Source organism: Aquimarina ulvae, assembly GCF_053613295.3.
This window is the reverse complement of sequence record NZ_JBSIBP030000004.1, coordinates 288,358-346,028: the sequence shown is the minus strand read 5'-3', so window position 1 is coordinate 346,028 and position 57,671 is coordinate 288,358. Positions and strand designations below refer to the sequence as shown.

Sequence of the window (57,671 nt, the reverse complement as noted above, 5' to 3'; positions counted from 1 at the left end):
TGTTTTGTGGGCCTTTTGATATATGCGGGTATATCTGTTTGGGTAAAACACTGATACGTTATGTAATAATAAACTAAATAGTTCCTGTAGATTGTTTTTGTACTGATGGTTATAGCAAATTTTAATAGTTGATCAAAACACTGTCTTTTTAGATGGTGTTTTTTGTTTTTTGTAAACCAAATAAAACGTTCGTAACTAATAGCCAATATATACAAACATGATAAAATATACTCTTTTTGTAGTAGATAAAAAGAGTTTGTAAGAATATTAAAAGAATTGTCTTTTTAACCACAAATAGAGCATAGCCCTTACCTAAATCTTGATCTGTGTTCGTAGTGTTATTGATTCGAATACCCAACTTCAAAATTAAAAACGATACTCGCCTAGCATGTCTTTTTTCAATAGAAGGGAAATTTTTATCGGGACTGGTAAACGTTTATAGGCATTACCCATCTTTTTGGTTCCTATTTCTTTCTTTATCGTACAATCATAAAAGAATGGGCAAGAGGTTACTGATAATAATCGTGTAGTTTATTCTTATTGGTGATGTTATTGAGTTAGCCATCGATATACTCTTGCCTTACTTTTTTTGTGACTAACTATAGGAGTATAAATCTTGAAAAATTTTATTTATGAAAGTAAATCACTACAAACTGTTGATGCTTGTTTTTTTTATATCAAGTATAGCACTGGCTCAACAAAGATCGATATCAGGGACGGTTACAGATAGTAACGGAATACCATTGCCAGGGGTTAATATTATTATCAAAGATACAAATAGGGGAACGCAAAGTGACTTTGATGGTGCTTATTCTATTGGAGTATCAGCTGGAGAAATTATTATGTATTCTTTTCTTGGTTACGTCACACAAGAAAAACTTGTGACAGATCAAAACAAAATAGATGTAGTTCTGGATGAAGATGTAAGAGCTTTAGAAGAAGTTGTGGTAGTAGGATTTGGAACACAATCCAGAAGGAAAATCACCGCTAATATTGCCTCTATCTCTTCCGATGAAATTAATGAAATTCCGACACCAAGTTTGCAAAGTACCCTTTCAGGAAAAGCTGCAGGTGTGCAGGTAACCCAATTAAACGGTAAGGTCGAAGGAGGAGTAAAAGTTAGGGTACGTGGAATCTCGACCATATCATCTTCTCAGGAACCACTGTATGTAGTAGACGGAATTCCTATTACCAATGCAGACGAATCCATCAATAATTCACCAATCAACCCACTTATTGCATTAAACCCTAACGATGTAGAATCAATCGATATTCTCAAAGATGCATCTTCTGCAGCAATTTATGGAGCAAGAGGGACGAATGGTGTTATTATTATTACAACAAAACAAGGTAAACAAGGAAGAACAAAGGTTTCTCTAAACTCGTCATATGGAGTTAGTAGTGCTACCAATACAAGAGATTGGCTTAACGCTAACCAATATGTAGAATTGATGACAGAATCTGCCTTAAATGCAGGTTTTAGTCAGGCTGGTATTGAAGGACAATTCGATTTTTATGCAAACGGATTGGATTGGAGAAATGGAGCGGTAGATACAGACTGGCAGGAACTAGCCTTGGTAGACGGATCTGTTCAGGATTTTGGAGTATCAGTTTCTGGTGGAAGCGAAAAGACAAGGTTCTTTATGTCTACTGCGTATAACAATACTGATGGTATTGTACGCGGAAATCATCTAGAACGGTATTCTTTTAGGACAAATATCGATCATAATCTTTCAGAGAAATTCAGAATAGGAACGAACGCAAGTGTTTCAAAATCGATTATCGATAGAATTTCTAATGATAACGCATTTGCTACACCACTTCAGGCAATCGCTCAGACACCCCTGTCACCAGCATATCTGGCGGATGGCATCACTCCAAATAACAATACAACAGAATATTATAATTTTTTAACCGAAGAGTTTAATGGAAGTTTTAAAACAAATATTTGGAGAGTATTAGCAAATGTATATGCAGAATACCAAGTTATTCCTGATGTAAACTTTAGAACCGAAATTGGATACGACTTATTATCACAAGTAGCAGAACGATTTTCAGGAAGTCTTACAGAATCTGCTTCTGTTGGTGGATTTGGTACCACTAATGCGGTTCAAACAGAAAAATATAACCTCAATAATTATTTTACGTACAATAAGGTTTTCGATAATACTTTTGATGTAGAGGCAACAGTAGGGATGAGTTATGAAGATAGCTTTAGAAGATCTCAATTTCTACAAGGACAGGGGTTCCCATCTGATGATTTGCAGACCTTAAATAGTGCTGCAGAGATTGTTGCGGGAGGATCTAGTCGCACGAGATTTAATTTCCTGTCTTATTTTGGTAGAGCTACGCTTTCAATCGCTAATAAATATTTGTTAAAAGCAAGTTTGCGATATGATGGTTCGTCAAGATTTGGTGAGGAAAATAGATTTGGGTGGTTTCCTGCTGCATCAATAGGATGGATTGTTTCAGAGGAGTCTTTTTTAAAGAGTTCAGAAGTGGTTTCCTTATTGAAATTGCGAGGAAGCTGGGGTGTAACTGGTAATGCAGGTATAGGGAACTTTGCCAGTTTAAGCTTATTTCAGGGCTCGCCATACAACCAGAGAGCTGGATTAGCTCCAACTCAATTAGGTAATCCATCCCTTAAGTGGGAAAGAACCACTCAGGTAGATATGGGAATGGATTTCGGTTTTTTAAATAATAGAATTTCTGGGGAAATTGATTACTATGTAAAAGATACTGATGATCTGTTATTAAATGAACCAGTTCCCGGAACTTCAGGATTTCCAAATATTACCAGAAATGTTGGTGAAATGAAAAACAAAGGATTCGAATTTATTATAAATACAAAGAATATTGTTTCTCAGGTTGGAAGTTGGAGTACGTCAATAAACCTCTCTACTATTGACAACGAGGTTACTAAATTGCCTGGAGGTGATATTATCGCAGGAAGAAATATTGTTAGAGAAGGAGAAACCGTTTCTTCCTTTTATGTTGTAGAATTTGCTGGTGCTGACCCAGCTAATGGTGATGCTTTGTTTATTAGAAACACAGTAAATGCAGATGGTAGCATCGATAGAAGTACAACCAATAATTTTAATGAAGCAGAGAGAATTATAGCAGGTAGTCCGTATCCTGATTTCATTGCGGGACTAACAAATAATGTTACTTATAAGGGTATTGATTTCTCCTTTACTTTTCAAGGTGAATGGGGAGCTTCTATATATAATAATGGAGGAAGGTTTCAATCAGGTAATGCTCGGTTTTTTGACAATCAAACCACTGATCAGTTACGTAGGTGGCAACAGCCAGGTGATATTACCGATGTTCCTCAGGCAAGATTGTTTAGTACAAATGGTCAACAGGCTTCTACTAGATACTTGCAAGAATCAGATTTTATACGATTACGGAATCTAACTTTAGGGTATACCATACCAAAGGATGTGACTAAAAAATTCTATATGGAACGAATAAGAGTGTATTTCACAGGATTCAATCTATTGACTTTTACAGATTATGATGGTTACGATCCAGAGTCTACAGCAGATTTTAATGGTAATAACAATATTCAGGTAGGAGAAGATTTTTATTCTGCACCACCAGCTAAAACGTATACAATGGGAATAAATATTGATTTTTAAAAAACATATGGATATGAAAATATTAAAATATATTACACACACATTGCTGATTACAGCAGTTTCAATTGTAGGATGCGAAGATAATCTGGAGTTAGAGCCAGAACAAAGTTTATTGCCGGAAGTAGCGGTATCCAGTCCAGCAAATTTGCAAAACATATTGACAGGGATTTATGATGAAGCCGGACAGATAGTTTCCTATGGAGGCCAGATCAATCTAGCAGTAGAGTTACTAGGTAATGATGCCGATCTTTCTTGGAACGGGACTTTCGAGCAACCGGCACAATTGATCGAAAAACAATTAGTACCTGATAATACATTCGTAAGAGATTATTGGCTAAATGCCTATGAAGTAAATAATCAGGCTAATATTGTATTGGCTAATATAAACGTATTTGAGGTCCAATCAGAAAAAGATAGAGTAGAAGGAGAAGCGAAGTTTCTTAGGGCTTTAGTTTATTTTGATTTGGCACGATTATTTGGTCAATCTTATGAGAGTGGAGGAGGAAATTCTCAGCCTGCTGCCCCGATTATTCTAGATGCCATTCTCGATCCCGCAGATATTACATCTCCTTCAAGAAATACTGTGGAAGAAGTATATACTCAAGTAATTATCGATCTGAGGGATGCCGTGAGCTTACTTCCTGATTCAAATGGTATATTTGCGGATAAATATGCCGCTCAGGCACTTTTGGCTAGAGTGTATTTACAACAAGGTAATTATGTTGGAGCAAGAGATGCAGCTGATGATGTTTTACAAAACAGCGGTCATTCACTCACCGCTACTTATGATGGAGCCTTTAATAATGATGTAGATTCTACTGAGGATATTTTTGCTTGGCAAATTACCAGTCAGGATGGTGTTAATCAAATGAATACTTTTTGGGCGGGGCAAGCTTTTGGTGGTAGATCTGGTAATCCAGATGTTTCTATAAATGGATCATTTTTTGATATTTTTGACGATGCTAATGATGACAGATCTCAATTTTTCTATACTACTTCAGGAGGTACAGCCACCACAAAGTGGCAGTCTCAATTTGCAAATATTCCATTTTTACGTATTGCTGAAATGCATTTAATAAGAGCTGAATCGAATTTTAGATTAGCTACGACTATTGGATTAGATCCATTAGTAGAGATTAATGCTTTACGTGGTAGATCCAATGCTGCAGCACTTGGTGTTACTACTTTACAGGATATTATTGATGAGCGAAAACGAGAGTTGGCTTTTGAAGGTTTTACATTGCATGATATAAAGCGTTTACAAGAAACTGTTGGAACATTAAATTATGATGATAACTTTTTGGTAATGCCTGTTCCTCAAAGAGAACGTGATGCAAACTCTAATCTAATGCAGAACCCGGGATATGGGAATTAATTGTTGAGTTTTTATATTTTTCTAATACTGCCTGAAAACCGGACTTGATTTCATCTGTAGCATGCAATGAAAATGATCAATCTCAAAGAACTTTTCGGGCAGTTTTAATCAATTAGAAATCAACAATAAATTACCTATTAAATATCTAAAATTACCCACTTAGAACTTTTTTTGTCGAGTGGGTAGTTATAGTTTAATTGAATATGTAATACTACTTTATTGTTTTAGAACTTTTCTTGTAGTGGATTTACCGTTGAGAGTTACTTTACAGAAATAAATCCCACTAGGTAGAGATTTGTTTCCAACATTGTATTGATGAGCTCCGCGATTTACATTTTTATTTATGATCGTTTGAGAAGCTCCATAAATATTAATAAGCTCAATTCTTAAGTCACTTTTTTCTTCTCTAATGTTTAACTGTACTATAGAGTTTTTTGTTAAAGGATTAGGGAATACCTTAATACTATGATTAACTATTTGTTCCTCTGGAACTGTGTTATTCAATCTTATAGTTCCTGGTTTTTGGTCATACCACTCTCCATTATAATACCATCCGTCTTGACATCGGTTAAGATCAGCTGTTTGTGTAGAACCATTTTCACTAAAAATAAGATTAGCACAAGAAGTGTTTGGTAGTGTGTATCGATGCCAACCCTCTGTATCGTTTTCCATTAATTCTCCTGGCCAGGTGGTTGTTAATCCTGATGGATTTACACTCCAAAAATAAATACTTGGTGATGTATAGGTCTCAGGTTTAAAATATACGGTTAAATCCTGGTTTTCTTCAGGGTTATTATCATACCAAGTTCCGTTATAGTACCATCCATCTCCACACCTCTGAAGATCTGCACTTTGGTTGGTTTCATTGTTACTAAAGATGATGTTTGCGCAGTTAATACCAGTAAGTGTTAATGAGTACCAATCATTATTCAAATATGTCATATTGATGCCTGGCCAAGATACGGCAGCGGCAGATGGGGATGTATCCCAATAGTAAATAGATGGATCAGGTAACGACCCTTTATAATAAATAGTCATAGCGGCGGTTGTATCCAAAAATGTAAACGAATTACTAACCACAGAAGATGACAATCCCTCTTTGTTATATGCAATTGCTTTAATATTAGTTTCGGATGTCAAAGAAATTGGTGTCGTATACCGAATAGAAGAGGTGCTAGGTTCATCTCCGTTCAGTGTATAATAAATTTCAATTCCCTGGGATGAATTATTAGTCACATTCAGTGCAACGGTAATGGTGTCTCCTTCTATAAACGATCCACCTTCTGGTGACATCAAAAGAACAGGAGGGATGTTTGCCGTATTTCTTGGATCCGTATCATACCAAGTTCCATTATCATACCAGCCGTCTCGATCTCTGATTAGATCATCCGTTTTGGTTCCTCCATTATCGTTGAATAATAAGTTGGTGCTTTGCACTCCTTCAAAAATATACTCATACCACTCAGAATTATCAATTTGATTCATTTGTGCTCCAGGCCAGTTACTTGGAGGCAAAACAGCAGGAGATACATTCCAATAATGAGTAGTGGCCTGAGTCCAAGTAGACGGTTTCTTAAAGTATACGTGCAATCCTTCTATTGGACCGATTTGATAGTTTTTAGTGATGATATCTGATGGATTACCTTCTTTATCAAAAACAACTGCTTTTATAGTAGTGGATGTCGTGATAGTAAACGAACTATTATATTGAGAACTGGAACTACTCGGATTCGATCCATCAACCGTATAATTAATACTATATGGAGCACCAGCTCCTCCTACAGCTTCCATAGTAACTTCTATAGGGGTTTCAGAGTTTGTAGTATTTGGGTTGATTATAACTACAGGTGGACTAGGTCGATTAACGCAATTTTCAAAGAATCCACCCCCACAACCACCAACAAGTCCTGGCCCATTTAGGATATAAATTCCTGCTGATCCAGAGGTAACAGTAAAGTTAATTATTCCGTTTTGCGCGATAACTTCGCGGCCTGTTACCGCATCTCTATACACACCATTACTTATTCCAGAAATATTAAATAAGGCATTTCCGTCTTTAGCCAGTCCAACAACAACTTCGCTATTTTGATAAACTCTACGATACGAAACTGCATTACCGGGAGCTTCTTTCCAGTCCCAGCTACCCTTTTGTAATGCAGGCACTACCTTTCTTATAGCATTTAACTTTTTTATATGTTGATATATTTTATGGTTAGAAGCTTGATCCATTACATCTCCGTAATATGCTCTTCCGGTTTCATTGATGGATTTTTCAATTCCAGATGCATCGTGAATATCGTTAAACTCCCCGGCTTTAAATCGCATTTCTGTTCCATAATAAACAGCAGGGATTCCACGCCAGGTAAACATAAAATTCATACAAGCAGCTAGGTTTTCATCAGACCCTCCATAACGTCTGTTCCAGTCATTATTAGGTCCAAAATCATGATTATCTAACCAGGTCACTAATGTTGATGGATCGCTATATAAATGATCGTATCGTGCTGCGGCTTTTACAGAAGGAAAAGATTGTCCTTCTTCAAAAGTTCCATGAAAAGTAGCTTCTCCATAGAAGTCAATTACCGCAAGATCTAAAGGTTCAGAATTGTTGACTTCTCCTCTCCAGGTATAGTAGTGTGGATTTATTTCATCAACTGGATGTAATTCATGGCGTTTTTGCGCTACCTCACCAAAAATGAATAGGTCTGGGTTAATCGCTTTAAAAGCATCGTAGAAATAAATAATATCTTCTCTGCTCATATGTTTTACGGTATCCCAACGAAAAGCATCAACTCCCATGTTAATATAAGTGGCGTAAGCATTAACCAGATAGTTCCTAACTATCTGACTTTCTGTGTTAAGATCTGGAGTATCGCCAGCAAGTGCGCGGTTTTGGAGGTTTTCTACATCGTCAAAGCCTTGGGCAAAACCATTTCCAGAATGATGATACCATTCGGGATCCGAAGTATCTACATAATTCTCTTTTCCTGGGAAATTGTGTACGGATAAATCCTGATTGTAAGGTGGAGGCATTTTTGCTAGATTAGCTCTGCTCCATATCAAACCATCTTCTGGATTAGGCGTTAATCCATCATATTCCCAATTGGGATTATCTGGTGCAAACCACGGTTTCGTAGGATCTGTATTGTATTTGATTTCAGCTACGTCTTTTATTCCAAAACGTCCTGCATGGTTTGTTACTACATCCAAAACAATTTTCATGTCACGAGTATGGATTTCATTGATCAAATCCTGAAATGTAGCACCCGGAGATTCTAATCGTGGATCTACCTTAGTAAAGTCCCAAGCATGGTAGCCATGATAATCCAGTGGACTTCGGTTATGGACTATGGGAGTGATCCAAATTGCGGTAAAACCAAGGTCTTTTATGTAATCCAGTTTTTCAATTAGGCCCTTAAAATCTCCTTTCCAAGTGACATCATTAGGGTCAGTAATGGTAGTGTTTACTGTGGGATCAGGATTGTAAGAAGACCATTCTGTTGGAGCATTGTTGCTAGGATCTCCATCAAAGAAACGAGTGGTCATTAGAAAATAGATTGTTTCTTCTCTAAAATCTGTTTGCGCAGTCGCTGTATAAGGATCGAATAGTAGGCTCCAAATGCATAAAATGCCCAGAGATTTGAGTAGTGAATTTTTCATGAGTTTTGGTGTTTGTGTTTTGTATGTGATGTTGTTGTTTTATAAATAATTTGTTATTATTTAATTTTTTAATTAAAAAATTAATGATTTAACAATTTAAGTAATAATTATCTGTCATAATGATGACATAATTTACTCAAACGTTTTCGTGTTGATAACAATTAGTATAGTATGTTCTTTAAGTAAAGGAAGGACTGATTTCCTGGCGAATACTATTTTTAAAAACCTATTTTCTGAAAATGATGAGGTTATCGGATATGATTATATCATAAAAATGATAATATTGTTTTATCCAATTTAATGTTTTCTTGGTGTAGAAGAATACGTGTGTAGGATCATTTTTGTACCACCAAGATTCAAAATCAATAGATGTATCATACAGATACGTCTTACAATATAAACTTGCTTTATTTCGTAATAGTGAATGTAATAGTTTGAACTCTTTATGGGGATTATAAAAGTGCTCCATCACCTCACAGCAGGCTATATAATCATAAGTTGTTTGTAACGCTTTTGAGTTAGGGTCAAAGAATGGATCATAGGTTTCGATCTCATACCCTTGATTTCTTAGCATTTCAGTAATAACTGGACCACTACCACTCCCAAAATCTAAACCCTTACTATTTTCGTCATAATCTTCTAAAATTGCATTAACAATCGGAGAAACAAAATTTTGATAACCAGGATCCGTGACATCATTATTATGTGTTTCATATCTTTTTCTTTCTTGATCATTAGAAAGAAAATAGGATGGAGCTAATGAAATACTATCGCAATCAGAACAATGATAGTATGCTCGCTTGTGTACAAAAGAAAATGCTGTGATTTTTGAACCACAAAGCGCACACTTCATATTGATTTGTGTTAGAGTTCTTTAATTTTCTTTAATTTACTCTTCCAGACTTCTAGGTTTTCTTTATGCTTCCCTATGTTTTTTCGCACTTCGATAACCATAGGATTATCGTCATCGGTATGTTTAAAGAATTGAAGGTTATTTTCTAACTGTCTGATGTCATTACGAAGTTCTTCAATCTTTTTTCGAATAAAGTTTTGCTCATTTCTTAGGGCTCTATCGTCAGACTGGTTGGCTAATGAACTAAGTTTGTTTTCATACTTAATCATCTCAGTTTGTTTTCGACTAAGGTTTAGTTGTTCGAAAAAGCTATCTAAAACTTTATTATAGTCAGACTCAATATTTCGTTTTTTATAAGGAACTCTACCAAGTGTTTTCCAAACTTTTATATTTTCTTTAATTGTTGCCAGATCATTTTCAGAATCACCAGATAAATTTAAAAGTTTTAGTGATTCGATATGTGCTAGTTTCTTTTCGTACGCCTCAGTTTCTTCTTTACTAATTTCATTTTTTTCTGCATGAATACGATCAAAATAGTAATTACAAGCATCTTTGAATCGTTTCCAAATTCTGTCACTATCTTTGCGAGGTACGTGTCCTATTTTTTTCCAATCCGCCTGAATTTTTTTCATTAGCGGAGTGACAATAGAAAAATCATCACTGTCTTTATTGTCTTCAGCAATTTTGATAAGTTCCATTTTCTTATTCAAGTTTTCGAACTGATCTTTCTTAAGATTTTTATAAAACGCATTTTTATTTCTATTAAAATCCCTCACAGCACTCTTAAACTGACTCCAGGTTTCTTCATTAGCACTAGACGGAACTTTTCCTGCCCTAAAGAACTCTTCTCGTAACGCCTCTATTTCCCTGATTTTTTGTTGCCATCCCGAGTGGTTTTTTGGATGATCAGAAGCAACTTCAATAATTTTAGCGATAATTTCCTGCTTTACTTCCAGGTTCTTTTCGTATACTTTGTCCTGAATTTTGAAAAATTGCTGACGGTTTTCATGGATTTGTTTAGTCAGTGCGCTAAATTTTTCCCAGATAGGTTCTCTGTATTCTTTTGCAACAGGTCCTAAATCTTCTTTCCACATTTTATGAAGAATCTGTAACTCTCTAAATGCTCTGTTTACATCTGTTTCTTGAGCTAACTCAGTAGCACGTTCTATAATCTTAAGTTTTTGCTCTAAATTATGTTTAAAGTCAAGATCTCTAAAATCCCTGTTAAGATGAAGAAAGTCATAAAAATTTTCGGTATGATGATGATATGTATTCCAGACTGTATTGTATTTGTCTCGGGGAATCGAACCGGCATTATGCCATCTTTCCTTGATTTCTTTAAAGTGATTATATGTAGTATTGATGTTTTCTTCTACATTCAATAAGCCTTTTAATTCTTCTATGATATCCAGTCTCTTTTGTAGATTAGCCTGAAGGTCTTTTTTTAGATTCTGGTAATACGCATTTCTTTTCTCTTTGTAATCGAAATAAACAGAATTAAATTCTTTTTTCAGCGGAGTAGAGTAGTAGAAGTCAATGATGTCTCCACCATCTGCTAAAAATTCATCTTTTTTCTGTTCTACTTCTTCATTAAATTTATCGTTAAATTCTATTTTGATTTCTTCTACATGTTCTTTGATAGCCTGAATCTTCTCATTTTTAATCAAATGACTTAATTCTGCAATAAGTTCTTCTTTACTCATTGCATGATAGTCTTTCTTTTCTATATCATGGCGTTCTAATTTGCTCGCATCCTCACTGTCCTTGGCAACCGCTTCATCCATTTCAGTTTGAATTTCATCATCAGGCTTTTCTACTGTTTCTTTGCTTTCTACTTCTACCTCAGTATTTGGTGTGTCTTCTTGTTCAGCAGATTCTTCATTAGGATTACCGGCTTCAGCAGGAGACGTCTCTTCTTTAAAGTTTTTATCCGGCATACTTTCCTTAGATTCAGATGCCTCAGAATCTGATTCTTGTGTTTCAGAGATTGGATTTTCTATTTTTTTCTCTATAGTTTTTGTCTTATTCTCTTCATTTCCATCTGCTTCGGGCAGGTTATCGTGTGTGGACATTATATCAAATGTTTTTGTTTGTCTGAGGTTAACGATTGACTAAGATACTAACATCTTCTATAAACTCAAAGCAAATGGATGCTTTTAGGAATTCCTTAGAGGAGTTTAGGTATATATATCCATATCTGAAAACTTTGCTATAATTGATTCCAGATTTCCCAAGACCTCTCTGCCTGTAAAATCAGCATTTTTAATCCATTAGAAGTTATTGCTCCTTTTTCCTTACCCTTTTTCATGAAGGTTGTTTCTTCTGGATTATATATAAGATCGTATAAGACGTGATGTATTCCTAAGTATTCGTATGGTAAATCCGGACAATTATCTATTTCAGGATGGGTTCCTAATGGTGTACAGTTGATGATTAACTTACAATGCCTTATGATATCTTCATCAAGATCGTTATAGCTCAATTCTCCAAAGTCTGGGTTTCTGGAAACAAAGGTGTGTTTTATATTTAATTTTGTTAAAGCAAAGGCTACCGCCTTGGAAGCCCCACCAGTTCCTAAAATTAATGCTTTTTTTATAGTATCATTTAACAATGGTTTTAGAGATTCTGTAAAACCATAATAATCACTATTATAGCCTGTAAGCCTCCTGTTATTTTCGAACTTAATGACATTGACTGCTCCAATTTCTTGTGCTATGGGATCTAATGCGTCTAAATATGGAATAATTTCTTCTTTATAAGGGATTGTAACGTTCATTCCTTTTATATCGCTGTCTTGAACTATTGTTTTTAAGTCATCAATTTTTTCTATGTCAAAATTCTTGTACTCATTATCAAGGTTTTCTTTTTTGAATTTGTCAGAAAAATAATTTCTTGAAAAAGAATAGCCTATATTCTTGCCCAGTAATCCATATGTACTCATACAGGTTTGGTTTTTAAAGTGTTTTTTCCGTACCATTCCAACCATAATACAATTGCGATGCCCACTAAAATAAAAAAGAAAGCAACGTAAGTTGGTGTAATCGTCATATCAGGAAGGTATCGATCATAATTGTCAAGAATAGGATTTCCCTGCGCATCAATAAGGATTTCTCCGAAATCATTTTTTTTATACATCTTGTATTTCCATGGCCAAACTACGCCGAGAGACCCCGTTATAAATCCTATAATAGCAGCAAAGGTGGCATTTTTATAATGTTTTAAAACATATCCTAAAAAATGTGACAACGTTACCAACCCAGTTATAGAACCTAAACTAAAAACCACAAGTACTTTAAGTAACCGTATTCGTTTAGTATTTTCAAGAAACGAAAGGTCCCACTGAATAAGATCCGTAATTGTGTCGTAAAGAGCGTTTACGGCATCTACTAACAATAACACGTAATTTCCAAAAAGTATGAGAATAAAAGAACCAGATAATCCAGGTAAAGTCATACCTGAAACACCCACAATTCCACAAAAAAACACAAAAAATAAATTATCATTTTCCTTAGCAGGTTCTAGTAAACTAATGCTTATTCCTACAAGGATTCCAATAAGTATAAATGCGATATTACGCCTGCTCCAATCATTAAAACCTTTTACTATATAGTATATAGAGCCAATAATCATCCCAAAAAAGGCTGCCCATACATATAACTCATAGTGAATGATAAGATAATCAAGGATTTTAGAAACACTGAAATAACTAATCAGCATTCCTAAGATTAAAAGCGCCAAAAAACGACCATTAATATATCTCCAAAAACTGCTGAATCTAAAATTTACGAATAGTTTAAATGCTTTAAGGTTTATTTTCTGTAGTGAATAAATAAATTCTTCATAAAAACCAGCCACAAATGCTACAACTCCACCAGAAACACCAGGTACTTTATTTGCTGCTCCCATAGCCAAACCTTTAATGACTAAAAAAAACTTATCGCTAAACGTTCTCGTGTTTTCTGACATCTTGTTACTTCTCTTTTTTTGTTGCGAGACGCTCCAATATAAGAATTATTAAAAAACCGATAGTAACAAAAAGTAATGTCCATAAGATCCGCGGATCACCATCAAAATTAGCGGGTAATATGCTTTCTTCTAAAAAAGGAACTTCCATTCCTTCTGAGTTTGTTCTCCAGGATAGAACTTTTTTCCAGGGCCATAACTTGTTCAAAGAGCCTATCATAAATCCCGTAAGCAATGCCAACGTCATGTTTTTATGGTTGTTAAACATCCAGTTTAACACCTTAGAAAACAATTTTAAACCAATAATTGCACCGACTCCTATAATAAGTATTTTATAAAAAGCTTGCCATAATATTTCAAAATCCATAGATGTCAGTCCTTCTCTAAATTGATTTAAAATACCTATAAAAGTTTCATACGCCCCTAAAATCAATAATATGAAAGCACCAGAGACTCCAGGCAAAATCATTGCGATGATTGCAATAAAGCCACAGAAAAGTAAATACCAAAGACTTTCTGGTGACGCTACAGGTTCTGCAATGGTTAGGAAATAGGATGCGACAGCAGCTATAATAATGCTAAGAAAAACTTTTGGATTCCAAGAGGTTATCTGCTTACCAATATACAAGATACTGGCTAATACCAAACCAAAGAAAAACGCCCACAATAATAACGGTTCATTATGCAAAAGCCATTTTATTATTTTTGCTAAAGAAAGAATACTTATGGCAATTCCCATAAAAAGACATACCAGAAAAGAAAGATTATATAAACGCCAGGCAATACCAAAACCATCTTTTTTCCAGGTCTTGAAAAAGTTAAAATCTAGCGTATTGATGGTGGCTATCAGTTCTTCATAAATCCCTGAGATGAAAGCTATTGTTCCCCCAGAAACACCAGGAACAACATCTGCGGCTCCCATAGCAATCCCTTTTAGTGAGATGACTAGGTAGTCCTTAAGACTTCTTTGCATTCTTTTTGGTTTCAATGGTTATACCAACAAATGTATGTATTTTTTGTTGTAAAAGTATTGTGTTATTCAGGTGAAATTCGCGAATAAACCAGTTTTTAAAAATTTAATAAGAATGGAAGATTAAACCTTATATTCCGAAATAATGTTTTGAACCAGCGAAAGATTAAATACCTGTTCAAACAACTCTTCCAGAACGATCGTGTATTCCAAATCCAATTCCAACGCTTTTCTGAGGTGAAATTCACCTTTGCTATACTCTTGATTTTCATAGTATAATCCAGCCAGCCTATATTGAACTTCTGCATTCTCGGGATAAAACTCTATCGCTTGATGCATATTCTGAATGGCTGCATCAGATTCTCCTATAAATTTTAAAATATCGGATCTGTTAAGCCATGTTTCTAATTCGTAATTGCCTAGTTCTAATGCTTTTCTATATCCACGTTCGGCTTCTTCAAAAAAAGCTAACCGATTGTTGATTTTTGCATAGCGTTTCCAGTATAAGACATTTTCTGAATCAATGCTGATGGCCTTATTTGTATAGTATAGTGCTTTTTGATAGTTACGTTTCCGCATATAGAAATCCGTAATCGCAATCCAACCTTTATCTAATAAAGGATCTTCATGAACGGTTTTAGAAAAATGTTGAATGGCAAGATCATCGCTGCCCAATTTTTCATAACATTTTCCTATTCTTAATAATGCAAAAGAAGTCGGGTCATCCAGTTCTAATGTTATGCGATAGTTTTCTATGGCCTCATTATAACGTTTTAGTCTTTCAAGTACCTTTCCCTTTTCAAGGTAAGCGCCTATAAAATATTCGTCACTAATTATTGCAAAATCGAAAGCTACTAAAGCCTTTTCATAATCTTTTAGGTCATAATATTGTTTTCCGACCTGATGCCATGCAACTTCACAATATGGGTTTTTATCTAAAAACATGTTTAGATACGTAATGGCTTCTTCATGTTGCTCTAAAAAATCAAAGCAATAGATAATATTATATAATGAAGAGTAATCCTGATCGTCTGTTTCCAGGCATCTCATAAAGTTTACTTTTGCATTTTCAAAATCATCCATAAAAAGATATTCCATCCCAATCAAAGAATATACATCCGCTTCATCGGCAGTATACTGCAATGCGGTGCTTAACAATTCGATCGCTTTACTATGATTATTTTGCTTAGAAAGGATATTTGCTTTTTGAATATATATTTCTTCATTTTCAGGTTCTAATGCGTGCAGTTGTGCCAAAAGATTATCTGCTTTGTCTAAACGGTCTTCGAAAACAAGAACTTCAACCTGTAGTAGCTTTAAGTTGATCGAAGATGGATGCTGAGAAAGTCCCAAAGAAATTGCTTTTTTAGCTTTAGCGATCTTTCCATTCTCCAAATAATGATGAATAATAGATTCAAATTCGTCAGAATCAAAAAATTTAACATCGTTAGATCTCAACATAGACTCATATCGAGTAATTGAGAAATTGTTATTTCCGAATTCTTCGTGGTTAAATTTCATACACGTTGATTAAAGATGCTCTATAAATCATAATGTATTGCAAACAGTTTTTGTTTTCCCCAACAAATTAATGTTTTGCAAAATGATCATTATCTAATTTATGTTTTAGCATTATTGATTTCCTCAGTATTAAAATTACAAATGAATTAGTATAATACTACTTCTGAAATCAATTGTTTTTAACAAACTAATTAACAAAATACGTACCATTAATACCTAACGGCAAAGTGTTCTAATATAGTATAAGTAACTAAATATTGATAAAAGTGTGAAAAGGTAAGTTATGTTTCTAAATATAAGGGTTTTAAGTGTTTTTGTTACTATGATTGTCTTAGTTTTTTATACTTGAATTGCATTTAGGGCTTTCATCAGTATTTGACAGCCTTCTTTAATTTCTTCTTCAGAAATGGTTAAAGGAGGTGTAATACGAACTGCTTTAGGTTCAAAAAGCAACCAAAAAAGGATCAATCCGTCGTCCTGGCATCGTAGCACTATTTCATTGGTTGTCTCTGCTGATGGGGTGATCAGAGCCAGCATTAATCCAATACCTCTTATTTCTTTTATGAGTGGATGCACCAATAATGACCTGAATAATTTTTCTTTTCGTAAAATTTCTGACATTAAGTCACTTTCTGTAATTTCTCGTAATGTTGCCAAAGCGGCAGCTGCAATCACTGGATTTCCTCCAAAAGTGGTAATATGTCCAAGTTTGGGGTTGTCCTGCAGTTGATCCATCATAGCGGCAGAAGCGGTAAAAGCACCCACAGGTAAGCCGCCACCCATTCCTTTACCCATTACAATAATATCCGGAATCAAATCATAATTCTGAAATCCGAATAAAGTTCCTGTACGGCCAAACCCAGGTTGTATTTCGTCCAGGATCAACAGCGCTCCGACTTCATCACAGCGTTTACGTACTTTTTTTAGATAATCATTTGTAGGTTCGATAAACCCAGCACCTCCTTGTATCGTTTCGAGAATTACTCCTGCGGTTTTCTTAGTAATAAAGCATAAATCATCTTCTTTATTAAAAGTTATAAAAGATACATCCGGAATCAACGGTCTGAAAGCCTGTTTCCGTTCTTCATAACCCATTACGCTCATAGCGCCCATAGTATTACCGTGATACGCAAGTTTTGCAGCTATGATCTGGCTTCTTCCTGTTACTCTTCTGGCTAATTTGAGAGATCCTTCAATAGCTTCTGTTCCGGAGTTGGTTAGATATGTTTTTTCCAATGGATCAGGTAGAAGGGATGCTAGAAGTTTTGTAAGTTCTACTGCTGGTTTTTGGATGTACTCTCCATAGACCATTACATGCAAATACTTATCAAGTTGCTCTTTAATTGCATTTACAACTTTTGGATGTTTATGGCCCAGACTACAGGCAGAAACTCCTGCCACAAAATCCAGGTACTTTTTATTATTGGTACAGAAAATATAACTTCCTTCTGCGTGAGAAATTTCCATAGCCAGCGGATGTGGTGTAGTTTGTGCCTGATATGCGAAGAAATCTTTTTTCACTTTCGTAAAGTTACGTCAATCTGATGAAGTTTTAGTTTCTGTAGTTGGAATTTTCTTTCCTTTAAAATTTTTTAATTATGCTATTTTTATAAAGCGCGGATAGTCTACTTTTCTTTCTTAATAGAATCTTTTTTTTGAATATTCAGTGTGGTTACTGTAATGCTATCCCTTTGTTTTGCTGTGCGCTTAAGATCTGGATCTACAAATGTGGTTTTTTTTGATGATTTCTTTTTTGAAGTAGTATCCTTTTTCTTTTTAGTTTTTAATCTCTGTTTAGTTTGTTGCTTTACCTTTGGTAAAGAATCCAATTGTTCGTTTGTTTCTTTTAATTCTGCATCTTCAAGTTTTTGTTCCAGTAAGCGAGAGCCTTCTGACTTGTTATCTTCCAAACGTTTTATGGTCTCTTCGTCAAAGAAATCATCATCTTCTACAGGCAGTGGTATTCCTGTTATTTTGGTCAGTTTGGGAGGTGCTTCCCCTCTAAAAAGATCTTTTTTACTGAGTATTTGTTCATCTCCACGCCACATAAACCCAGAGAGTTCCCGAGCATTTTCTGGTAGATCAATTTCCCTATATAAGGTTCCATCAACGTTTTGATAGTAGTAAACATCTACAATTTCTCTCTGTTCAAGCAAAAGTTTGATAGAACTAGATAATACTTTATTAATACCGATCAGTTTTAGGTCTCCTTCACTTTCTCTTTGATAAAAAATAGTCTCTGTATTTTTATCAATATCCACTTGATAAATTTCATTGTCTTTAAATAACCCATATAGCGTTTGGCCTTTTACTTGGTTGTATCCAGCTTTTAGTGTATCTTCTTGTACTAAAAATGCATTTTGGTAGACTATTAATGAATCTAATTTCTCGGTTTCTGTATTCGAAATAATTTTTATGGTATCTCCTGTCATCTGATTTCGCTGTGACCAAATAATAGGTTTTCCAACCATTTTTGTATATCCTGTAGTTTGATCCACGTTGATGGAATCGCTTTTACCACTCATATTGCTTTTAAAAATCCGAACATCATAAAAGCCATTCATGATTCTTAGCTCTGGTTTTCCTGTTACCATTAAGGTGTCGCTATGAATGTAGATAGAATCTTTCTCCTGTAGGGTAGCTGCCAATGCTCTTTTGGTAATAAATACGGAATCCTTATCCTTAAAAACCTCTGCATAATGACCTGTTATAATAGAATTGTTAGCAGTATCCAATACTTTGATATTGTTTGTTGCCGATGCAAATTGAATAGCACTATTATAAAAGATACTATCTCCAAAAACCGTACGATTATCATAATCAATACGTGCGTTTTTGATAGCATATCCGGTTTTTACTTTGGTGTCATAAAAACCTCGCTCGCAATACAATGTACTTTCCTCTCCTTTTACAGTCGACGGGCCATACAAATAGGCGTGACCGTTGTCTGTATAGTAATCTAACCGATCTGAATCTACTGTGTTTTCGGGATTAACTATTTTTACTTTTGTATTAAATGAATATTGTTTTCTGTCCATAAAATACCGTCCTATTTTGCTAGTCAGGGTATTAGAAGAGTCTTTTACAGTACCACCACTTCTATAGTAAGCTTGCTGTCGCAGTCGGTCAAAGAATAAAGTATCTGTGGTTAAGGTATTGGATGGAGTTTCTAAAAAAACATTTTCTCTGGCATAGGCAAACTGACTATTACCATTATATTCTGCATAGGCACTGGTCATAGTGAGCGTATCTCCCTGCTTCATTCTGACATTACCAAGAGCCCTAACGAACTTATCCTCTCCGTAATGTACCGCTCTATCACACCAAATCTCAATACCATCGTGCTCAATATACACCTGTTTGTTTACTTTAGCAAGAATGGTAGCCCCGGGAAAACGCTCTTCGTTTTTTATGGTACGATCTGATTGAACTTTAATTTTTTTACCTTCCTGACCTAGCATGACGGTAGAAAAAAGCAGTATAAAGACTATATAGAAAAATGTATTTTTCAAGTATTTAAATATTTGTGTGCAAAATAACGAAAATTGTATGGGTTTCTATAAGAACTCATATTGACTTTTTCTTTTCTCTAAAAAATGGCCAAAATTCATCCAAATTACTTTCCTTATTTGTAGTGTCATTATTCATTCTGAAAAGCATCGCATCTATACAAAATTCATCGTACTTTAGGCTAAAACAAAAACTCACAATGATTTTATAAAGTAAAATTCAATCTAAATACTCAATGAATGTAGTTTTGTTGCATTTTTAGACCTACTATTTTAAATCTATAATAATAGAGATGAATGTGTATTGCTTAATTTTATCTCTTCATATGCAATGATGGTGGTTTTCCTATCACTTCCCCATCTATAGTTTCCCAAATGTCCGGTTTGCTTAATTACCCGATGACACGGAATTAAATAGGCAATCGGGTTTTTACCAATGGTGGTACCAACAGCTCTTTGTGCAGTCGGTTTATTAATATATTTGGCAATATCATTGTAAGCTAATAATTGTGATGAAGGAATTGACAATAATGCTTTCCAGACCATGAGCTGAAAATCTGTTCCTTTTAGATCCAGCACAATTTTTTTATCAGGAACTTTCCAATTTGTAAAATACTGCATTACATTGATGCCGTGAATTCCTAATTGCTGAACTAACTTAGCTTCAGGGTACTCAGCTTGTAAATCCATCAAAGCATTCTTGTTTTCTTCGATAAAGACTAGTTTGCAAATTCCAATAGTAGTTTCAGCGATTAATACTTTTCCAAAAGGAGAAGGTATTGTGTCGTATTGTATTATGGTTCCTTTTCCTCTTTTTTGAAATTCTCCTGGCGTACACGCTTCAATTTTTATAAAAAGGTCATGTAATCTTCCATTACCGGATAATCCTACATAATAGGCAGTTTTTAATGTCGATCTACCTTCAGAAAGGCATTTTTTTGCGTGCTGGGTAGTAACGAACTGCAAAAATTGTTTGGGACTAACGCCCGCCCATTCTTGAAACACTCTTTGAAAATGAAATTTACTAAGATGAACAGCTTTCGCAATTTCATCAAGAGGAGGCTGGCTCTTATAATTATGAGTAATATACTGAATTGCCTTTTGTACAACTTCAAAATGATAATGGTTCTCCATAGTTCAAAAATATAGGAAACTCTTTTTTAGATCAATCCGATTATTGCTGTTTTCTATGATACCAAAACATCATTCGGTATGATAGCATTAATGTTGAATTTTTTCTATTTCTTGTAATCTTTTAGTATACATCTCAATAATAGCATTTGGATTCCATTCCTCATTTTCCGTTTTTCCATGCCCCAAAGACATACTTGTAAACACCGTATCATTTTTAATGTAAAATTCACAGTTCCATCTCATTTGTTCAAAACTATTGATAGGTGTATAGTTTTGAGTTTCTCTGGCGTACCGAAGTTCTCCTTTTCTTTCAAAATAAATTTCATGAAAATAGGTAGATGCTGCGTGTGATGTTATCTCAATGATTCTATGCTCGTTTTGTAATTTACAAATTTTTCATCGCTTCGGTTTTTCCTGATATATAATAATTTGTAATCCGTCTGGATCTCTGAGATAAAGATATTGAGATCCCCAAGGGCGATCAATTGGTCCTCTGATTTCCCATTTATCATCCAGATGTTTAGCCCAATAATGTATATCATCTGTTTCTATTTGGATATCTATCTTATCATTTATCAAGGATTTATCAAAAGATGGATGGTGGTAGTCGTGACCTTTCGGTATTTCTGATATTTCTAAAAGCGCATGATTTGTGTCACTAAATTTAAGAATACATCCTCTGTTTTTACTATTATATTCTTTAACCACCTCTAGAGTAAGTATTTTGGTGTAAAATTTTTTGGAGGCTTCATAATCTTTAGTTCTTATTACGGTTTTTAAGCTAATTAGATCCATTAATATTGATTATAGTTATGTGTAATTTCTAAACTGGCATATTACAGGTTCTTTATAAAATCTTTAATATTATCTGTATCTAGTAGGTTTTCTATTTTATTTTCTATCTGAAACACAATGGTGTTATTTTCGTTCAAAGGAACTAACATCAATCCACTTTTTTGTTACAATTTTTCCTTTTTTTGGTAGCGTGAAATTTTATGTCAATATAAAGTAAGTAGTTAACAACCTAATCGACTTTCTTTCGTATATCATTTTTATCCAAGTTGCGACAATTTAGATCAATGCCAGATATGTATAGCAATGTAGTACTATTTATTGTTTTTTAGAGGATAAATATCTTCCGTGGATTATTAGGATAGTTTTCTATCAATCATATCTTTGTAACTTTATCAATATTATGGGGACTGAAACAAAAAAAAACTGGATAGGGAATCTATGGGACAGAAAAGTTCCTCAATACCTGGGTACGTATTTCGCTTTAGGGTTTGGTTTACTTCAGTTTTTGGAGTTCGTTACCAGGCGATATGATTTAAGTGAGTTCTGGGTAGATAAGTATCTACTGGTATGGTTAGCCTTGATACCAGCAATAATTATAACTGCATATTTTAATGGGATATTACACCCAAATTCGACATCAAAACCTTTGAAGTGGCCTAAATTTTTAGTGATTGGTAATGTAAGTGTCGCTTTATTGTTAGGAGCACTATTATTTAATGGAGACGTTATTGCGCAGAGTGAGATTATTGAAGTAACCGATGAAGAAGGCAAAATAGTAAAGGCTATGGTTCCATCACTTAATAAAATAAAGACAGTAGCTTGCTTCGAATTCGAAAACCTTACTAAAGACAAAGAGCTAGATTGGTGGGGCGTAGCTTTTTCTAACTTACTTGAACTTAATTTAGATCAGCGACCAGAATTTTATGCATACTCGTCTTATGCTCTGTATAGTTTTTATGATGGTTTGGGGCTTTCACCTTTTAAACTCCCTAATATTGGAATGCAACGAGAAATTGCTGAAAAATCTCGTAATGATTATTTTACTCGAATCTCGTACATATTAAAAAATAATCAATATGTCTTTGAAGGGAGCTTGTACCGCACTAAGAATGGTAAACGTGTTTTTGATATCAATGTAGAGGACAAAGATCCTTATGTTGCAATCGATAAGATTAAAGAACAAATCTTTGAAAAGATACCAAATGCATTAGAAAATATAGACAACTTTGACAGCCAAGTACACTTACCTTGCTCTGCCTTGATTACGGAGAATACGGAAGCACTTAAAAATTTTACATTATCCAGAATTGCTTTTTACAAAAACCCTTCAGCGTTACAAAACGTGGTAAGATTAGCAAAAAAATCGGTTCAATTAGATCCGACATGTGCTCCTTGCCATTTTTATGTGGGGGATCCATTATATGGTCTTGGACAGAGAGAAGAGTCTATTATTTATATAAAAAATGCAATTAAATATGGAGCATCATTACCTAAACGCCTTCAATTTAGAGCTAAAGGAACGCTTTATGCAGTGATGAATAATATGGATGCATACATAAAGCTTCAGGAGATGCACAGAAAAATGTTTCCATATGATTTTGAGCCCTATAATCAATTACTTTCTGTATATAAATCGAAACATGGAATTGATAAAGCAAAAGAATTGATGCAAGAAGCTGTCGACAATGGTAACGTAGAAAAGGGGCTTTTAAAAATGTACGCTTTACAGTTGGAAAATGAAGAATACGATGAGGCCAAGAATACATTAGATCGATTGAGTAGTGAGTTTCCAGGGCGTGAACAGGACAAAGTGAAATATGCCACCATCTATGAACAACAAGGGAAATTAAAGGAAGCTCGAGAAATTTTACTTGCCGAAGAAACGATAGACCCTTTAAATACAGATATTCAAAGGAGACTTGCTTATTTAGATTTTAGGAGTCAAGATATTGCAAAGGCTACTAAAAGAGTAGAACAGGGAATTCTACAAGCAACTACAAGTACTGATAGTCTCAACTTTTTTTCCTATAAAATATATTTTTTGCAAATGTCAGGTCAGATAAATGAGGCAATTAATACTATTTCCTTATTTGAAAAATATGCGGTAAAAAGAACACCGGTTAATAGATTGATCCTTTCTATGTTTAACACTAAAGCAGATTTGTACCAATCTATAGGTCAACCAACAAAAGTATTACAGTTACTAGAAAGCATTGAAAAGTACTCACCAGAATATGTTCCACGTTACTCTTGTTTTTCGGCTGCAGCTGCAATAGAACGCGGTTATACATCGCACTTAGCGGACGAAGAGCTGCCTAACTGTAATGAGCAATACAAAACTTATGGAAAAGGATATGATCAATATTTTGACCTAATATGGGCATTTCAATCTAAGGATTATCAAAAGTGCGCAGAAATTTTAAATAAGGACGATGGAAGAGTCAAAAAGCTTTTTGCTAATAAATTATTTTTAGCAAAGATTTATGTTAAGATAGGTAATAAGGAGAAAGCCAAAGAGATTTTGCAAAAAATGATTGACCAAAAGACAGATGATGCTATTTATTATTATCAGATGGCTTTACTTCTGGAAAATGAAGATAAAAATGAAGCCAGAAAATATCTTGATGTAGCATTGCAGTTTTGGTCTGAGGCAGATGCAAACTATATCCCACTTCAAAGAGCCAAAGAACTCGAAAAACGATTGGCGGTATCATAGTATAGGAAGGATATGATAACTGTTTTAACTAATAAAGCAAACATAGCTTGACTAAATAAGCGTAAACCTGCTCAAAGGTTTTCTTTTGCAAATCGTTCTTTTTGGATATAGAGAAGCACTCTTTTTTGCTTGAATAAAGTATTAGTATAGATGAATTTTGAATTTGTGAACAATACTTTTTTAGTATTTATTTTTCTTTTTATTATTACGTCCGTACCACAATAAAATCCCAGTAACCGGTAAACTTGCAGTTAGCAAACTAACTAAAAAAGCGATTATTTTTCCAGCAATTCCTCCTATTGCTCCGATATGTATATCATAATTCATTCGCAATATTTTATCGGCTACTTTAACGTTCTCATACTTACCATAAATGGTTTCAGATGTTATGGGTTTCAACGTATTTTGGTCAAAAAATAAAAAGTCCGAATCGTAGTATATACCTTTACTATTGCTCACTTCGACAAAAATAGCATCAGATGTGGAGTATGGATCATGAATTTCAAAACTCTCTGCATTTCGATATTCTTTCTTAAGTCTACCTAAAAGAATATCTATTGGTAAAATATCTGATGTGTTTTCAAAATTTTCACTTTCATTTTTAGGGATTAAAAATGTTGGATTTTTGTTGCCGCCCAAGGTAAGATAGATTGTTTTTTGAAACCAATCATAAGACATTAGTAAGCCTGTAAAAGCCAAAATCAATGCTAAAGAGCAAACATAAAAACCAATAATTGAATGTAAATCAAAGTTTTTACGTTTCCAGCGAGTAGTTTTTTTCCAATCAAATTTCAAGCGTTGTTTTAAGTTTTTACGCTTTTTAGGTAGCCATAAAACAAACCCAGAAATAATGATTGCAACAAATAGTATTATTGATACTCCAACTACTTGTTCGCCAATTTTTTTCGGTAACCAAAGTCGCATATGGCCTTTTAAGATAAAAGCAAAAAAACCTGAAAGATGATTGTCAATCTGGATAAGTTCTCCTGTATAAGGATTCAAAAAAACACTTTGGTAAAATTCTGGTTCTGGATCATAAAAAATAACTTCTATCGCATCATCAGGTTTTTTAAATACTGTTCCATGAACTGCGTTGTCAGGAAATATTTTTTTAGCAATTCTTTTAGCCTTTGTTGGTGTTAAAATGGACTTGTTTATTGGTATAACTTTTTTATAATCATCATACAGGCTTTCAATCTCATCTTTAAAAGCCCAACAACAACCTGTAATCGCAACTATAAAAACTACTAAACCTGTGGTGAGACCTAATATTTTGTGAAGCTGAAATATGATTTTTTTGAAATTCATTCGTAAATATTTAAAAAGAGCAAGTATTAAAATACACTTGCTCTTTTTTACTTAATTGATTAAAATTGATATGAAATGTTTGCCAATAAAGCTCTTGGCTGTTGTGGATTTATAGTTGACCAACCTTTGTAATATTCTTTATTAAAAGCGTTGTTTAACTTTAATCCAATTCTGTATGTATTGGCTTGGTAAAATATAGATGCGTTTGCAACGATATAACTTGGTAGAGTAAAATTTCCTGTGGTCGTATAGTTTTTTACAAAACGCTCGCTTGCACCATTAAAACCAAAACCAGCACCAAAACCATGAAGTTTACCTTCCTGGAATTCGTAATTTGCCCAAAGATTATAAAGTGTTTTTGGACCAGCCTCTAAAGGTCTCTTATTTAAAATTAATGGATCATCTGTTTTTGTGGTTATACTTTTGTTATTACTATATCCAGCTCTTATGTTTAGACCTTTACTTGGATTAACGTTGATTTCTATTTCTACACCTGTGCTTTCTATTTCTCCCCCTTGAATTCTGTTGAAAGGCGAATTTGGATCAATAATAACTCTATCTTTTACCTTTATATCGTAATAGGAAATAGTTGCATTCAAACGATTATTAAAGAAATTTGTTTTTAGTCCAAACTCTAATTGATTCGCTTGTTCTGGCTTAAAGGTTTCTAATCGTTGTGGACCTTCATCCGGATTACCAACTAATTGAGGAGCTACATTAGTAAAACCATTTTGATAGTTTCCAAATAAAGAAAGTTTATCTTTTATAGGTTGATACAATAATCCAAATTTTGGTGATAAAGTTGTTTGGTCAAAGTCGTCTTCCATGTTTGCTAAATCGCCTTCATTATCAAAATGATCTAGTCTTAAACCTATCATCGCAGAAAGTTTATCTGTAAGGTTGATTACATCAGATGCGTACAAACTATAAATGTGGTATTTTGACTTTATATTGCTAACGTCTTGTGATGCCAATACGCTATCTACTCCAGCAGTTGAAAGTGGAAACAAATCTGTTTCTACAACATTTGGTGTAAAAGGGTTGTCTCCATTTGCACCACCTTCTGGAGTTATATTTCCGTAAAATGCATACCCACTATTATTACTTGTTTCGGTTGCATTGAAATAGTCTAAACCAATAACGATTCTATTTCGCAGCGATGTAATTTTAAAATCTCCTATAAAGTTTTGTTGAATATCGGTGGTTTGTGTATTTGCATTTTGTTTGCTGATAAATCGAGAAAACGTATCATCGCCTAAAATACCATATTCGAACAGATATGAATAATATCCTTTTGTAGAAGTTGAACTTTTAGAAAGTAAGGTTTGTGATTGCCAAGTGTCTGACAATTTATAATCCATTTCAATTCTATAATTCTGTGTTGGATTTAGCAATGTTAATTCGTTACTGGTAAATGATAACTTGTTGTTGTAAGCCAACTCCTCAAGGTTAGCAGATTCTGTTGGTGCACTTCTGTTCAAGAATAAAAAAGTTGGGTTGGTTTGTTCTGCTTGAGTAATTTCTCCGTAAAAAGAAAATGAAAGTTTATTGCTTACTTGATACGATAACGATGGTGCTATAAAGAAGGATTTTCTAAAGCCAGCATCTTGAAAACTTTGTGTTGTGGTATAAGCAGTGTTTAGTCTGAAATATAGTTTATCCTCTTTACTCAAGGCAGTATTAAAATCGGCAACAATTTGATTAAAACCGTAAGTCCCAGAAGTAAATGACAATTCACCACCCGTTCCTACATAAGGTTTTTTAGTAACTACATTGATAAGTCCTCCATAGGAACTTACTGCATTTCCAAACAAGGTTGCAGAAGGGCCTTTAAGTACTTCAATACGTTCAATGTTAGCAGGATTTATGGTTCCGTTTGTCAAACCTGGCAGTCCATTTACCAATTGCGGCTGAACTGAAAAACCACGAAGTGCATAATAACCAGCCCCGTCTCCTCCGCGTCCTGTTGAAGCCCATAATTGTTCTACTCCTGTAGCATTCTTTAAAGCATCATCAAAATTAGTAACAACTTGTGATTGTAAAAGTTCGTTGGTAATTGTACTATATACTTGCGTATTTTCAATATCCTTGAGAGGAAGTTTAGCAACGTAGGCCGTTTTCTTTCTGGAAAACTTATTTAGACGTTGTCCTTTGACTATCACTTCGTTTAAAATCTCATTTCCTTCGTAAAGTATAATTGGATCTAATGTCTTGTTTTGATTTTGTGAAATAGAAATAGATACTTCTTTGGTTTTGAAGCCTAAAAAAGAAAACGAAACTGTATAATCTCCATTTTCTATGTCTTTGATTTTAAACACTCCATTTTCATTAGTTTGCGTTCCCTTCGCTGTATTTTTTAAAGAAACATGCACGCTAATAAGAGGTGTTTTGTTACTATCTGTTATAGTACCAGTTAATGTCCCTTTTTGTGAAAATGCTAACGTAGTTAGGATACATAAAATTAGGGTAGTTACGAGTTTTTTCATTTATTTTTATTTAGACTTGATATAAATAATTTGTGAAGCAAAAATATTTATGTCTTTTGAAATAGCCAAATTATTTAGAATAAATCTAAATAATAGTTCTTAAGTGGTTGATTTTCTGTTGTTGATGGCGCTCTTTTTTATGCAGATGGATTTGACAAGAACAAATTCATTTCATTACAGTGTGATTTTCACACTTGTGGCAATCTTAGTTCTAGATTTTAGAGAAAGTTTTTAAGCAAAAACACATTATAACACATTGTGCCTTTTACAGAAAACAGCAAAAAGTGTTAATTTAAAGGTGCGTGAGTAGAAGATTTTTAGATTTTTCCAGTTAAGTGACCCTTACTAGAGAAGGACTTTTAGCGTAGTTTAGAAGCAGTACCCATCTAGATTTTTTATACATCAGACGGATGAGTACAATGGTAGTAGCGGTCAGCAGCGTATCGATTTCATCTTGTTTTTCGAGATTTGTCTGGTCGGTTATTTAGAGAATATCAATAGTTACAGAAAGCCTATGAAGCGTGTGAGTATATGTTTGGATATCCTTTATTTTATAACTCTGATATTAAAGCTTATTATTCTGATGGGAAAAACAAGCAGTTGTGGAGCGTGTTCAACGGCGGCTGCGGAAGTTAGGGCTTCAATTAGAAAATATCTTGCGGATACTGGGTATAGTATCGGAGAGGTGTACGCTTATTTAGAGAGTAAAAGTGTTAAAGGTTATATACGATTATATAGTACTTACAAAAAAGGGCCAGATAACTTTGATTTTGTGAAAAATAAATATCATTATAACTATCTAAATGGAGGGGTAGTACCTTTTCAAAAAAGTGTTTTGGTAACTATCGCATACAAATCTTAAGGGTACCGTACCGTATCTAAAATAAGATATGGAAAGAATGTCTGCTTGCTGGTAGTTGTTTTAGGTAAGACTGCAAAAGAAAAAGTTTGGTGTCACATATTACTGAGGCGGAATATAAGGGTGGCAAGGCTGGCTTATCTGCACGCAAAGGCAGCATACTGAAATCTAAAACGGCAAAGTACAGTAGCTTCTATTTTTGGAACACCTACTGTGTGTGGTTAGATGTAACTTACTTTATCTGATTAAAATTATCAGTCATTTCAAAAATTATTTCACCTCCATTTATAATATCGGTATGTGATAATTGATTTCCATTGATGATTTTTCCATTCACAGAAACATTCTTTACATAAATATTTTCCTTGCTTTGATTTTTTGCTCTAATTAAAAGAGTTTTTCCAGTATTCAAATGAATGGTAGCTTCTTTAACCAACGGACTACCTAATGCATAATTCGTTGAGCCCGGAGTAACAGGATAGAACCCTAAACTACTAAAAATATACCAAGCACTCATTTGTCCAGCATCGTCATTACCACATAGTCCTTCAACTGTTGGGGCATACATAGTTTTCATAATCATTCTTACACGTTCTTGAGTTTTTTCGGGATGACCTGTCCAATTATATAAATAGGGTATATGATGACCAGGTTCGTTACCGTGAACATAATTTCCTATAATACCATCACGAGTTATGTCTTCGTGTTTGGCAATGTATTTTTCATCTATTTCCATTGTAAAGAGCGAATCTAAATGTTGAGAGAATCTTTCTTTTCCACCCATCATATCAACCATTTTTTCAATATTCTGTGGAACATAAAGACCATAGTTCCAAGCATTACCTTCAATAAAGCCTTGACCGTGAGTATCCATAGGGTCAAAATCTTTTCTAAAAGTTCCGTCAGCTAATTTTGGTCTCATATATCCGATTTTTGCATCATAAACGTTATTGTAAAATTCAGAGCGATTTAAAAATTCTTCTTCAACAGCGGTATTTTCAACTCGTTTTGCAATTTGAGCGATACACCAATCGTTATAAGCATATTCTAATGTTTTGGAAACGGAAGAATGGCTTTTATCATCGGGTACATATTTATAATCTATATAATATCCAATTCCGTCAAAATACCTAACGTTAGCTGTGTTGACAGAAGCTACTAAAGCGCGTTTCTTGTCAAAATCACCAACATTTTTTGCAATAGCATCCGAAATGACTGAGGTTGCGTGATATCCAATCATACACCAATTTTCATTTGCATAATGAGACCAAATCGGTAGCATGTTATGAACACTTTCATCATGATGTGCAAGCATAGATTTTATCATGTCATTATTTCGCTCAGGTTGTGTTATGTTAAATAAAGGATGTAAGGCTCTATAAGTATCCCAAAGGGAGAAAACAGTATAATTGGTAAAACCGTCAGAAGTATATATGTTTTGGTCCAATCCTCTGTATTGACCATCAACATCTTCATACAAAATCGGCGAAAGGTTTGTATGATACATTGCAGTATAAAAATTTATCTTATCACTTTCATTCAATGTTTTTACTTCAATTTTTGAAAGTTCAGTATTCCATTTAATGTTAGTGTCTTCACGAGTTTTGTTAAAATCCCAATGTGGAATTTCTGAATTTAAGTTTTTTAGAGCACCATTTGTACTTACTGGAGACAATGCAAACTTGATTTTTATTTTTTCATTAACATCAGTATCAAAATTAAAGTAAGCTCTAATATCTTTACCAGCCATTTCTGGAAAATTTTTATCTTGCTTAAAACGTCTATAAAATCCATCATATTTAATGGTGTCATATTTTTTGTGACCATAGCTTTTGAAAGGTTTTGAAAACTTCATGGCAAAGAATACTTTTTTGTCTCTTGCCCAACCTTTGGTTTGTCTATAGCCAGTGACCAATGAGTCATTTTCTACACGAATAAAAGTCCATACATTTTTATTGTCATGGTGGTATATATTATAAACCATATCAAGAATGATATGTGAACTATCTGATTTGGGGAAGGTATATTTATGAAAACCAACACGCTCACTTGCAGTAAGCTCTGCTTTAATTTTGTAATTATCTAAATCTACCTTATAATAACCAGGAGAAGCTTCTTCGTTATCATGAGAAAAAGTAGAGTAGAATCCCTTCCTTCCTTCTTTAGTTTTCAATGGGTCTAAAACCAAATTTCCTACTGTCGGCATAACTAAAAAATCCCCCAAGTCTGAATGTCCAGTGCCACTAAAATTTGTATGGGCAAAACCTATAATTGTTGAGTCACGATGCTGGTAACCAGCACAATATTCATAGGTTTCTGAATTATAATTACCATCTTTATTGAACATAACTTCAAAATTCGTTTGCGGACTCAACTGTACCATACCAAAAGGTGCAGTTGCTCCCGGAAACACATGACCCATTTTGCTAGTTCCAATTAATGGGTTTACAAATTTTGTATAATCCGCATTAGATTTTTCTGAAGTGATGATATTTTTTTGCTTTTTTTCACAAGAAATTAATACGATGATAAAAAAAAGTAGTGTTAAAAGTTTTTCCATGTTTTAGGTAATTATATCTACTGTTCTGGATGTGAGTAATACGGGATTAAAATTACTAATTTTCCGATCAAGTACTTAGCCAAATCAAAAAAGATTTGATGGGCTCTGTTTAAATCATTAAACTTTGAGTTAAGCACCAAAGCCGTATTAATTATAGCCGCAATGTAAAAACAGTATCCTAAGTTAGTATCATAAAAACCTTCAAACTTTCTCATTATGAAAACAAAGGATATTACAGACTCAACAATTATAGGTTTTGACATAGACAAGCGAAGCTGGAAAATTCATATAGTTACAGATCTTTTTGATGGATCTGATCTAACGATTGCGCCCAATGTTTTTACCTTACAGAAATATGTTGAGAGACATTTTAAAAATTATCAGATTTATTGTTGTTATGAATTGGGTTGTTATGGATTTAGTCATCATCTAAGAATTATTGGCTTTTGCAACGGCTATTGGTGTTGTATGCAGTATTAATTGTTCGTTATGATTTTATTTGTCAAAATAATTTGAGCAAAATGATAATAGCTATGTTCAAACATTCTTTTCAATACTTCTCAACTATGTTCAGTATTTTTCTTCCACGAAGGTCTGTTTTTTTAATTAAAATTTGGTTTTAAAGTATAATCCGGTTCTTCATATTCTTTAGTGTTTTTCATTAATCTGGATTCATGCCAAAAATTGGAATAATTATCTCTTAGAAGAAAACACCTATCATCATTAAAAATTTATGATACAATTTTCCCTCTCCTTTCTTACCAAGTCTTTTTGACCTCTTTAGAAGTTTTATGAAATTGTCTATCGATTTTTCTGTTTGAGATTTATTAATGTCCAACCAATATTAATTTAGTTTGCGAGAGAAAAGCTTGAAGTTTTCACTTAAAATGAAAGTCTGTTTAGGAAAAGTAACTTACCTTTTATCGAGATAGTAGGAGTAATCAATTTTCCCGGAGTTAAATTTTATCTCAAGATTATCAAGTTCATCTATCACGCGTTTTTTCCAGTCTTTTGTTACAGCTTTTATCTGACTTGTGAGTAAATCTAAATTTTCATTTCCTTTATCAGAAAATACCTGATTGTAATTTTTTGTAGTTGTAAAGATTTTCATTTGTCGTTGTGAATAATGAAATTGGTAGTTCTCTTAAATTGAAATCGTTTTTCGAATACGTTCTCTTGATGTCAAATTTTATCCATTCTTGGAATTCATTTGCATTTTTATTTCCTATACGACTATAGGGTATTACGAATTCAAGTGGTATCTGATTTTTAACAATATTATTAGTGATGAACTCTTTGGCACTATCTATCAAACGAGAAAAATTAATGGAATCAGTTTCGCACACCTCTCTTAGCGCTTTATTAACCCTACTTTCCTTTATTGAATAATATGCAATAACTATAATTCTCATTCATTTTATCGAATTGGGTACAACAATTTTATAACAGCATTGTTGTTACATCTTATGTATATCTTTAAAGAAGCGTAAATTCCCTATAATAAAACGAAACCACGTATATACTACGTGGTTTTAATATATCTATACAGTGTGTACTTATAGAACACCTATTTATTCCTGCAACCCGGGAATCTCGACTTCTTCATTTACGTCCTTTTCATAATCAACACCTTCAACCTTAAACCCAAAAAGATTAAAGAAATCTGTGCTGTATCCTTCCAGGTCACCAATGGTTCCTAACGTTTCTGTGGTAGCATTATCCCATAACTCTTTAATTTTGGACTGAATGTCTTCACGCATTTCCCAATCATCCACACGTATTCTACCTTCACTATCAGTAGGAGGTTCCTGATTGCTATATATACGATCAGCAAATAAACGGTGCATTTGCTCTATACAACCTTCGTGCACGTCATTTTCTTTCATTATTTTATACAATAAAGAAATATATAAAGGAATAACCGGTATCGCCGAACTAGCCTGTGTTACCAATGCTTTGTTAACAGAAACAAATGCTTTTCCATCCATATTCTTAAGTGAGTTGGTTATCTCAAATGCAGTAGCTTCCAGATGATCTTTGGCACGACCAATAGTTCCTTTTCTGTACACAGGTTCCGTTAATTTTGGGCCGATATAAGAATAGGCAACAGTTTTGGCTCCAGGAGCCAATAAATTTTCTTTTTGCAATGCATCCATCCAAAATTTCCAATCTTCGCCACCCATAACGGTTACGGTGTTTTCTATATCTTCTTCTGTAGCAGGCTCGATAGATATCTGAGAGATATCTCCTGTATGAAAGTCTACTGTTTTATTTGTATACGTGTCACCAATAGGTTTTAAAACTGATTTATGTTTTACGCTGGTTACGGGATGAACACGAACTGGAGAAGCCAGACTATAGATCACCAAGTCGACTTGCCCTAAGTCTTTTTTGATCAATGCTATGGTTTGTTGTTTAATTTCATCCGAAAAAGCATCGCCATTGATACTTTTGGCATACAATCCAGCTTGGTGCGCCTGGGTTTCAAAAGCAGCACTGTTATACCATCCTGGTGAAGCTGGTCTTTTTGGTTTAGGTGGTTTTTCTAAAAACACCCCAATAGTAGCAGCATCAGAACCAAATGCAGCCGTAATTCTAGAGGCCAACCCGAATCCCGTAGAAGCACCAATAACGAGTACTTTTTTTGGGCCGTCTATTGCTCCTTTTGATTTAATATAGTTGATTTGATTGATAACATTTTGTTCGCATCCTGTAGGATGTGCAGTTAGGCAGATGAATCCGCGAGTTCTAGGTTCTATGATCATTGTGCAATTCTTTTCTAAGCATACGAACATAGCCCAAAAAGTATCGATTTCCAAAGAAATAACAGGGATATTAGTTATTTTTTAATCTTCTATAAAATTATTTTTTAGATGATCATATTATTTTAAAATATGACTATCAATTTTGTGAAATAAACAGTTTTGCAGCATCGCACCTTATTTATTTTTCAAGTTGAGAGAAAGACGCTATATCTGGTGCGATACAATTGGTTTTAGCTTTTTCGGAATTAACTATATCAAAACTATAATGGGCCTCCAACAATTCATGAAAATTATGGAATAGTCGAGGAAATTCGACAATGAATTCCTTAAAATTATTGGATTTTTATTTTTGCATAAAATAGTACACTATCTTAACCGTAACAACCGTAAGTGTTATATTGAATTTATCTACGCCACCAAGATACGCTACATAGGTGCTGATTTGCTTAGGTATGTTTTTGCAGGCTGCTTTGACTCCATATTTAGAAATATGAATCTAAGCAAGCTGTATGTGTGCTTCGTGATTAAATAAAGTTGAATCAAGTGTGCAATCGTTCAGCTGTTTTTCAAATTCAGAATCATTAAATTCGAAATGTGTTTTCATTAGGAATGGTATTAGGTTTTCTGGTTGCTAACAGTAAACATTGGTAATGAAATTTTATAAGTAACTACTACTAATCGTATGACAATAATCAGTAGAGTAGTCGCAATGTAAATCAAGTTTGTTGGTAATTTTAAATAATATAAGATCATAAAGCAAGCGCCACCAGCTATGGAAGCTGTGGCATACACTTCTTTTCTAAAAATAACTGGAATTTCGTTGCACAAAATATCTCTGATAACACCTCCAAAACATCCTGTCATCGTTCCTAAAGCAATGGATATGATTGGATTAAGATCTGTTTGTATTCCGGCTTCGACTCCAATTATGGTAAAAATCCCTAGTCCAATAGTATCAAAAAGGAAGAGAGATTTTTTTAGATAATTCAATTTATTTCTAAAGATGATTGACAAGCCGGTAACACCTCCTGTCAGATATAAAGTTACCGTGTTTTGCATCCACGAAACCGGAGTTGCACCAATAAGAACATCTCTTAGTGTTCCCCCGCCAATGGCAGTTACAAAAGCAATGATAAAGATGCCAAAAAGATCTAACCTTCTGTTCATTGCACTCAAAGCTCCTGAAATGGCAAAGGCAACGGTTCCCAAAATATCTAAAGTATCGAAAAGTGTCATTTTTTCTCTATTTTGGAATAAATGTAGGATATCTAATCCAAATTATAATTTTTGGATTGATATTTACTGTTTTTTCCTTCGATTTCTATTTGTACAATTCCTGTTTCCATTTTTAAGGTATCAGGAATAATCCCATATCGTATTCCAATTCCATTCATTAAAAAATATCTTAAATAATCTCTTGCTAATTGTATGTCATCAAATAGATAGGTTCCTCCGATGGTTTTTGTTTCTGTATTGATATAATAGTATTTTTTAATAAGTCCTTCTATATTCGCCATCATATCGATATGACTTTTAGAAATTTTCTGTAATCTTTGGGTTGATAAATTTGATTTAAATTGAACATGTAGTATTGCTTTTTCTATAGACATATAGGTGATTTATGTAATTTCAAACTTCAATTTTTACTGTTCATTTAGTGTAGAGCTAGCTTTGCGTCTTGTACACATTATTACCGAAGTTACCATAACAAATGTTGCGTTTATTTTTATAATTATACTACTAGTTTCGAAGGCGTGTATTTTCTCTTTTGAGAGGTATAAAGAAGTAATGAGAACAGCAGAAAATATAAGTACTAAGATAACTTCCATTGACTCTTTAGAAAAGATAAGATTGGACTTTGGTTTTAATATGTCTTTGGCAAAGAGTATCATATTAATGATGAGGTAGAACAGGGTTACATTATATACTTCCAGATATAACCACGCTGTTGTATCGGGTTCTGTCCTAGAAACAATTGCAAATAACAAGATACCATAGGTAGCGGCAGAAAACAATGTTCTTAGATCAAGAAATCGATCCCATAGTTTTCGGTATTTATTTCGAAGTATATTCATAACTAATCTGATTTTTAAGAGAAATTGTTCAGGCTTTTGTAATTGGCAAAAACCTTGAACAATTTCATTACTACTCAACTTACTTTTTTTTGTTTATATCTCTAAAAAGTAGCATATCGATAATTTTGTCAGATCCTCCGGAATAAAATCCAGATTCTTTAGGATGCGTCTTGGGGTTATTAAAAGTCCCAAATAACATATCTATAACAGATAGATCGGCATAGTTATAGGCGTGTACTCCTTTTGTATGGTGATATGTATGCCCTTCTGGTCGCTGAACCAAATATCCAATCCAATGTGGAGTTCGGATATTACAATGCTGTACAATAGCAAAGAAATTAGTGATCAGAATAATAATTGCTACAGCTTTTGGGTCAAATCCGGCAATAATAGTAAAGCAAAAACTACTTAAAAATGTAAATCCTATCATATCCATCGGACTAAAATAAAATGCACTGTAGGTGTCCATTCGTTCTATACTATGGTGCATTTGATGAAATACTTTCCATAAGAAATCACTTGTATGCATAGTTCTGTGCCAGGCGTACAGCGCAAATTCATATAGTACAAACCCAATACCAGCTCCACCCAAGACGCCCAACCCAGTAAGATCAAGTATTTGGTAATCTATTAAATAGGTATCCCAAATTAGTGGAAGGTAAGAGGAGAGTAAAAAGAATAACATAAATGACATCATTCCTTTTAGTTTCCAGTATTTTACTTTGGGTAATTGACGAGCCGGTGCAACCGCCTCCCAGATCATTAACGTCACATACATTCCTATAATGATAAGTGATATAGGATCTTGCACAATTGCTAATACAGATGGTAAATTTTCAAACATCTCTTTCATGATTGTATGTTTTTATTACGTACTTTATTTTTCAATTCATTTTTTCTTTTTACCCAACAACTCTTCAGTCTTAGTAGGGTTTCGTTTTTTTTGTTCCTCAGCATTTTTCCAAGTTTTAAGAATTAATAATTTTTTTTGTTTTCCGAGGTCAAAAGTATATCAGAAAGCAAGTCGCTGGAAATAAAAGAGGTATACCCTGAGTGAGCAGTGTTTGATTAAAAGTAGACGGGCACTGTGATTTTGCTAAAACCAGGTAGACAAGAGGTGAACAAAGGTGGTTAATGGTATGATTTTAAGCTGTTTAAAAAAAGTTAATTTTAGATGTTATTTTGGGAAATTAATTGAGATAAGGGGTAAAAATGTGAGTTGGGCACGAGAAAATTTGTAGTTATAAGTATGATTTTTCAATCAAAAAAGTATTTCGATATTTTCCAGAGTCGTACTGGAAGATTGTTTTTTCGCTTTACCGTAAGAAATAATTTTATGAGATGACTTTGATACTAGATGATTTAATAGAACTTTATATAATACAGCTCTTTATGAGTTATCTAATCCCAATAGATATGTGAAGATTTCTTGATTTTGATGTAAACCCAACTTTTTGCGAAGTCGGTAACGAGCTGTTTTAGCACTTTCGGGAGATATTCCAAGAATACTTGCAGTTTCCTTGATCGTAAGGTTTAGCCTTGTCAATGAACATATTTTTAAATCGTTTGCACTTAATTTTGGATGTTCAGCCTTGAGATTCGCATAGAACCCGACGTGTACTTCTTCAAAAAAACGTTTAAAATCTTCCCAGTCTTTATCAATAGTTAAGTTTTGTCTAATGGTTTTATTTAACTCATCAATTAACCTGTCTTTTTCTTTCGGTGCAGAATTTTTTGCCAGCAGCGCAGTACTTTTTAGATTATGCAACAGTTCATTTTTCTGTACAAAATTAATGGCATAGGAGGTAAGCTCCTTATTTTTAAATGCCAATTGTTGCTTCAGTTCTTGGTGTTTTAGTTTTGAATTTTCTAGCGCTTGTTTATTTAGTGCTTCATTGGATTGTAAAAGCTCATTACTTTTTTCAAAAAGTTCTCTGTTTTTTTTGGAACGCTGTTTTACATTAGTAAGAACCAAAAACCCAGCTACTACTATAATTAATATACCAAACACCAAGCTCCAGGTAACGATATTATTTATCCTTTCTTTTTCTTGTAAGTATTCAAGCTCTTTTTCCTGTTTTTCCAGTTGACTTTTAAATTCCAGGTAGGCAATTTGCTTAGATTTTTCGGTATTGAAGATAGTGTCTTTTAGTTTTGAGTACGCATCATAAAAAGCGAGTGCTTCTTTTGGTTTGTTTTGTTGTTTTCTAAGCTCCTTAAGTTCTTCATAGGCTAGTAACTCATACTTTTTTAAATGATTATTTTGAGCTCTTTTAAGTCCTAAGTTTAGGTGAATCTCGGCAGCTTCGTAATTATTTTCTAACCTTAATAGTTTGCCATATTGTATTAGATTACTAATCATTCCATCTTCATCTCCAATTTTTTTTCCAACAGAGATAGATCTTTCAATATGAAATTTTGCTTGTGTAAACTCTTTTTCTTTTAGATAAAGAATTCCTAAACGATTATGAGCTTCAGCGATTCCGTATTTAAAATTATTTTGGTTATGAAGTTTTAAAGCATCCGAAATATAGATCCTTGCATCGGATAGATTTCCTTTTTCGATATGGATGGTTCCAATTTTGGTGAATACCGTGGCGATGCGACCTGTAAGGTTTAATGCTGTAAAATTATCAATAGCGTCATTATAATTTTTTAATGCTTTATCATATTCTTTAAGATCAGCATATACCATTCCAATGTTTAGCATTGTATTTGCGACACCTTCCTGATTACCAATACTCAGAAATTTTTTTTGTGATAGAATAAGATATTGTAACGCTTTATTTTGATTTCCTTGTGCCCAGTAGGCTACTCCAACAATTCTATTTGCCGTAGCAATACCAGTATCATACGTAAGTTTTTTAGAAAGTTCTAAAGCCTCTTCACCATATGTAAGCGATTCATTGGGGTCAATGATCCAATATTCGAAACCTATTTGATTTAATACATCAACTTTCTTCGTATCCTGAGCGGTATGCTGGTTTACTATAACTTTTAGGCTATCCACTTTTGTATTTTGTGAATATATTACCGAATGGATTAGTAAGAGGATGATAATTAGGTGGTTTCTCACGATAGGAGCAGATTTAATTACAAATATAAAGGGCTGGCCTCTTATTATATTTCAATTTAATATTTATTTAAGATGTCTATAAGTGTATAATAATTCTTAATAACTTTACTGTAAGGTTTATCTCCAAATTACTACTTTTACAGCAGTTAAAACGAATAAGATTATGTCAGATACTATAGAAAGAATAAAATGCCTTATTATAGGCTCGGGACCTGCAGGTTATACTGCAGCAATATATGCAGCGAGAGCAGATCTTAAACCTGTTATGTATACGGGTATGGAACCAGGTGGTCAGTTAACGACCACTACTGAAGTAGATAATTTTCCGGGATACCCAGAAGGTATTGATGGACCAACGATGATGGTGCAACTACAACAACAAGCAGAACGTTTTGGTACTGAAGTACGAATCGGAATGGCTACTTCGGTAGAATTTAGTGAAGAAGTAGGAGGTATTCATAAAGTAACCGTAGATAATACGAAAGAAATCGAAGCTGAGGTGGTGATTATTTCAACTGGTGCCACAGCAAAGTATTTAGGATTACCAAGCGAGCAGAAATTACGAGGAGGTGGCGTTTCTGCCTGTGCAGTCTGTGACGGGTTCTTTTACAAAGGTCAGGATGTTGCTATTGTTGGTGCTGGCGATACGGCTGCAGAAGAGGCTACCTATTTATCAAATATTTGTTCTAGTGTTACAATGCTTGTGCGTAAAGATTATATGAAAGCTTCCAAAGCGATGCAACATCGTGTCAATAATACAGCTAATCTAAAAGTACTTTATAATACCGAAGTTGATGAAGTATTGGGAGACCAGGTAGTAGAAGGGTTACGTATGGTTAACAACCAGACAGGAGAGAAATCAGAAATTTCTATCACCGGTTTGTTTATCGCAATAGGACATAAACCAAACACCGATATTTTTAAAGATCAGATTGATATGGATGACACCGGATATATTATTACAGAAGGTAAGTCGACCAAAACTAACATTCCAGGTGTTTTTGCCTCTGGTGATGTTCAGGATAAAGAATATAGACAGGCAATTACCGCCGCCGGTACAGGATGTATGGCAGCATTGGATGCAGAAAGATACCTTGCTACTGTAGAAACCAGCGAAGAGGTTTCTGCCTAGGATTTTAAACCAAAAATTATTTTAAACCTGCCTGATTTCTTAAATCAGGCAGGTTTTTTTATGTAATATATCTACTTTAATCTAAGTATACCTGGTGAGTAGTCAATTTTTTTCTTGTACAAAGTAGCTTCGCCTTCGAACTTAGTCATATTTATTTTTGGCTCTCCTAGAAGATAGATTTCAGTTTCATCTATTGCTTCAATAGTGATTTCTTGAGTTGATACTAGAAAGCATTTGCTAGAGCCTTCAGCAATAACAGCTGTACTATTCGAAGTTAATTTCTCTCCATAGAAGTCAGTATCTCCATCGGCTCTCAGCAGCATAGCTTGTACATTCCCTTCTAGTTTTGCATAGCCCTTTTGGTACAAATCAATTTTTAAACTATCGGCAGTGACAATTCCTTTTAATTCTGAATTTTCATTTACTTGATAAAAGGCTTCTTTGGTATCTGTATGTAAATCGAGATTTGATTTTCCGTTTGTAACAGCAGTTATTTTACCGGTATCCACAGATAAAAACACCTCAGAATCGTCATTGGTTTCAATACGGAGTTTTGAGGATTTTATAGGAGCTAAAGATTTGAGGGTTATTTTGTCATGTGTTTTAATTTTCTTCAGTTCTGAAGCGAACGAAACAGTAACATTTAATGCTTTGGCTCGTCTAAATTCTTTTGTTGATCTTATTTTTAAGATACTATCCTGTATGCTTACGTCGATAAACTCCTGAAGATTGCTATCTGCTTCAATTTTTATAATAGGATCACTATCTTCATCAATAGAAACCTCAAAATTATCATATAATTCAATAGTATGAAAAGCATCAACAATCTTTTCTTCGGTCATAACGATTTTATTTCCTTTTACTCTTTTTTTCTGAGCATGTATGTTTCCGAGAATAAATATTGAAAATAGTGAAAGCAAAAGTGTTCTCATGTTGTATATAGTTTAGATTTTAAAACTCTTTTTTCGATGAATACGTATAATAGATATTAAAAATATTGATAAAAAGACTAATTTTTGAAAAAATAGTTACAGACTTTTGTTTTTCAAAAGTTATACCAAAAAAAGTCTCTTTACAGAAGAGACTAATTAGTTTTTAAAAGCAAAGATCGGTTGCTTAAAAAATAGTATTTTAATTTTGTTATTTTATTTTCTGAGCTTCTTCGGCAATTTGTCCATTTTCTCTAACAATTATTCTGGATATGTCCCCTTTACTATTTTTAATAAACTCAAAAGTCAATGGACTTTGCTTATGAAAAAACAAAGTTTCGGTTTGTGGATATACAATGACCTGCATTTTACCCGCATTGATTTCTAATAACTGGTCCTTTTTTGTGATGACTACAGTACCTGTTTGTGGTGCCTGATAGGTTCCTGTATATTGATTAAGGATTTCATCAGATAAAGTAATTTCTTTTTTGTCAGTATTCTGTGGAGCAGGTTGGTGGTCATAACTAAGCACGCGGGTCATTTTCCATTGATTATCTTTATGTTGCCAAACGTGTGTAAACTTTGCAATCTCTGCCAGTCTTTCTTCTTTTCCTTTTTCTGAAACATAGAAAACGTGTTCTCCTGTAATAATTGCTCCATAATTAGTAAGGGGAAATACTTCTACACTTCCTTCTACAACTTCTCTTCGAACACTAGGGTTTTCAGGCTTACACAATTCATTTTTTACACTAGATATCATATTATCAAGTCCAGCAGTGAGCCCTCCTTTATCGTGATAGAATTCAAAATCTTCTACAAAAAATGTTTTGAATGTATTGATGTCACAAGAATTATAAGATTCCCAGAATTTATTATCAAGTTCCAGAATTGTTTTTTTAAGAGATCTCTTGCTTTGGGCCTTTAGTAAAGTAAAAGGCATGAATATGATAAAAAAAGATATGGAAGTTTTGACTAAAATTGTTTTTAACATAATGTTCGTTTTTTGACCTACCTGATACGGACAGATTGATTAAATTTTTGGATTGATCTTTTTGTAGGTTTTAAAAAATGAAGCAAAAAGAAAACCACCCGAAAAGCATAAATATCTAAATAACTTGTCTGTCAACAATGGGAGCTTTTCAGGTGGTCTTATTTTTTGGTTGGTGGTTGGTTGGTTGGTTGGTTGTGGATTTATAGGTTAGGTGCTTGTTTTATGAGTCTAGTTTCTTTTTACATTTCCTCCAGAGTTTTCTACTTCATCAACTTTTCCGGGTTCTCCGTAATAGTTAATATTTGCACCGCTGGTTGCTTTTCCAGTAAACTGATCTTTAGCGTGGATTCTAATCATAGCGCCACTAGTTGCCTTTGCTTCTGATACTAAACTTAATAATTCTTTGGCTCTAATATCTGCGCCACTAGTTGCACTTGCATTATGATTATTTACTTTACCGGATAAATCCATCATTGCTCCGCTAGTAACTGATGTAGTCAATGTTTCTGCTTTTATTTTTAGTTCTACATCTGCACCGCTGGTTGCACTGATAGCAAGGTCTTTTTGCACGACAGTTCCCAGGGATGTAATTTTAGAGCCACTTGTAGCAGATATTTTACCTAATTTATCGTAAGAAACGTAGACTGTTTTTTCATCTGCCTGGTAAATATTTTTATCAGAAGTAATATAAAGCGTTTCTCCTTCTACATATACCTCTATGTGCTGATGAAGATTTTCATTCGCTTCAATAATTACTTTTCGATCTTTCTTATTCGTTAATACTACATCTAAACCTCTACTTGATTTAATCGTAGTAAAATTTTCGTTAATAATTTTTTCTTTTCTGATTACTTCACCTTCACCTCGGATTCCATCAAATGCTATGTTGCAAGAACAACATAAGGCAGAGACACATAAGGTTACAATGATTTTTGCTATTGTGGTCATAGTTAGAGTGATTTAATTTGTTATACTGTTCGTTTTTTGTTGATCCGCCAAAGGCGGACAGATTGATTAATTATCCGTTTTGATTTTGACTCCGTTTTTGTCTATTTTAATATCTACTTCTTCACTTTTGATTTGCACTCCATCTTCGTCAATTTTAAGATTGGCATTGTCGTCGTCTGAATTGATATTAATTTTTACTTTAGCATTAGGGTCACTATCATCCTCCCATTCATTATATCGCCATTCATCTTTTGGGCAATCCTGACAAGTAAGTTTACCATTTATCATTTGTAGATACTTTCCCTCTTTGCCATCTATGGTCAGATAATCATCGTATTTCCAAGTATTATTAAATCCAGAAGTGTTATCATCTGCCAGTATGGTCATACCTTCAGGTATCGAAATAATGATTTCTACTTCCTGATCGTTAAACTTGTTTGCATAATCCGTAAACGCGTATCCATCTAACAATAGCAAATTACCTTTGGTTTCATAGTTATATTTGATAGCTGCTGCTCTTTCTTTAGCGTTATCATAACTACTTCCTTCTGCCTTCTTTCTTATGGTAATTTTTGGAATAGAATCTTCTTTGTTTTCTTTGATGAAGACTTCGATATCCTGAGTAACGATTATTTTATTGTCATTTTCATCTCTTTTGATTTTAAAATCATTTCTGTGATATAAATTTCTTATATATCGGTTATTACCAACCATTTTTATATTTAAGGTGTCACCAGACACAAGGTATATGTTTCTGGTATCTTCAATTACTTCAGCATCATATGCTTCAAGTGTTGCCTGACGTATTCCAACAACAGTAAGTCCGATAACCGATAGAATCCATACCGCTAGTAATGCTAGTTTAGCTGGTGTTCCTATTGATTTTAAATTGTTGATTACAATCTTTAGTCCAAGAATAAATAAAAAGAAGAATGGAATACCTACTGCAAATAATACGAGTAGCGATACCAACCATATCGGAACATTGGGATGATTAACAACATCAATATATTCTGTAAAAGGTGTGTCAATAAGTCCTAATGTACCTACTGTAAACAGACTAATAAATAGACTAATTAGTGCGATTCCTGCAACCAAAATAAGAAGTACTCCTATAAATTTTACAAATATCTTCAATACTACTAATAGTACGTCTCCGAGTGCATCAAAGAAATTGGTAGATCCACTTTTAACCTTATTACTGTATTTTTGATAATCAACGTCCTTTACTTTATCTGCCACATCATTAAATCCTTCTTTGATTTTTTTTTCGATGTTGCTTATGTTTACAGCTTCTCCTTTCATCGCTAAATAGTCTGCTGTACTTTTGGCTTCTGGTACAAAAATCCAAAATGCTATATAGATAAGGATAAAGGCTCCACTAGAAAATACAGTAAAGAGTATCCAAGCGATTCGCAACCAAATAGGATCTATGCCCAGATAATGACCTAAACCAGAACTTACACCTCCTACATAGGAGTTAGAGGTATCTCTAAATAATTGCTTGGATTTTGTAGTTTTTTGATAAGATGATTTTGGTTCATCTTCAAAAATTTCTTCATCCAGTCTATAATCTTCGGGTTGTCCCATGACCTCGATCACTTCGTCCACTTCTTTGATTCCGATGACCTGTCTTTCATCTTTTATTTTTTCACTGAAAAGTTCTGCAATTCGAGCTTCGATATCAGCAATAATTTCATCTCTTCCCTGCGAGTCAGTAAATGAACGTTTTATTGCCTCAATATAGCGCTGCAGCTTTAAGTAAGCGTCTTCATCTATATGAAAAAATATGCCTGCTAAATTTATATTGACTGTCTTGTTCATTTTTGTTTCTTTTTTTGTTTAGTAACTATAGTTACTGCATTTTGTAATTCGTCCCAAGTGGTATTTAATTCTTTCAGAAATAGTTTTCCTGTTTCTGTAAGTCCGTAATATTTACGTGGTGGTCCTGACGTCGACTCTTCCCAGCGATAGCTGAGTAGTCCGGCATTCTTAAGTCTGGTGAGTAAGGGGTATATTGTGCCTTCTACAACTAACATCTTTGCATCTTTAAGGGTTTCTAAAATCTCTGCTACATAAGCATCATCGTCCCTAAGAATTGAAAGTATGCAATATTCCAGAACACCTTTGCGCATCTGCGCTTTTGTGTTTTCGATCTTCATAAAACTGAATTTTTTAAAAAGTTAAACTGTTCATTTTTTGATTAATGATTGATGGTTAATTAAGTATATATTGATCAGAAAATACAACCCCAGCGATAAAAACTGTAGTCAAAAGATAATTGATTAGGTTAAATTTTAAATTGTATTTCTGTTCTTTGCTTGTTTTGATTAAAAGAATTAGCAAGGTGAACCCTACTAGTAGTGGTAGTATCCAATATCCAAGTCCAAGCCAGGCACTAATACGCGATTCGTCATTAGGGTTAAATATGGATAGGATCATGGCTAATATTCTAGAATAAAATGCAAAGAATAAAAATGGATACCAATACTTGTTATTTGTTTTTTTGATAAAATAATAAATAATGAATGCCTGTATGATTGTAAATAATGGTCCAGCAGCACTCACTAATTGTTGATGCCAAGCTGTTTGGTATGCTCCTTCTAATAAGAATGCAGAATTAAGTGTCATTCCCATTTCGTATCCTAAGAGTTTCCCGGTGATGAAGTGGGCCAATTCATGAAAAAAGAAGGAGGATACCACAGCTAAGGCAGTAATTAGAATATATATTATGTTGACTGATGAGTTCATTCTAAATTACTTTATAAATCTTATTGTTAATGGATATCTATATAGCGATCCTTTATTTGCATTTAATGCTGCAGATATGGTGAAAATAATTTCTAAAAAGAAACCCATAAGTGCTATAACCCCTACAAAAGAAGCGCCTATTAATGTTCTAAATCCTCCATCACTAGAAAAGTTAATATCCAATCCGTTGTGATTAAAAAGATCAAATAAGGAGGCATCACCAAAGATGTTGAATATAAAAAACGGGAAGGAGATCATTCCCAGAATTACTGTATAGAGTAAGATACTCAACTGAAAATTAATGGCCTCTTTGCCGTGTGTATCGATAAAGTCTGACTTGGCCTTATTGGTAGTCCATAGTAATATGGGAACTATGAAATTCCCGAAAGGAATAAAGTATTTAGTAAATACTCCTAAGTGCATAAAAGTTGCAATATTATTGTGGTTGTTAGTAGCCATTTTTAAAAGTATATAATAGTTTCTTATGCAAATATATATCTAAAAGAAGGTATTATGCAAAACATAGTACCATAATTTAACATAATTTTATGATTTGAGTGTGTTTTGCATCTCCATTCTTTTTCAATACTTTAGGGAAAATAAATATGGTATTATGAAAGTTAGTCCTAAAAAGTTTAATCTGTTCTCTATGTTTAAGTTACCGTCTGCCTGGTTGTGTGGAGTGCGTGTAAAAAGTATTGATGAAGATCATTGTGTGACCACGGTTAAGCATCGGTGGATAAATCAAAATCCATTTAATTCCATGTTTTGGGCAGTACAAGGCATGGCAGCCGAATTAAGTACAGGTGCATTGGTAATTACTCAGATTAAACTAAGCAGAAAAAAGATTTCCATGTTAGTGGCTACTAATAATGCTACTTTTACTAAGAAGGCGACAGGCAGGATTACCTTTATTTGTAATGACGGATCCTTAATTAAAGAAGCCATCCAAAAAGCCGTTAAAACTGGAGAGGGACAAACTGTTTGGATGAAATCCGTGGGTACAAATAAAGACGGAGTGGAGGTTTCTACATTTAATTTTGAGTGGACTATCAAATTAAAAAGCGCATAATCTTTTAAATAATACTAATACTCCAAAAAAAAAGACAAGTTTTATACGAAATGAATTAATTTTCATTTTAACAATGCTAAAAAATAAATAGATTCTCATGTTTCATAATTCAACACGTATTATTTTTTCCCTTTTTTTCCTTTTTCTTACGTCTTCTACTCTGCAATCTCAGAAAAACAAAAAAAATAAAAAGGACTATAAAACGAATACCGAAGAAAAGTCTCTTATAAAAAAATACTCAGAACTGATATCTAAGAAAACGCTATCAGATGAGGGACTATTCAAAGTACATCAGAATGATGAAAAGTTTTATTTTGAAATTCCTTTTGATGTTTTAGATCAGGATATGCTCTTGGTTAGTCGCATATCAAAAATACCATCTAATTTGGGTGGAGGATATGTAAATGCAGGGTCAAAAACTAATGAGCAATTGGTAAAATGGACACGAATCCGCAATAATATTCATCTAAAGTCTATCTCTTATTCTAGTGTAGCAAATGATAGTTTACCGATACATTTATCAGTACGTGACAATAATTATCACCCGGTGATATATTCCTTCAAAATTGCTGCTTTTTCTCCTGATTCTACAGCTGCTTTAATAGAGGTTAACGATTTATTTCTAACAGATGTAACCGCAATTAGTGGTTTGTCTCAGGCTATGCGAAAGAAATATAAGGTAAAAAAAATGGACTCAAAACGGAGCTTTATACATAGTATTTCAAGTTTTCCAAAAAATGTAGAAGTAAAACATGATCTCACATTTGTTGCATCAGCTCCTCCTTCTAATACTAGATCGGGCACAATCTCTTTAGAAATGAGGCAATCATTATACCTATTGCCAGAAGAACCAATGCAATCAAGACTCTATGACAAGCGTGTAGGATGGTTTACTATCGATCAGGTAGATTATGGTTCTGAAAAACTAAAGGCGGATCGCAAATCATATATTCGAAGATGGAAGCTTATACCTAAAGATAAAAAGGCGTATGCCGAAGGAAAGTTAGTAGCGCCAGAAAAACCTATAGTATATTATCTGGATCCAGCTACACCAAAAAAGTGGATACCATATTTTAAACAAGGCATAGAGGATTGGCAAGCTGCTTTTGAAACTGCGGGTTTTAAGAATGCTATTATAGCTAAAGAGGCTCCTACTTCAGATGAAAATCCAGATTGGAGCCCCGAAGATGCGAGGTACTCTACGGTAAGATATGTTGCTTCTACTACCAGAAATGCTATTGGTCCAAGTGTTACTGATCCAAGATCAGGAGAGATTATTGAAAGTGATATTATATGGTATCATAACCACCTAAGATCTTATAGAAATAGATATTTACTAGAAACAGGAGCAGCCAACCCATCTGCACGAACATTGCGCACCCCCGAAAAGGAAATCGGAGAAATGATGCGAAGAGTAATCTCTCATGAAGTAGGACACGCTTTGGGGTTACCGCATAACATGAAAGCTAGTGCGGCCTACCCAACAGACTCATTACGTTCTGCAAGTTTTACTCAAAAATGGGGATTAGCCAGCTCAATTATGGATTATACAAGATATAATTATGTTGCACAGCCCAGCGATAAAGGAGTGCGATGGGTACGTATGTTAGGACCTTATGATAATTATGCTATTAGCTGGGGATACAGATACATTCCTGAAGCTAGGTCAGCAGAGGATGAGCGTTCTACGTTAAATAAATGGATTGTAAACAAAAAGGGCAATCCAGTATACTTATTTGGTGGATACAATCCATATGATCCAAGTTCTCAAACAGAAAATGTAGGAGATGATGTTATCAAAGCTAGTACCTACGGTTTATCTAATCTTAAAATAGTGGTTTCGAACCTTAAAGAATGGACAACGACAGAAGGAGAAGGATATGAAGATCTTAAAGAATTATACGGAGAACTTATAGGAGTATGGTCTCGTTATTCAGGTCATGTTTTAAAGAATATAGGTGGTATTTATGAAGAATTTAAAACTACAGATCAGTCAGGAGAGGTTTATAAACATATCGATAAAAATAAGCAATCTAGATCATTAAATTTCTTGATTGAAAATTCATTTACAACTCCATACTGGCTATTGCAAGACGATATTATTAATAATATTGATCCCAGTGGTATTGTAGAAAGAATCCAAGCTTTGCAATACCAACAGCTTAATAATTTACTTAGAGAAGATAGATTAATGCGTATGATTAATAATAAGGCTCTGAATGGAGAAAAAGCGTATGCAATAACCACACTACTAAAGGAAGTGAGAGAAGGTATTTGGGCCGAATTAACGCAAGGCAAAAGTATAGATGTTTTTAGACGGAATATACAAAGATCTCACGTAGAAATTCTAATCAAATTACTGCATAATACTCACAAAAAACCAAGTTCTGATATTCAAGCAGTTGCAAGAGCAGAGTTAAAATCAATTCAATCTTTGGTAAAAAAATCTTTAGCTTCGTTTAATGATGGAATTGTAAAATACCATTTAAAAGATATCCATGAATTAATTAAAAATAATTTAGAAGTTAAGCGCAAAGAAACAAAGGCCAAATAAGAAGCTATATCTCTTAATTGCCGAAATTCTAATCATATGAATATTCATTTTGTAACATTTTGTACCAATATGCAACTCATATATTGAAAATATTCATTAATCAATATTAAATAATTAAAAATGACAGCACACGAAATTGACTACACTATTTACGGTGAAGAAATGCAATATGTAGAAATAGAACTGGATCCTCAAGAAGGAGTGATTGCTGAAGCAGGAAGTTTTATGATGATGGACGATGGTATCAAAATGGATACCATTTTTGGAGATGGTTCTCAGAAAGATCAGGGATTCATGGGTAAGGTTTTTGGAGCAGGAAAGCGTTTACTTACAGGCGAAAGTTTATTTATGACCGCTTTCTATAATGAAGTAATTGGTAAAAAGAAAGTGAGTTTTGCATCCCCGTATCCTGGAAAGATCATACCTATAGACTTAACTGAATATGGAGGTAAGTTTGTTTGCCAGAAAGACGCATTTCTCTGTGCAGCAAAAGGTGTATCGGTTGGAATAGAATTTTCTAGAAAATTAGGAAGAGGTTTGTTTGGGGGCGAAGGGTTTATTATGCAAAAGTTGGAAGGGGACGGAATGGCTTTTGTGCATGCAGGAGGGACCACTGCGAGAAAAGAATTAAAACCAGGCGAGAAACTAAAGATAGATACCGGATGTATCATTGGATTCTCTAAAGGTGTGCACTACGATATAGAATTTGTGGGCGGAATTAAAAATACCATATTTGGAGGAGAAGGATTGTTTTTTGCTAATCTAACTGGACCTGGAGTCGTATATATACAATCTTTACCTTTTAGTAGACTCGCAAATAGGGTATTGGCTTTAGCTCCTAGAGGAGGTGGAAAGAGTAGAGGGGAAGGTAGCATTTTAGGAGGTTTAGGAGATCTTCTTGATGGCGACAATAATTTTTAACAGAGTTAAATAAGGGTTAAAGAACGGTTTTTTAGTTTTATTTGATTATATTAGATCTAACAACTTTTAAACTGTAGGTTTAAACCTACATTGCTTGTTTAATTCTAACATCTTAAACCCCTATTAATTTATGGCTAGAGCAATGTTTGATTACACTAAGACTGTACTAAAAAAAGTTAGTTTTGATGTAAATCTATTTACCAAGGAAGTAATTAAAGCATTAAATCGATTACTCCCGCACGAGATTGAAGAATTAAGACTTTGGATTCAATCGTTAGCACTAAACAAACCAGAGTTAGAACCTTGTTTAATTTATTTAAAATCATAAAGAAAAAAGCGACCTTTTAGTCGCTTTTTATTTTAGATAGTGGACTGATAATTTGTACATTCTGAAAAGTAATTGCTCCTTTAATAACTCCGGCAATAGTAGTATGTAGTGCTTCAATTATTTGCATTTTGAGTTCGCTTTTATGATATATAAGACTTACTTCTCTTGCAGGAGAAGGTTCGTTAAAATAGTGTAAGTTTCCTTTTTCTTTATCATTTATATCCAATGTATGTAGATAAGGCAAAAGTGTCATTCCTAATCCTTCATTAGCAAGTTTTACTAAGGTTTCAAAACTACCGCTTTCTAACTGAAAATGATCTTCGTCGTAACTTTTTTGTGTTTTACAAAGATTGACAATTCCATCTCTGAAGCAATGGCCATCTTCTAACAATAGCATATCGTCGATATCCAGATCTGTAACATCTATTTTGTTCTTTTTATTTAATCGGTGGCTTGGTGGAATGTAACCGACAAAAGGTTCATAATATAATACGCGCTCTTTTATATTTTCATTTTGCAGTGGTGTTGCGGCTATTGCCGCATCCAGATGCCCGTCTTGTAGCTGCTCTATAATAGCTTCGGTAGTAAGTTCTTCAATTTTTAGTTTTACTTTTGGATACTTCTTTATGAAATTGTGTAAGAACATAGGTAATAAAGTTGGCATAACCGTTGGTATGACCCCTAGTTTAAATTCACCTCCAATATACCCTTTTTGCTGATCTACTATATCCTGAATTCTTTCGCTCTCATTTACAATATTTCTGGCTTGTTGGACTAATTTTTTACCTACTTCAGTCAGCTCAATAGGTTTTTTACTTCGATCGAAAATCAAAATATTTAACTCCTCCTCAAGTTTTTGAATTTGCATACTCAAGGTAGGTTGGGTGACAAATGTTTTTTCTGCTGCTTTTGTAAAATTTTGATACTCAGCAACTGCTAGTACATATCGTAGTTGTGTGATGGTCATGTTGTTAATTTTGGATCACAAAAATAGAAAAGGTATTGATAAAACTTATTAATGATTTGCTAAAAATTTATTTTTTCTATTGAACTTCTTTACAAAAATGTTAACCTCTCTTTTTTTAATGGTACTAAACAATAAAACTTATAATAATTAAAAAATTAAGAAATGAAAATAGTAAATAAACCTTTAGTGATATTGGGATTAAGTATTGGAGCTTTATTAACATCTTGTTCAGAGGAGGAAGTTTTGGAAGATCTTACAGGAGGTTGTATCGCTATTAATGCAATTGAAAATTATAGTGCCGCACTAGATCGATATGGGAATGATCCTAGTGTAGAAAATTGTGAATCTTTAAAAGCTGCATCGATAGCATATTTGAGTGCATTGGACGATTGTCCACTTATTGAAGATGCTGATTTGGAAGAAGCATTGCGAGATGCTAGTGAAACAAATTGTGAAAATTAATCTTTAGTAGTTCCAATATAAAAGGGCTTTACTTATATTATAAAGTAAAGCCCTTTTTTTGATTGATGAATATATTATTTACTTGATTAGAATCTAATTTCTAATTCCAGGTCTTCCTCACTTACTTCAAATTTTGCATCGCTCCACATTGGTGGTCCGTAGCTCATATTGTTATTAGACACACCATAGCTTTCTTTTGGCATTCCGTTTTCCTCAAAATCCATTCGTTCATTATTATTAGCATCGTGTACGCAAGAGATTCCATATTCTCCTCTAGGTACGTCTTTAAATGTAATTTTAGCAATTCCATTTTTAATTTCACCTTTTGCGGATTTGATAGGTGCGGCTTTCATAAAAGTAGCTTCGTCATATAATCCAAAAAGCACTGCACCATCAGAACTTGATACGTTGGGTACTGTGACGGTGATAGTTACCCCTTTGGTATCTTGGGCGGTTGTTACAAAATTTGCTGCTGACATGATTAAAAGTAATACTAGAGTTTTCATAAGAGTTTAGTTTTGATTTTTATTATTTTGTTTTGATGATTCAAAAGTCTAAAAATCTTTGAGGTATTTATAAAGTATATAACTCAATTGTAGAATTTACAGGATGAAATGTAGTTTAGTTATTGAGTCGGTAAGGAATTAAATGATAGTAGGTTATTGTTTATAATACGCGTACCTCTTTAGAACAAAGATTCGTAACTCTGTATTCGTACAAGATATCTATAACAATCCTCTAGCTTTGATTTCTAGGTATTTATTAATGGTATTCACCGTCAGATCTTCTGGTGAACTTAGTACAGTCTGGATCCCATGTCTTTGTAGTTCTTTGACCATTATTTTTTTATCGTAGGCAAATTGTTGTGCAATGGTTTGATCATAAATTGCTTGTATATCTTCTGCATGTTGATGAATCAATTGATGTAATTCTGTATTCTCGAAGAAAATCACTACTAAAAGGTGTTTTTTTGCCAATGCTTGTAAATAAGGAAGTTGTCTTTTTAAAGCAGAAATATGTTCGAAATTAGTGTAAAATAGTAGAAGACTACGATGATTGATCTGTCTTTTTGTATGTGCATATAACAATCCAAAATCAGAATCCAAAAACTGGGTTTTTACATTGTACAAAGTTTCAGAAATATTATTAATATAGGTTTTCTTTCTACTAGCGGGTAAAAAGTTATGAACCTTGTTAGAAAAGGTGAGCATGCCTATTTTATCATTTTTTTTGAGTGCGATATTAGAGAAAGCTAATGTGCTATTAACTGCATAGTCTAATAAACTTAACTCTTTAAAGGGCATTTTCATCACGCGACTTTCATCTATAATAGAATAAATCGGTTGTGATTTTTCGTCCTGAAATTGATTGATCATCAAATTACCATGCTTGGCAGTGGCTTTCCAGTTGATGGTTCTTACATCATCACCCGTAACATATTCCTTAATCTGTTCAAACTCCATTGTATGACCAATACGGCGTATTTTTTTAAGTCCAAACTGAGTTAATTTGTTATCGATAGCTAAAAAATCATATTTTTTCATTTGGATAAAAGATGGATATACTTTCACCATTGCTGATTTATCAAAACTATAGCGCCTTTTGATCAAGTTGATTTTGGTCATGGCATATACGTGTAAATGACCAAAAATATATTCGCCTCTTTTCACAGGGCGTAATGAATACTCGAAATCCAATGTTGATTTTGGGTAAATTACACCTGATTTTAGAAAGTCTCGCTTTTGAAACTGTACAGGGATTTCATCTATGATTTCCGTATAGGTAGTAAAAGCATAGTTGTTTTTTACCCTCACCGGAATTGAATTATAATCGCTGTTTGAAAATTTTTCGGGGAGCAATCTACTAGCTTCGATACCTCTTTTGGTATTGAATAAAATAACAATATCAAACAAAAAAGCAATCAACAACCCCCATACTAATAACCAAGCCAATGGATACAGTGCATGAAACCAATACGATCCTAAAAACAGAACTGATAGAATAGCAAGTATGTAAAACACTCTTGGACTTAGATATAAGGATTTATAGAACTTGATCACAATTAGCGTGGTATTTCTACTGATTGTATAATCATTTCAATAACATCCTCGGTAGTCATTCCTTCCATTTCACGTTCAGGAGAAAGAATAATACGATGGCGCAATACCGGATATAATGATTTTTTAATGTCTTCTGGAGTAACAAAATCCCTACCATCAATAGCAGCAAAAACTTTAGAAGCATTCATTACAGCTATAGATGCACGTGGAGAACCTCCGAGATAGAGGTGTGGATGTGTTCTAGTTTTTGTTACAATTTCTCCAATATATCCAAGAATTTTTTCTTCGATAATGATTTCCTGAGTCTTTTTCTTGTATTCTACAAGTTTTTCTGGTGTCATCACGGCATTCACCATTTCTAATGGTTTTAGCGATTTTCTTTCGTGATGTGTTTTTAGAATATTTACTTCTTCTTCTAATGTAGGGTAATCTACTTTAATTTTAAACAAGAAACGATCTAGCTGGGCTTCTGGTAATGCATATGTTCCTTCTTGCTCGATAGGGTTTTGTGTAGCCAAAACCATAAATGGTGGTTCCATATCATACCTGATTCCATCAATAGTTACCTGGCGTTCTTCCATAACTTCAAACAAGGCAGCCTGAGTTTTTGCAGGAGCACGGTTAATCTCGTCAATTAATACCATATTAGAAAATATAGGCCCTTTTTTGAATTCAAAATCACTTGTTTTCATATTAAGTACCGAAGTACCCAATACGTCACTTGGCATGAGATCCGGTGTAAACTGAATTCTGTTAAATGCTGTTTCTAATGTTTTAGCAAAAAGTTTTGCCGTAACCGTTTTGGCTATGCCAGGCACTCCTTCAATAAGCACGTGGCCATTGGATAATAGTGATACGATTAGTAATTCTATAAATTCCTGTTGGCCTATAATTACTTTGGCCAATTCGGCCTTTAGTTTTTCTACGGCTTGTTGTAATTCACTAAGATCAATACGATTCTCAAAATGTATATTTTCTGCCGTTGCTTCAGTAGTTGTAGAAACTTCTTTTGGAGTGTCTAATGGAATGTTGTTTCCCTGCGAATCCTGCGAATTGTTTTCTAAAGCGTCATTCTGTAACTCCTCGTTATCCATATGTTTTCTTTTAGTCTCACTAGGAGAGTGTTGTATCTCTTTTCTGTTATGATTTATTTTTAAATTCGCTTACCGTATCATAAAGCCGAATTAATTCTTCTTTTGTGACCACTCTTTTTCGGTTGAGCTCTTCAAAATATCTAAATAGCTTTTTCGTGTCTTCTATATCATTATTACTTCTGGCAGAAATATCTAACAAGGTTTTTTCGTCTAAAGTGTTGGTCTGTATTCTTAGATCGTGATGTACATAATCCAGAAATAGAAGATTTTGTTTTTCTACAATTTCTTTATGCTTTTCCTTTTCAAAGTACATAGCACTAATAGTTCTGGTAAAAGCTAATGTTTGATTTTTCAGTGGTTCTATAATCGGTATGCTTCGTTGTTTTCGTTTTCCTTCAAAAATAACAAAAAGTAATACACCAATTACCAATATATAATATGCCCATTTTAGATATCTGTTTTGTAATAAAAAAAACAAAGGAGATGTGTAGAATGTTTTTCCTGACTTATAATGATTATCCCATAGTATATTTCTGGAAGGGTCAATATAGCTTAATAGGTTCTGAGTATAGACATAGTTATTTTCCTTAAGTATAAAATAGTTTCCAAATGCCTCGGGAAATAAGTGTAGTAGTATTTCTCCGTCACCAAAAGGTTGTTTTAGATAATTTATTTTAGGATATTTAATCTGTAATGTATCATGAAATAATTGGGTAAAACCAAGAACAGTGGTATTGAGGGTATCTATTTCACTAAAATATGGATTATGGGTATCACGATCATAATGATATGGTTTTTCTAATTGTAGATTTTTATTCACCAATGCTATCAAAGGCTGTGTGGTAATATCATCTAGGGATATCATATTATCTGTTTCAACAGCGAGTGTATCCAGTAGGTTACTACTAATTGACTTTGCGGATACAAACAATGTATTTCCTTTTTCGACCCATTGCAATATCTTGTCTAGTTCACTATCATCAAAACCTACCGACCCGTTGATAAAGAAATACGTACCCCTTACTGTGTCATTGTCCGACAGAAACTCGTAAGGAGGTTGATTGATATCTTTTAATTTGCGTTCGCCAAAGGTTTCTTTCAACAAATTGTAAGATACAAAAGTTCCCAAAGGAATTTTGTCGGTTTTAGCATAGCTTGGAAACCAGTTGATAGGTTCAGGCTCACTAGCTTCCAAAAAGGTTAATAAGCCTATAACGAGAACAATAATAATAATCAATATTTTAGACTTTTTACTTAACAAATTATGAGCGTATGGTATTAGTAATTGATGTGAATTTTTGTTCTGCTTGCCTAAACGATGCCTGATTTATCTCAAAACTTCCATACCAGATAAAATCATATAATCTGGTAATGTTTTGAAATTTTTTTTTCAAAGAATCATCGGTAAGCTCTTTTAAATAATCCGTATTTGTTTTTTGAGACTCCCAAAGGATAAGTTCATTATCAGACAGACTTTTGAGTACAGAAAGATAATAATATCGTATCGCTAATCGATAGTTATTCTCTTTTGTTGCTAGTTCTATTAATTGATGGATATCTTGATTCTGAATGATATCTTCATCTTCTGTTAGAATAACTTGTGGAGTTTCTTGTTTATCAAACAATATTTCGCGGGGATTTACTTTCATAAATAACCATCCTAATAAAAACAATACCCCAATGACAATCAGGTAGGGTAAAAGTTTCAATAAAACTGCCCAAAATCCGGTAACTTCTCCTACACCAAATAACCATTGTATAAATTGGCTCCATAGCTGCCCGAGCCATCTTTTAAACTGTGTCCAAATGTTGTCCGGCTCCTTATATTCTGCATAGTCAAAATCATCATCATTTCGCAACTCTTGAATTTGATCGAGGCTAAACTGTTTAACTTTTTTAGTAGTATCAAGATCGTAGACTATTTGCTTGGATTCATTTAGGGATGTGCTGTCCTGAACCGTTGCAGAAACAGCTAGGGTTGTCATAAAAAACAAAATGTAAAGTAATATTCTCAAATTATTCGGGTTTACCTAAAGAATCAATCTGTTCTAGTGTTCCTGTATGATGCTTTCTTTCGTTTAGGTTAAAGTAAATAAACGCAGTGGAAATAGCTATAATAACAACTAGCAAATATTGTAATCCTGAAAGAATCGTATTTAATAGTATAAACCACCAATCTTTAAAAGCAGACAAATC

At 33.8% G+C, this 57,671-nt stretch carries 48 protein-coding genes (2 of these 48 only partly in view); 12 read left to right on the top strand and 36 right to left on the bottom strand.

Annotated elements, in window-relative coordinates:
- The 3 genes from ACWGOQ_RS11270 to ACWGOQ_RS11260 form a co-directional block, all read left to right on the top strand.
- On the top strand, positions 1 to 77 hold the end of the coding sequence (locus ACWGOQ_RS11270; protein WP_458202772.1) for a hypothetical protein. The gene continues 379 nt to the left of window position 1, outside the view; 77 of the gene's 456 nt are visible here — the last part of the coding sequence; the start codon falls outside the window, past its left edge; it ends in the stop codon at positions 75 to 77.
- 555 nt (positions 78 to 632) lie between these two features.
- Positions 633 to 3,641 (top strand): SusC/RagA family TonB-linked outer membrane protein, encoded by a 3,009-nt coding sequence (locus ACWGOQ_RS11265; RefSeq protein WP_452058100.1) that lies wholly within the window; start codon positions 633 to 635, stop codon positions 3,639 to 3,641.
- Between the two features lie 13 nt (positions 3,642 to 3,654).
- Positions 3,655 to 5,016 carry a RagB/SusD family nutrient uptake outer membrane protein gene (locus ACWGOQ_RS11260; RefSeq protein WP_452058101.1) on the top strand — a complete coding sequence of 454 codons (1,362 nt, stop codon included), beginning with the start codon at positions 3,655 to 3,657 and terminating at the stop codon, positions 5,014 to 5,016.
- A 216-nt stretch (positions 5,017 to 5,232) separates the two neighbouring features.
- Here ACWGOQ_RS11260 and ACWGOQ_RS11255 read toward each other — a convergent pair whose 3' ends face one another.
- The 12 genes from ACWGOQ_RS11255 to ACWGOQ_RS11200 all read right to left on the bottom strand — a co-directional run bounded on the left by ACWGOQ_RS11255 (position 5,233) and on the right by ACWGOQ_RS11200 (position 21,421).
- Complete coding sequence (locus ACWGOQ_RS11255) at positions 5,233 to 8,676, bottom strand: starch-binding protein (RefSeq protein ID WP_452058102.1); 3,444 nt, start codon at positions 8,674 to 8,676, stop codon at positions 5,233 to 5,235.
- Positions 8,677 to 8,902: 226 nt separating this feature from the next.
- Entirely contained in the window at positions 8,903 to 9,529 is a 627-nt protein-coding gene (locus tag ACWGOQ_RS11250) for a class I SAM-dependent methyltransferase (RefSeq protein WP_452058103.1), read from the bottom strand.
- 11 nt (positions 9,530 to 9,540) lie between these two features.
- Entirely contained in the window at positions 9,541 to 11,601 is a 2,061-nt protein-coding gene (locus tag ACWGOQ_RS11245; RefSeq protein WP_452058104.1) for a DUF349 domain-containing protein, read from the bottom strand.
- 137 nt (positions 11,602 to 11,738) lie between these two features.
- The gene (locus tag ACWGOQ_RS11240) at positions 11,739 to 12,470 is read right to left on the bottom strand and encodes a shikimate dehydrogenase family protein (RefSeq protein ID WP_452058105.1); all 732 of its coding nucleotides are present in this window, start codon (positions 12,468 to 12,470) and stop codon (positions 11,739 to 11,741) included.
- Positions 12,467 to 13,495 (bottom strand): DUF368 domain-containing protein, encoded by a 1,029-nt coding sequence (locus ACWGOQ_RS11235; RefSeq protein ID WP_452058106.1) that lies wholly within the window; start codon positions 13,493 to 13,495, stop codon positions 12,467 to 12,469. Before ACWGOQ_RS11235 ends, ACWGOQ_RS11240 begins: the two co-directional genes overlap by 4 nt.
- A gap of 4 nt (positions 13,496 to 13,499) precedes the next feature.
- On the bottom strand, positions 13,500 to 14,465 hold the full coding sequence (locus ACWGOQ_RS11230) for a DUF368 domain-containing protein (protein WP_452058107.1): 966 nt from the start codon (positions 14,463 to 14,465) through the stop codon (positions 13,500 to 13,502).
- A 120-nt stretch (positions 14,466 to 14,585) separates the two neighbouring features.
- Positions 14,586 to 15,983 carry a tetratricopeptide repeat protein gene (locus tag ACWGOQ_RS11225; RefSeq protein WP_452058108.1) on the bottom strand — a complete coding sequence of 466 codons (1,398 nt, stop codon included), beginning with the start codon at positions 15,981 to 15,983 and terminating at the stop codon, positions 14,586 to 14,588.
- A 339-nt stretch (positions 15,984 to 16,322) separates the two neighbouring features.
- On the bottom strand, positions 16,323 to 17,504 hold the full coding sequence (locus tag ACWGOQ_RS11220; protein ID WP_452058109.1) for an aspartate aminotransferase family protein: 1,182 nt from the start codon (positions 17,502 to 17,504) through the stop codon (positions 16,323 to 16,325).
- 104 nt (positions 17,505 to 17,608) lie between these two features.
- The gene (locus ACWGOQ_RS11215) at positions 17,609 to 19,495 is read right to left on the bottom strand and encodes an OstA-like protein (RefSeq protein ID WP_452058110.1); all 1,887 of its coding nucleotides are present in this window, start codon (positions 19,493 to 19,495) and stop codon (positions 17,609 to 17,611) included.
- A 276-nt stretch (positions 19,496 to 19,771) separates the two neighbouring features.
- Entirely contained in the window at positions 19,772 to 20,626 is an 855-nt protein-coding gene (locus tag ACWGOQ_RS11210; RefSeq protein WP_452058111.1) for a bifunctional helix-turn-helix domain-containing protein/methylated-DNA--[protein]-cysteine S-methyltransferase, read from the bottom strand.
- Positions 20,627 to 20,713: 87 nt separating this feature from the next.
- The gene (locus ACWGOQ_RS11205; RefSeq protein WP_452058112.1) at positions 20,714 to 20,869 is read right to left on the bottom strand and encodes a hypothetical protein; all 156 of its coding nucleotides are present in this window, start codon (positions 20,867 to 20,869) and stop codon (positions 20,714 to 20,716) included.
- A gap of 153 nt (positions 20,870 to 21,022) precedes the next feature.
- Positions 21,023 to 21,421 carry a VOC family protein gene (locus ACWGOQ_RS11200; RefSeq protein WP_452058113.1) on the bottom strand — a complete coding sequence of 133 codons (399 nt, stop codon included), beginning with the start codon at positions 21,419 to 21,421 and terminating at the stop codon, positions 21,023 to 21,025.
- 400 nt (positions 21,422 to 21,821) lie between these two features.
- Here ACWGOQ_RS11200 and ACWGOQ_RS11195 point away from each other — a divergent pair, with 400 nt between their 5' ends.
- On the top strand, positions 21,822 to 24,137 hold the full coding sequence (locus tag ACWGOQ_RS11195; protein WP_452058114.1) for a tetratricopeptide repeat protein: 2,316 nt from the start codon (positions 21,822 to 21,824) through the stop codon (positions 24,135 to 24,137).
- Positions 24,138 to 24,317: 180 nt separating this feature from the next.
- On the opposite strand, the gene ACWGOQ_RS11190 is transcribed toward ACWGOQ_RS11195, so the two are convergent.
- Together ACWGOQ_RS11190 and ACWGOQ_RS11185 are read right to left on the bottom strand one after the other, a co-directional pair.
- Positions 24,318 to 25,445 carry a PepSY-associated TM helix domain-containing protein gene (locus ACWGOQ_RS11190; protein WP_452058115.1) on the bottom strand — a complete coding sequence of 376 codons (1,128 nt, stop codon included), beginning with the start codon at positions 25,443 to 25,445 and terminating at the stop codon, positions 24,318 to 24,320.
- A 59-nt stretch (positions 25,446 to 25,504) separates the two neighbouring features.
- Positions 25,505 to 27,931: a TonB-dependent siderophore receptor gene (locus ACWGOQ_RS11185; protein ID WP_452058116.1), complete on the bottom strand. Its 2,427-nt coding sequence runs from the start codon at positions 27,929 to 27,931 to the stop codon at positions 25,505 to 25,507.
- Positions 27,932 to 28,514: 583 nt separating this feature from the next.
- Here ACWGOQ_RS11185 and ACWGOQ_RS11180 point away from each other — a divergent pair.
- A complete protein-coding gene (locus tag ACWGOQ_RS11180) occupies positions 28,515 to 28,793 on the top strand; it encodes a hypothetical protein (RefSeq protein WP_452058117.1) in 279 nt (92 codons plus the stop codon).
- Between the two features lie 229 nt (positions 28,794 to 29,022).
- On the opposite strand, the gene ACWGOQ_RS11175 is transcribed toward ACWGOQ_RS11180, so the two are convergent.
- Entirely contained in the window at positions 29,023 to 31,350 is a 2,328-nt protein-coding gene (locus ACWGOQ_RS11175) for a GH92 family glycosyl hydrolase (protein WP_452058118.1), read from the bottom strand.
- A 216-nt stretch (positions 31,351 to 31,566) separates the two neighbouring features.
- On the opposite strand from ACWGOQ_RS11175, the gene ACWGOQ_RS11170 reads away from it, so the two are divergent.
- A complete protein-coding gene (locus ACWGOQ_RS11170; RefSeq protein WP_452058119.1) occupies positions 31,567 to 31,830 on the top strand; it encodes a hypothetical protein in 264 nt (87 codons plus the stop codon).
- 584 nt (positions 31,831 to 32,414) lie between these two features.
- On the opposite strand, the gene ACWGOQ_RS11165 is transcribed toward ACWGOQ_RS11170, so the two are convergent.
- The 7 genes from ACWGOQ_RS11165 to ACWGOQ_RS11135 form a co-directional block, all read right to left on the bottom strand.
- Positions 32,415 to 32,762 carry a hypothetical protein gene (locus ACWGOQ_RS11165; protein WP_452058120.1) on the bottom strand — a complete coding sequence of 116 codons (348 nt, stop codon included), beginning with the start codon at positions 32,760 to 32,762 and terminating at the stop codon, positions 32,415 to 32,417.
- A gap of 159 nt (positions 32,763 to 32,921) precedes the next feature.
- Positions 32,922 to 34,115: an enoyl-ACP reductase FabV gene (fabV, locus tag ACWGOQ_RS11160; protein ID WP_452058121.1), complete on the bottom strand. Its 1,194-nt coding sequence runs from the start codon at positions 34,113 to 34,115 to the stop codon at positions 32,922 to 32,924.
- A 615-nt stretch (positions 34,116 to 34,730) separates the two neighbouring features.
- Positions 34,731 to 35,351, bottom strand: coding sequence for a trimeric intracellular cation channel family protein (locus ACWGOQ_RS11155; protein WP_452058122.1), 621 nt, complete (start codon positions 35,349 to 35,351; stop codon positions 34,731 to 34,733).
- 32 nt (positions 35,352 to 35,383) lie between these two features.
- Positions 35,384 to 35,725 (bottom strand): YdhR family protein, encoded by a 342-nt coding sequence (locus ACWGOQ_RS11150; protein WP_452058123.1) that lies wholly within the window; start codon positions 35,723 to 35,725, stop codon positions 35,384 to 35,386.
- 33 nt (positions 35,726 to 35,758) lie between these two features.
- Entirely contained in the window at positions 35,759 to 36,190 is a 432-nt protein-coding gene (locus ACWGOQ_RS11145) for a hypothetical protein (RefSeq protein WP_452058124.1), read from the bottom strand.
- A 79-nt stretch (positions 36,191 to 36,269) separates the two neighbouring features.
- Positions 36,270 to 37,043, bottom strand: coding sequence for a sterol desaturase family protein (locus ACWGOQ_RS11140; protein WP_452058125.1), 774 nt, complete (start codon positions 37,041 to 37,043; stop codon positions 36,270 to 36,272).
- 537 nt (positions 37,044 to 37,580) lie between these two features.
- Positions 37,581 to 39,200 (bottom strand): tetratricopeptide repeat protein, encoded by a 1,620-nt coding sequence (locus ACWGOQ_RS11135; protein WP_452058126.1) that lies wholly within the window; start codon positions 39,198 to 39,200, stop codon positions 37,581 to 37,583.
- A gap of 229 nt (positions 39,201 to 39,429) precedes the next feature.
- Between ACWGOQ_RS11135 and trxB the strand changes: the two genes are divergently transcribed.
- Positions 39,430 to 40,398 carry a thioredoxin-disulfide reductase gene (gene trxB, locus ACWGOQ_RS11130; RefSeq protein WP_452058127.1) on the top strand — a complete coding sequence of 323 codons (969 nt, stop codon included), beginning with the start codon at positions 39,430 to 39,432 and terminating at the stop codon, positions 40,396 to 40,398.
- Between the two features lie 71 nt (positions 40,399 to 40,469).
- Here the strand turns inward: trxB and ACWGOQ_RS11125 are convergent, their stop codons facing one another.
- The 7 genes from ACWGOQ_RS11125 to ACWGOQ_RS11095 all read right to left on the bottom strand — a co-directional run bounded on the left by ACWGOQ_RS11125 (position 40,470) and on the right by ACWGOQ_RS11095 (position 46,476).
- On the bottom strand, positions 40,470 to 41,330 hold the full coding sequence (locus tag ACWGOQ_RS11125; RefSeq protein WP_452058128.1) for a GIN domain-containing protein: 861 nt from the start codon (positions 41,328 to 41,330) through the stop codon (positions 40,470 to 40,472).
- A 208-nt stretch (positions 41,331 to 41,538) separates the two neighbouring features.
- Complete coding sequence (locus tag ACWGOQ_RS11120) at positions 41,539 to 42,318, bottom strand: nuclear transport factor 2 family protein (RefSeq protein WP_452058129.1); 780 nt, start codon at positions 42,316 to 42,318, stop codon at positions 41,539 to 41,541.
- Between the two features lie 228 nt (positions 42,319 to 42,546).
- The gene (locus tag ACWGOQ_RS11115; RefSeq protein ID WP_452058130.1) at positions 42,547 to 43,266 is read right to left on the bottom strand and encodes a head GIN domain-containing protein; all 720 of its coding nucleotides are present in this window, start codon (positions 43,264 to 43,266) and stop codon (positions 42,547 to 42,549) included.
- Positions 43,267 to 43,332: 66 nt separating this feature from the next.
- Complete coding sequence (locus tag ACWGOQ_RS11110) at positions 43,333 to 45,090, bottom strand: PspC domain-containing protein (RefSeq protein ID WP_452058131.1); 1,758 nt, start codon at positions 45,088 to 45,090, stop codon at positions 43,333 to 43,335.
- Entirely contained in the window at positions 45,087 to 45,428 is a 342-nt protein-coding gene (locus tag ACWGOQ_RS11105) for a PadR family transcriptional regulator (RefSeq protein ID WP_280935442.1), read from the bottom strand. The genes ACWGOQ_RS11110 and ACWGOQ_RS11105 overlap by 4 nt, the downstream gene beginning before the upstream one ends.
- Before the next feature lie 55 nt (positions 45,429 to 45,483).
- Positions 45,484 to 46,017 carry a hypothetical protein gene (locus tag ACWGOQ_RS11100; protein WP_452058132.1) on the bottom strand — a complete coding sequence of 178 codons (534 nt, stop codon included), beginning with the start codon at positions 46,015 to 46,017 and terminating at the stop codon, positions 45,484 to 45,486.
- A gap of 6 nt (positions 46,018 to 46,023) precedes the next feature.
- Complete coding sequence (locus ACWGOQ_RS11095) at positions 46,024 to 46,476, bottom strand: DUF4870 domain-containing protein (protein ID WP_452058133.1); 453 nt, start codon at positions 46,474 to 46,476, stop codon at positions 46,024 to 46,026.
- Between the two features lie 154 nt (positions 46,477 to 46,630).
- Between ACWGOQ_RS11095 and ACWGOQ_RS11090 the strand changes: the two genes are divergently transcribed.
- The 4 genes from ACWGOQ_RS11090 (at position 46,631) to ACWGOQ_RS11075 (ending at position 50,892) form a co-directional block, all read left to right on the top strand.
- Positions 46,631 to 47,089, top strand: a complete 459-nt coding sequence (locus tag ACWGOQ_RS11090; RefSeq protein ID WP_452058134.1) for a DUF4442 domain-containing protein — start codon at positions 46,631 to 46,633, stop codon at positions 47,087 to 47,089.
- Between the two features lie 97 nt (positions 47,090 to 47,186).
- Positions 47,187 to 49,643 carry a zinc-dependent metalloprotease gene (locus ACWGOQ_RS11085; RefSeq protein WP_452058135.1) on the top strand — a complete coding sequence of 819 codons (2,457 nt, stop codon included), beginning with the start codon at positions 47,187 to 47,189 and terminating at the stop codon, positions 49,641 to 49,643.
- A 120-nt stretch (positions 49,644 to 49,763) separates the two neighbouring features.
- Positions 49,764 to 50,564 carry a TIGR00266 family protein gene (locus tag ACWGOQ_RS11080; RefSeq protein WP_452058136.1) on the top strand — a complete coding sequence of 267 codons (801 nt, stop codon included), beginning with the start codon at positions 49,764 to 49,766 and terminating at the stop codon, positions 50,562 to 50,564.
- Between the two features lie 130 nt (positions 50,565 to 50,694).
- Positions 50,695 to 50,892 (top strand): hypothetical protein, encoded by a 198-nt coding sequence (locus tag ACWGOQ_RS11075; protein ID WP_452058137.1) that lies wholly within the window; start codon positions 50,695 to 50,697, stop codon positions 50,890 to 50,892.
- Positions 50,893 to 50,908: 16 nt separating this feature from the next.
- On the opposite strand, the gene ACWGOQ_RS11070 is transcribed toward ACWGOQ_RS11075, so the two are convergent.
- Positions 50,909 to 51,859: a LysR family transcriptional regulator gene (locus ACWGOQ_RS11070; protein WP_452058138.1), complete on the bottom strand. Its 951-nt coding sequence runs from the start codon at positions 51,857 to 51,859 to the stop codon at positions 50,909 to 50,911.
- A 162-nt stretch (positions 51,860 to 52,021) separates the two neighbouring features.
- On the opposite strand from ACWGOQ_RS11070, the gene ACWGOQ_RS11065 reads away from it, so the two are divergent.
- Positions 52,022 to 52,321 (top strand): hypothetical protein, encoded by a 300-nt coding sequence (locus ACWGOQ_RS11065; protein WP_452058139.1) that lies wholly within the window; start codon positions 52,022 to 52,024, stop codon positions 52,319 to 52,321.
- Positions 52,322 to 52,407: 86 nt separating this feature from the next.
- Here the strand turns inward: ACWGOQ_RS11065 and ACWGOQ_RS11060 are convergent, their stop codons facing one another.
- The 6 genes from ACWGOQ_RS11060 to ACWGOQ_RS11035 all read right to left on the bottom strand — a co-directional run.
- Positions 52,408 to 52,827, bottom strand: a complete 420-nt coding sequence (locus ACWGOQ_RS11060; protein WP_452058140.1) for a DUF2141 domain-containing protein — start codon at positions 52,825 to 52,827, stop codon at positions 52,408 to 52,410.
- Between the two features lie 219 nt (positions 52,828 to 53,046).
- On the bottom strand, positions 53,047 to 54,378 hold the full coding sequence (locus tag ACWGOQ_RS11055) for a DUF58 domain-containing protein (RefSeq protein ID WP_452058383.1): 1,332 nt from the start codon (positions 54,376 to 54,378) through the stop codon (positions 53,047 to 53,049).
- A gap of 5 nt (positions 54,379 to 54,383) precedes the next feature.
- Positions 54,384 to 55,475, bottom strand: coding sequence for an AAA family ATPase (locus tag ACWGOQ_RS11050; protein WP_452058141.1), 1,092 nt, complete (start codon positions 55,473 to 55,475; stop codon positions 54,384 to 54,386).
- Positions 55,476 to 55,521: 46 nt separating this feature from the next.
- The gene (locus ACWGOQ_RS11045; RefSeq protein WP_452058142.1) at positions 55,522 to 56,712 is read right to left on the bottom strand and encodes a DUF4350 domain-containing protein; all 1,191 of its coding nucleotides are present in this window, start codon (positions 56,710 to 56,712) and stop codon (positions 55,522 to 55,524) included.
- A 25-nt stretch (positions 56,713 to 56,737) separates the two neighbouring features.
- Complete coding sequence (locus ACWGOQ_RS11040; protein ID WP_452058143.1) at positions 56,738 to 57,460, bottom strand: DUF4129 domain-containing protein; 723 nt, start codon at positions 57,458 to 57,460, stop codon at positions 56,738 to 56,740.
- Positions 57,461 to 57,491: 31 nt separating this feature from the next.
- Positions 57,492 to 57,671 carry the final stretch of a hypothetical protein gene (locus ACWGOQ_RS11035; RefSeq protein ID WP_452058144.1) on the bottom strand. 693 nt of this gene lie beyond the right edge of the window, so the window shows 180 of its 873 coding nt (coding positions 694–873); its start codon lies beyond the right edge, outside the window; it ends in the stop codon at positions 57,492 to 57,494.

What these genes read in the sequence shown, in the direction of transcription:
- ACWGOQ_RS11265 (WP_452058100.1), top strand. Translation starts at nt 633, where the DNA reads ATGAAAGTAAATCACTACAAACTGTTGATGCTTGTTTTTTTTATATCA.
- ACWGOQ_RS11260 (WP_452058101.1), top strand. Translation starts at nt 3,655, where the DNA reads ATGAAAATATTAAAATATATTACACACACATTGCTGATTACAGCAGTT.
- ACWGOQ_RS11255 (WP_452058102.1), bottom strand. Translation starts at nt 8,676, where the DNA reads ATGAAAAATTCACTACTCAAATCTCTGGGCATTTTATGCATTTGGAGC.
- ACWGOQ_RS11250 (WP_452058103.1), bottom strand. Translation starts at nt 9,529, where the DNA reads ATGAAGTGTGCGCTTTGTGGTTCAAAAATCACAGCATTTTCTTTTGTA.
- ACWGOQ_RS11245 (WP_452058104.1), bottom strand. Translation starts at nt 11,601, where the DNA reads ATGTCCACACACGATAACCTGCCCGAAGCAGATGGAAATGAAGAGAAT.
- ACWGOQ_RS11240 (WP_452058105.1), bottom strand. Translation starts at nt 12,470, where the DNA reads ATGAGTACATATGGATTACTGGGCAAGAATATAGGCTATTCTTTTTCA.
- ACWGOQ_RS11235 (WP_452058106.1), bottom strand. Translation starts at nt 13,495, where the DNA reads ATGTCAGAAAACACGAGAACGTTTAGCGATAAGTTTTTTTTAGTCATT.
- ACWGOQ_RS11230 (WP_452058107.1), bottom strand. Translation starts at nt 14,465, where the DNA reads ATGCAAAGAAGTCTTAAGGACTACCTAGTCATCTCACTAAAAGGGATT.
- ACWGOQ_RS11225 (WP_452058108.1), bottom strand. Translation starts at nt 15,983, where the DNA reads ATGAAATTTAACCACGAAGAATTCGGAAATAACAATTTCTCAATTACT.
- ACWGOQ_RS11210 (WP_452058111.1), bottom strand. Translation starts at nt 20,626, where the DNA reads ATGGAGAACCATTATCATTTTGAAGTTGTACAAAAGGCAATTCAGTAT.
- ACWGOQ_RS11205 (WP_452058112.1), bottom strand. Translation starts at nt 20,869, where the DNA reads ATGAGATGGAACTGTGAATTTTACATTAAAAATGATACGGTGTTTACA.
- ACWGOQ_RS11200 (WP_452058113.1), bottom strand. Translation starts at nt 21,421, where the DNA reads ATGGATCTAATTAGCTTAAAAACCGTAATAAGAACTAAAGATTATGAA.
- ACWGOQ_RS11195 (WP_452058114.1), top strand. Translation starts at nt 21,822, where the DNA reads ATGGGGACTGAAACAAAAAAAAACTGGATAGGGAATCTATGGGACAGA.
- ACWGOQ_RS11190 (WP_452058115.1), bottom strand. Translation starts at nt 25,445, where the DNA reads ATGAATTTCAAAAAAATCATATTTCAGCTTCACAAAATATTAGGTCTC.
- ACWGOQ_RS11185 (WP_452058116.1), bottom strand. Translation starts at nt 27,931, where the DNA reads ATGAAAAAACTCGTAACTACCCTAATTTTATGTATCCTAACTACGTTA.
- ACWGOQ_RS11180 (WP_452058117.1), top strand. Translation starts at nt 28,515, where the DNA reads ATGGGAAAAACAAGCAGTTGTGGAGCGTGTTCAACGGCGGCTGCGGAA.
- ACWGOQ_RS11175 (WP_452058118.1), bottom strand. Translation starts at nt 31,350, where the DNA reads ATGGAAAAACTTTTAACACTACTTTTTTTTATCATCGTATTAATTTCT.
- ACWGOQ_RS11170 (WP_452058119.1), top strand. Translation starts at nt 31,567, where the DNA reads ATGAAAACAAAGGATATTACAGACTCAACAATTATAGGTTTTGACATA.
- ACWGOQ_RS11165 (WP_452058120.1), bottom strand. Translation starts at nt 32,762, where the DNA reads ATGAGAATTATAGTTATTGCATATTATTCAATAAAGGAAAGTAGGGTT.
- fabV (WP_452058121.1), bottom strand. Translation starts at nt 34,115, where the DNA reads ATGATCATAGAACCTAGAACTCGCGGATTCATCTGCCTAACTGCACAT.
- ACWGOQ_RS11155 (WP_452058122.1), bottom strand. Translation starts at nt 35,351, where the DNA reads ATGACACTTTTCGATACTTTAGATATTTTGGGAACCGTTGCCTTTGCC.
- ACWGOQ_RS11150 (WP_452058123.1), bottom strand. Translation starts at nt 35,725, where the DNA reads ATGTCTATAGAAAAAGCAATACTACATGTTCAATTTAAATCAAATTTA.
- ACWGOQ_RS11145 (WP_452058124.1), bottom strand. Translation starts at nt 36,190, where the DNA reads ATGAATATACTTCGAAATAAATACCGAAAACTATGGGATCGATTTCTT.
- ACWGOQ_RS11140 (WP_452058125.1), bottom strand. Translation starts at nt 37,043, where the DNA reads ATGAAAGAGATGTTTGAAAATTTACCATCTGTATTAGCAATTGTGCAA.
- trxB (WP_452058127.1), top strand. Translation starts at nt 39,430, where the DNA reads ATGTCAGATACTATAGAAAGAATAAAATGCCTTATTATAGGCTCGGGA.
- ACWGOQ_RS11125 (WP_452058128.1), bottom strand. Translation starts at nt 41,330, where the DNA reads ATGAGAACACTTTTGCTTTCACTATTTTCAATATTTATTCTCGGAAAC.
- ACWGOQ_RS11120 (WP_452058129.1), bottom strand. Translation starts at nt 42,318, where the DNA reads ATGTTAAAAACAATTTTAGTCAAAACTTCCATATCTTTTTTTATCATA.
- ACWGOQ_RS11115 (WP_452058130.1), bottom strand. Translation starts at nt 43,266, where the DNA reads ATGACCACAATAGCAAAAATCATTGTAACCTTATGTGTCTCTGCCTTA.
- ACWGOQ_RS11110 (WP_452058131.1), bottom strand. Translation starts at nt 45,090, where the DNA reads ATGAACAAGACAGTCAATATAAATTTAGCAGGCATATTTTTTCATATA.
- ACWGOQ_RS11105 (WP_280935442.1), bottom strand. Translation starts at nt 45,428, where the DNA reads ATGAAGATCGAAAACACAAAAGCGCAGATGCGCAAAGGTGTTCTGGAA.
- ACWGOQ_RS11100 (WP_452058132.1), bottom strand. Translation starts at nt 46,017, where the DNA reads ATGAACTCATCAGTCAACATAATATATATTCTAATTACTGCCTTAGCT.
- ACWGOQ_RS11095 (WP_452058133.1), bottom strand. Translation starts at nt 46,476, where the DNA reads ATGGCTACTAACAACCACAATAATATTGCAACTTTTATGCACTTAGGA.
- ACWGOQ_RS11090 (WP_452058134.1), top strand. Translation starts at nt 46,631, where the DNA reads ATGAAAGTTAGTCCTAAAAAGTTTAATCTGTTCTCTATGTTTAAGTTA.
- ACWGOQ_RS11085 (WP_452058135.1), top strand. Translation starts at nt 47,187, where the DNA reads ATGTTTCATAATTCAACACGTATTATTTTTTCCCTTTTTTTCCTTTTT.
- ACWGOQ_RS11080 (WP_452058136.1), top strand. Translation starts at nt 49,764, where the DNA reads ATGACAGCACACGAAATTGACTACACTATTTACGGTGAAGAAATGCAA.
- ACWGOQ_RS11075 (WP_452058137.1), top strand. Translation starts at nt 50,695, where the DNA reads ATGGCTAGAGCAATGTTTGATTACACTAAGACTGTACTAAAAAAAGTT.
- ACWGOQ_RS11070 (WP_452058138.1), bottom strand. Translation starts at nt 51,859, where the DNA reads ATGACCATCACACAACTACGATATGTACTAGCAGTTGCTGAGTATCAA.
- ACWGOQ_RS11065 (WP_452058139.1), top strand. Translation starts at nt 52,022, where the DNA reads ATGAAAATAGTAAATAAACCTTTAGTGATATTGGGATTAAGTATTGGA.
- ACWGOQ_RS11060 (WP_452058140.1), bottom strand. Translation starts at nt 52,827, where the DNA reads ATGAAAACTCTAGTATTACTTTTAATCATGTCAGCAGCAAATTTTGTA.
- ACWGOQ_RS11050 (WP_452058141.1), bottom strand. Translation starts at nt 55,475, where the DNA reads ATGGATAACGAGGAGTTACAGAATGACGCTTTAGAAAACAATTCGCAG.
- ACWGOQ_RS11040 (WP_452058143.1), bottom strand. Translation starts at nt 57,460, where the DNA reads ATGACAACCCTAGCTGTTTCTGCAACGGTTCAGGACAGCACATCCCTA.